The sequence below is a fragment of the Fischerella thermalis PCC 7521 genome, from assembly GCF_000317225.1.
GTDB classification, from domain to species: domain Bacteria; phylum Cyanobacteriota; class Cyanobacteriia; order Cyanobacteriales; family Nostocaceae; genus Fischerella; species Fischerella thermalis.
The window spans coordinates 1-57,671 of sequence record NZ_AJLL01000057.1 but is presented as its reverse complement, the minus strand read 5'-3'; the positions used below and the strand labels follow the sequence as shown (position 1 = coordinate 57,671).

General features: G+C 41.0%; 48 protein-coding genes and 1 tRNA gene (1 of these 49 running past the window's edge). 23 read left to right on the top strand and 26 right to left on the bottom strand.

Annotated features, from left to right (window positions below; genetic code table 11):
• On the top strand, positions 1–1,021 hold the 3' portion of the coding sequence (locus UYK_RS0112145; protein WP_009459006.1) for a bifunctional serine/threonine-protein kinase/formylglycine-generating enzyme family protein. Its footprint begins 839 nt before the window's first position; only the last 1,021 of its 1,860 coding nucleotides appear in the window; the start codon falls outside the window, past its left edge; it ends in the stop codon at positions 1,019–1,021.
• Between the two features lie 40 nt (positions 1,022–1,061).
• On the opposite strand, the gene UYK_RS0112140 is transcribed toward UYK_RS0112145, so the two are convergent.
• Positions 1,062–1,286: a helix-turn-helix domain-containing protein gene (locus tag UYK_RS0112140; RefSeq protein WP_009459008.1), complete on the bottom strand. Its 225-nt coding sequence runs from the start codon at positions 1,284–1,286 to the stop codon at positions 1,062–1,064.
• Positions 1,287–1,941: 655 nt separating this feature from the next.
• Here UYK_RS0112140 and UYK_RS0112135 point away from each other — a divergent pair.
• The 3 genes from UYK_RS0112135 to UYK_RS0112125 all read left to right on the top strand — a co-directional run bounded on the left by UYK_RS0112135 (position 1,942) and on the right by UYK_RS0112125 (position 3,821).
• On the top strand, positions 1,942–2,613 hold the full coding sequence (locus UYK_RS0112135) for a ComF family protein (protein WP_009459010.1): 672 nt from the start codon (positions 1,942–1,944) through the stop codon (positions 2,611–2,613).
• Positions 2,614–2,704: 91 nt separating this feature from the next.
• On the top strand, positions 2,705–3,166 hold the full coding sequence (locus UYK_RS0112130; protein ID WP_009459012.1) for a PPC domain-containing protein: 462 nt from the start codon (positions 2,705–2,707) through the stop codon (positions 3,164–3,166).
• 208 nt (positions 3,167–3,374) lie between these two features.
• Positions 3,375–3,821 (top strand): acyl-CoA thioesterase, encoded by a 447-nt coding sequence (locus UYK_RS0112125; protein WP_009459014.1) that lies wholly within the window; start codon positions 3,375–3,377, stop codon positions 3,819–3,821.
• A gap of 405 nt (positions 3,822–4,226) precedes the next feature.
• Here UYK_RS0112125 and UYK_RS0112120 read toward each other — a convergent pair whose 3' ends face one another.
• The 3 genes from UYK_RS0112120 to menA form a co-directional block, all read right to left on the bottom strand.
• A complete protein-coding gene (locus UYK_RS0112120) occupies positions 4,227–5,591 on the bottom strand; it encodes a 2-succinylbenzoate--CoA ligase (RefSeq protein ID WP_009459018.1) in 1,365 nt (454 codons plus the stop codon).
• Between the two features lie 124 nt (positions 5,592–5,715).
• A complete protein-coding gene (locus UYK_RS0112115) occupies positions 5,716–6,777 on the bottom strand; it encodes an o-succinylbenzoate synthase (RefSeq protein WP_009459021.1) in 1,062 nt (353 codons plus the stop codon).
• Positions 6,778–6,880: 103 nt separating this feature from the next.
• Positions 6,881–7,789, bottom strand: a complete 909-nt coding sequence (gene menA / locus UYK_RS0112110) for a 2-carboxy-1,4-naphthoquinone phytyltransferase (protein WP_016871474.1) — start codon at positions 7,787–7,789, stop codon at positions 6,881–6,883.
• Between the two features lie 299 nt (positions 7,790–8,088).
• Between menA and UYK_RS0112105 the strand changes: the two genes are divergently transcribed.
• Positions 8,089–9,504 (top strand): isochorismate synthase, encoded by a 1,416-nt coding sequence (locus UYK_RS0112105; RefSeq protein WP_009459025.1) that lies wholly within the window; start codon positions 8,089–8,091, stop codon positions 9,502–9,504.
• A gap of 616 nt (positions 9,505–10,120) precedes the next feature.
• Here the strand turns inward: UYK_RS0112105 and UYK_RS0112100 are convergent.
• The 5 genes from UYK_RS0112100 to UYK_RS0112075 all read right to left on the bottom strand — a co-directional run bounded on the left by UYK_RS0112100 (position 10,121) and on the right by UYK_RS0112075 (position 17,069).
• Positions 10,121–11,431, bottom strand: coding sequence for a glutamate-5-semialdehyde dehydrogenase (locus UYK_RS0112100; protein WP_009459030.1), 1,311 nt, complete (start codon positions 11,429–11,431; stop codon positions 10,121–10,123).
• 237 nt (positions 11,432–11,668) lie between these two features.
• On the bottom strand, positions 11,669–12,106 hold the full coding sequence (locus tag UYK_RS0112095; protein ID WP_009459031.1) for a QcrA and Rieske domain-containing protein: 438 nt from the start codon (positions 12,104–12,106) through the stop codon (positions 11,669–11,671).
• A 216-nt stretch (positions 12,107–12,322) separates the two neighbouring features.
• Positions 12,323–14,044 carry an Rqc2 family fibronectin-binding protein gene (locus tag UYK_RS0112085; RefSeq protein WP_009459032.1) on the bottom strand — a complete coding sequence of 574 codons (1,722 nt, stop codon included), beginning with the start codon at positions 14,042–14,044 and terminating at the stop codon, positions 12,323–12,325.
• A 246-nt stretch (positions 14,045–14,290) separates the two neighbouring features.
• Positions 14,291–15,100 carry a choice-of-anchor W domain-containing protein gene (locus UYK_RS0112080; RefSeq protein ID WP_009459033.1) on the bottom strand — a complete coding sequence of 270 codons (810 nt, stop codon included), beginning with the start codon at positions 15,098–15,100 and terminating at the stop codon, positions 14,291–14,293.
• 694 nt (positions 15,101–15,794) lie between these two features.
• On the bottom strand, positions 15,795–17,069 hold the full coding sequence (locus UYK_RS0112075) for a glycosyltransferase family 4 protein (protein ID WP_009459034.1): 1,275 nt from the start codon (positions 17,067–17,069) through the stop codon (positions 15,795–15,797).
• Between the two features lie 901 nt (positions 17,070–17,970).
• Between UYK_RS0112075 and UYK_RS0112070 the strand changes: the two genes are divergently transcribed.
• On the top strand, positions 17,971–18,360 hold the full coding sequence (locus UYK_RS0112070) for a hypothetical protein (protein ID WP_009459035.1): 390 nt from the start codon (positions 17,971–17,973) through the stop codon (positions 18,358–18,360).
• A gap of 160 nt (positions 18,361–18,520) precedes the next feature.
• On the opposite strand, the gene UYK_RS0112065 is transcribed toward UYK_RS0112070, so the two are convergent.
• From UYK_RS0112065 to prfC, 3 genes are all read right to left on the bottom strand, one after another.
• On the bottom strand, positions 18,521–19,006 hold the full coding sequence (locus UYK_RS0112065; RefSeq protein ID WP_009459042.1) for an RNA recognition motif domain-containing protein: 486 nt from the start codon (positions 19,004–19,006) through the stop codon (positions 18,521–18,523).
• Between the two features lie 706 nt (positions 19,007–19,712).
• Positions 19,713–22,022: a M48 family metalloprotease gene (locus tag UYK_RS0112055; RefSeq protein ID WP_009459043.1), complete on the bottom strand. Its 2,310-nt coding sequence runs from the start codon at positions 22,020–22,022 to the stop codon at positions 19,713–19,715.
• A 90-nt stretch (positions 22,023–22,112) separates the two neighbouring features.
• Positions 22,113–23,744 (bottom strand): peptide chain release factor 3, encoded by a 1,632-nt coding sequence (prfC, locus tag UYK_RS0112050; protein ID WP_009459044.1) that lies wholly within the window; start codon positions 23,742–23,744, stop codon positions 22,113–22,115.
• Between the two features lie 191 nt (positions 23,745–23,935).
• Between prfC and UYK_RS0112045 the strand changes: the two genes are divergently transcribed.
• Positions 23,936–24,277 (top strand): DUF4870 domain-containing protein, encoded by a 342-nt coding sequence (locus UYK_RS0112045; RefSeq protein WP_009459045.1) that lies wholly within the window; start codon positions 23,936–23,938, stop codon positions 24,275–24,277.
• A 476-nt stretch (positions 24,278–24,753) separates the two neighbouring features.
• Positions 24,754–25,734 (top strand): porphobilinogen synthase, encoded by a 981-nt coding sequence (gene hemB / locus UYK_RS0112040; protein WP_009459046.1) that lies wholly within the window; start codon positions 24,754–24,756, stop codon positions 25,732–25,734.
• Between the two features lie 240 nt (positions 25,735–25,974).
• On the opposite strand, the gene UYK_RS0112035 is transcribed toward hemB, so the two are convergent.
• Complete coding sequence (locus UYK_RS0112035) at positions 25,975–27,975, bottom strand: monovalent cation:proton antiporter family protein (RefSeq protein ID WP_009459050.1); 2,001 nt, start codon at positions 27,973–27,975, stop codon at positions 25,975–25,977.
• 507 nt (positions 27,976–28,482) lie between these two features.
• Here UYK_RS0112035 and UYK_RS0112030 point away from each other — a divergent pair.
• The 6 genes from UYK_RS0112030 to UYK_RS0112005 all read left to right on the top strand — a co-directional run bounded on the left by UYK_RS0112030 (position 28,483) and on the right by UYK_RS0112005 (position 33,775).
• On the top strand, positions 28,483–28,791 hold the full coding sequence (locus tag UYK_RS0112030; RefSeq protein WP_009459051.1) for a helix-turn-helix domain-containing protein: 309 nt from the start codon (positions 28,483–28,485) through the stop codon (positions 28,789–28,791).
• A gap of 429 nt (positions 28,792–29,220) precedes the next feature.
• Entirely contained in the window at positions 29,221–30,204 is a 984-nt protein-coding gene (locus tag UYK_RS0112025; RefSeq protein WP_009459052.1) for an alpha-ketoacid dehydrogenase subunit beta, read from the top strand.
• Positions 30,205–30,317: 113 nt separating this feature from the next.
• Complete coding sequence (gene secD / locus UYK_RS0112020; protein ID WP_016871470.1) at positions 30,318–31,730, top strand: protein translocase subunit SecD; 1,413 nt, start codon at positions 30,318–30,320, stop codon at positions 31,728–31,730.
• On the top strand, positions 31,727–32,695 hold the full coding sequence (secF, locus tag UYK_RS0112015; protein WP_009459061.1) for a protein translocase subunit SecF: 969 nt from the start codon (positions 31,727–31,729) through the stop codon (positions 32,693–32,695). Before secD ends, secF begins: the two co-directional genes overlap by 4 nt.
• 115 nt (positions 32,696–32,810) lie before the next feature.
• Positions 32,811–33,212 carry a hypothetical protein gene (locus tag UYK_RS0112010; RefSeq protein ID WP_009459063.1) on the top strand — a complete coding sequence of 134 codons (402 nt, stop codon included), beginning with the start codon at positions 32,811–32,813 and terminating at the stop codon, positions 33,210–33,212.
• Positions 33,213–33,313: 101 nt separating this feature from the next.
• Positions 33,314–33,775: a GNAT family N-acetyltransferase gene (locus UYK_RS0112005; protein WP_016871469.1), complete on the top strand. Its 462-nt coding sequence runs from the start codon at positions 33,314–33,316 to the stop codon at positions 33,773–33,775.
• 168 nt (positions 33,776–33,943) lie between these two features.
• Here UYK_RS0112005 and UYK_RS0112000 read toward each other — a convergent pair whose 3' ends face one another.
• From UYK_RS0112000 to UYK_RS0111975, 6 genes are all read right to left on the bottom strand, one after another.
• Positions 33,944–34,837, bottom strand: a complete 894-nt coding sequence (locus UYK_RS0112000) for a sensor histidine kinase (protein ID WP_016871468.1) — start codon at positions 34,835–34,837, stop codon at positions 33,944–33,946.
• Positions 34,838–34,927: 90 nt separating this feature from the next.
• Positions 34,928–35,515 carry an L-threonylcarbamoyladenylate synthase gene (locus UYK_RS0111995; protein ID WP_009459070.1) on the bottom strand — a complete coding sequence of 196 codons (588 nt, stop codon included), beginning with the start codon at positions 35,513–35,515 and terminating at the stop codon, positions 34,928–34,930.
• A gap of 162 nt (positions 35,516–35,677) precedes the next feature.
• On the bottom strand, positions 35,678–36,592 hold the full coding sequence (gene prmC / locus UYK_RS0111990; protein WP_009459071.1) for a peptide chain release factor N(5)-glutamine methyltransferase: 915 nt from the start codon (positions 36,590–36,592) through the stop codon (positions 35,678–35,680).
• Positions 36,593–36,884: 292 nt separating this feature from the next.
• Positions 36,885–37,712, bottom strand: coding sequence for a Tic22 family protein (locus UYK_RS0111985; protein WP_009459072.1), 828 nt, complete (start codon positions 37,710–37,712; stop codon positions 36,885–36,887).
• An 830-nt stretch (positions 37,713–38,542) separates the two neighbouring features.
• Positions 38,543–38,616, bottom strand: a tRNA-Pro gene (locus UYK_RS0111980).
• A 275-nt stretch (positions 38,617–38,891) separates the two neighbouring features.
• Positions 38,892–39,437: a GNAT family N-acetyltransferase gene (locus tag UYK_RS0111975; protein WP_009459074.1), complete on the bottom strand. Its 546-nt coding sequence runs from the start codon at positions 39,435–39,437 to the stop codon at positions 38,892–38,894.
• 296 nt (positions 39,438–39,733) lie between these two features.
• Between UYK_RS0111975 and UYK_RS0111970 the strand changes: the two genes are divergently transcribed.
• Both UYK_RS0111970 and UYK_RS0111965 read left to right on the top strand, forming a co-directional pair.
• The gene (locus UYK_RS0111970) at positions 39,734–40,453 is read left to right on the top strand and encodes a hypothetical protein (RefSeq protein WP_009459076.1); all 720 of its coding nucleotides are present in this window, start codon (positions 39,734–39,736) and stop codon (positions 40,451–40,453) included.
• A gap of 89 nt (positions 40,454–40,542) precedes the next feature.
• The gene (locus tag UYK_RS0111965; RefSeq protein WP_009459079.1) at positions 40,543–41,475 is read left to right on the top strand and encodes an alpha/beta fold hydrolase; all 933 of its coding nucleotides are present in this window, start codon (positions 40,543–40,545) and stop codon (positions 41,473–41,475) included.
• 63 nt (positions 41,476–41,538) lie between these two features.
• Here the strand turns inward: UYK_RS0111965 and tsaD are convergent, their stop codons facing one another.
• The gene (gene tsaD, locus UYK_RS0111960; protein ID WP_009459080.1) at positions 41,539–42,582 is read right to left on the bottom strand and encodes a tRNA (adenosine(37)-N6)-threonylcarbamoyltransferase complex transferase subunit TsaD; all 1,044 of its coding nucleotides are present in this window, start codon (positions 42,580–42,582) and stop codon (positions 41,539–41,541) included.
• A 487-nt stretch (positions 42,583–43,069) separates the two neighbouring features.
• On the opposite strand from tsaD, the gene UYK_RS0111955 reads away from it, so the two are divergent.
• The 3 genes from UYK_RS0111955 to UYK_RS0111950 all read left to right on the top strand — a co-directional run bounded on the left by UYK_RS0111955 (position 43,070) and on the right by UYK_RS0111950 (position 44,696).
• Positions 43,070–43,567, top strand: coding sequence for a photosystem I reaction center protein PsaF subunit III (locus tag UYK_RS0111955; RefSeq protein ID WP_009459081.1), 498 nt, complete (start codon positions 43,070–43,072; stop codon positions 43,565–43,567).
• A gap of 37 nt (positions 43,568–43,604) precedes the next feature.
• Positions 43,605–43,742, top strand: coding sequence for a photosystem I reaction center subunit IX (gene psaJ, locus UYK_RS25035; RefSeq protein ID WP_009459082.1), 138 nt, complete (start codon positions 43,605–43,607; stop codon positions 43,740–43,742).
• A gap of 435 nt (positions 43,743–44,177) precedes the next feature.
• Positions 44,178–44,696, top strand: a complete 519-nt coding sequence (locus UYK_RS0111950; RefSeq protein ID WP_009459087.1) for a photosystem I reaction center protein subunit XI — start codon at positions 44,178–44,180, stop codon at positions 44,694–44,696.
• 201 nt (positions 44,697–44,897) lie between these two features.
• On the opposite strand, the gene gmk is transcribed toward UYK_RS0111950, so the two are convergent.
• Both gmk and remA read right to left on the bottom strand, forming a co-directional pair.
• Complete coding sequence (gene gmk / locus UYK_RS0111945; RefSeq protein WP_009459089.1) at positions 44,898–45,497, bottom strand: guanylate kinase; 600 nt, start codon at positions 45,495–45,497, stop codon at positions 44,898–44,900.
• A 208-nt stretch (positions 45,498–45,705) separates the two neighbouring features.
• A complete protein-coding gene (gene remA, locus UYK_RS0111940; RefSeq protein WP_009459091.1) occupies positions 45,706–45,972 on the bottom strand; it encodes an extracellular matrix/biofilm regulator RemA in 267 nt (88 codons plus the stop codon).
• A 710-nt stretch (positions 45,973–46,682) separates the two neighbouring features.
• Between remA and UYK_RS0111935 the strand changes: the two genes are divergently transcribed.
• From UYK_RS0111935 to UYK_RS0111925, 3 genes are all read left to right on the top strand, one after another.
• The gene (locus UYK_RS0111935; RefSeq protein WP_009459093.1) at positions 46,683–48,059 is read left to right on the top strand and encodes a serine hydrolase; all 1,377 of its coding nucleotides are present in this window, start codon (positions 46,683–46,685) and stop codon (positions 48,057–48,059) included.
• Positions 48,060–48,364: 305 nt separating this feature from the next.
• Entirely contained in the window at positions 48,365–49,312 is a 948-nt protein-coding gene (locus tag UYK_RS0111930; protein WP_009459094.1) for an NAD-dependent epimerase/dehydratase family protein, read from the top strand.
• 776 nt (positions 49,313–50,088) lie between these two features.
• Positions 50,089–50,307 (top strand): DUF4327 family protein, encoded by a 219-nt coding sequence (locus UYK_RS0111925; protein ID WP_009459095.1) that lies wholly within the window; start codon positions 50,089–50,091, stop codon positions 50,305–50,307.
• A 64-nt stretch (positions 50,308–50,371) separates the two neighbouring features.
• Here the strand turns inward: UYK_RS0111925 and UYK_RS0111920 are convergent, their stop codons facing one another.
• The 4 genes from UYK_RS0111920 to UYK_RS0111900 all read right to left on the bottom strand — a co-directional run bounded on the left by UYK_RS0111920 (position 50,372) and on the right by UYK_RS0111900 (position 56,564).
• Entirely contained in the window at positions 50,372–51,586 is a 1,215-nt protein-coding gene (locus UYK_RS0111920; RefSeq protein WP_009459096.1) for an FHA domain-containing serine/threonine-protein kinase, read from the bottom strand.
• A gap of 116 nt (positions 51,587–51,702) precedes the next feature.
• Positions 51,703–53,748: a serine/threonine phosphatase gene (locus UYK_RS0111910; RefSeq protein ID WP_016871466.1), complete on the bottom strand. Its 2,046-nt coding sequence runs from the start codon at positions 53,746–53,748 to the stop codon at positions 51,703–51,705.
• 318 nt (positions 53,749–54,066) lie between these two features.
• Entirely contained in the window at positions 54,067–55,746 is a 1,680-nt protein-coding gene (locus tag UYK_RS0111905) for a sensor histidine kinase (RefSeq protein ID WP_009459100.1), read from the bottom strand.
• 161 nt (positions 55,747–55,907) lie between these two features.
• Positions 55,908–56,564, bottom strand: coding sequence for a pseudouridine synthase (locus UYK_RS0111900; protein WP_016871465.1), 657 nt, complete (start codon positions 56,562–56,564; stop codon positions 55,908–55,910).
• A gap of 132 nt (positions 56,565–56,696) precedes the next feature.
• Here UYK_RS0111900 and UYK_RS0111895 point away from each other — a divergent pair, with 132 nt between their 5' ends.
• On the top strand, positions 56,697–57,299 hold the full coding sequence (locus tag UYK_RS0111895) for a hypothetical protein (RefSeq protein ID WP_235182326.1): 603 nt from the start codon (positions 56,697–56,699) through the stop codon (positions 57,297–57,299).
• The last annotated feature ends 372 nt before the right edge of the window (positions 57,300–57,671 follow it).

Below are 57,671 nucleotides of genomic sequence, written 5' to 3'. Positions count from 1 at the left end.
TTTAGATAAATTGCTGAAACATTTAGCCTCAGAAAGGTATCAATCAGCAGCAGAAGTTCTCAAAGATTTAAATCCCCAAAAATCATTTTTTTCATTACCTGTTGTATCTACAACATCGCCAACATTCACGCCACACCAAACCCAATTATCGACAACAATACCACAATCAGTCACACCAGGATTTCCTGCTCTAGAAATTTTTGAATTTGACACAGTAACGGTAGACTCTACAGGTAGGGAAATTAAGCGTGATTATCGCACTGCCAATTACTATACAGAAGATTTAGGGCATGGTGTAACTATGGAAATGGTAGCCATTCCTGGTGGTAGCTTCTTGATGGGTGCAAGTGAAGAAGAAGGAGATGCTGATGAACGTCCGCAACATCGAGTCACCGTCGAACCCTTTTTTATAGGAAAATATCCTGTCACACAAGCCCAATGGAAAGCAGTTGCAGCTTTACCTAAAGTTAAACTGTCTTTAAATCCTTACCCCTCTAAATTCAAAGGTGCTAATCGACCAGTAGAAAATGTATCTTGGCATGAAGCAGTGGAATTTTGTGCGCGTTTGTGGAAAAAAACCGGGCGACATTATCGCTTACCCAGCGAAGCCGAATGGGAATATGCAGCTCGTGCAGGTACAACAACACCTTTCCATTTTGGTGAAACAATTACCTCTGAGTTAGCTAATTGTAGTAGCGGCGAATCTTCAGAAATCAAAAGTAAATATCGCAAAGAAACAACACCTGTAGGTAGTTTTGGTGTGGCAAATGCCTTTGGCTTATACGATATGCATGGGCTAGTTTGGGAATGGTGTGCTGATCCTTGGCATAAGAATTATGATGGCGCTCCTACAGATGGAACAGTATGGGAAGTAGGTGGAGATATGCACCGTCGGGTATTGCGGGGTGGTTCTTGGAGTTTTAGTCCAGAACTTTGCCGTAGCGCCAGTCGCAGCTGGAACGAAGCGGATGGGGGATTACGGATATGTGGTTTTCGGGTTGTGGCGACTTCTTTTGGATAGATTCCTCGAAAGCGCACCACCCGTTACGAACTAATAACTGTTAACTGATTTCATCAGCCTCCTCTACGTAATTCAAAAAATCACCTGGTTGGGCGTTTAATTTTTTACAAATAACTTCAACGCTTCCTCTATCTGGATAAATATTTCTATCCCTCCAAAGCCTAAATGCAGTTGCTCTTGGCAGTCCAGTGATTTGCCAAAATTTGTTGGCGCTGGGGATACCTTTTTCTTTGCCAAATTCTTGAATTCTGTTGATTAGTCCCATTGATTAAGACTACTCCAAGTATAATATTTTTTAATATAATCTATTGATACGTCTTATTTAATGAGATTAAGTTGTAGTAGAGAAGGGCGATCGCACGACCAAGTACCCTCGCCCCGTCTGTTCCTAAACATACATTCAGGACACTTCCATCAACATACATTTAGACATTTTCATAATGCCACAACTTATTTCTCTGTCAAACATTTACAAAAGGATTAATAAATTTAGCTTACATTCGTCAAGTTGATTTTCGGAATTTTAGTCAAAATCGAGTACAGTATACCTGCTTTATCACTTGGAGTAACGGTGAAAAAGAGCTTTTTGTTGGCAAAGATGCTCAAGCTATTGCCCAAACACTGAAAAAAGTCACAAAACGAATTTAAGTATTCATCTAGGATGAGCATTCCTCACCCTACATAATTAGGGAAATATTTGTTACAACAACTAGAAGTTGTGATCGCATATCTTGCACCTCACCTGCCCAATATTCCGCCCGGAATTAAAATTCCGGGCTAATAGCTGAAGTAAGCTTCAGCTTACTCTGAAAAAGGTTATGACCAGTTTTAATCCAAAACTTTAGTTTAGGGCGTGAAGATATAAGTGATCGCATTTACATAGCCTAATCCAATGTTTTTTTACTAATGACCAATGACAAATGAGCAATTGGAAAAACCTACTCGACCTCTTTCTCCAATCTAATTGTCCTTTGTGCCAGCGTTTCACCTCCCAAGAACTATGTCCAAACTGTATCCGTCAACTGCAAAAATGTCATAATCTTAAAACACAGTCTCTGCCAATATTTGCTTGGGGTACATATGGCGGTATCCTCAAACGAGCGATCGCTACAATGAAATACGAAAATCACCCGGAAATAGCTCGTCTGTTGGGTGAATTATTAGCACAAGCATGGCTATCACATCACGGGTGCAGGTGCGATCGTACCTTAGTAGTTGTTCCGATCCCACTTCACGCCCACAAGCTCAAGCAACGCGGCTATAATCAAGCTGCACTCATCGCTCAAAGCTTTTGCGAAGTAACTGGATTACAATTAAAAAAACATGGCTTAGAAAGAATTAAAGTAACTCAGGCACAGTTTGACTTATCTGCATCAGAGCGAGAAAAAAATTTAAATGAAGCCTTTGGATTAGGGAAAGACTTTTGTCTGCGTCCAAAAACCCCAGTGTTATTATTAGATGATATTTACACTACAGGAGCAACTGCCAGGTCTGCTATACAGACACTTCGTGAAAGTGGGATAAGTGTTTATGGTTTAGTAGCAGTTGCAATCACTGTGAAATCAGCCAACAGCGAACATTTATCACCCTGATAACTGATAACTGAATTATGCATGGGCAAGCTGTGCCAGAGACAACTATAATTGAGCCAATCACGCTTAGTTTGTGGGAAAACTTTTAGGGATGAGAAGTCAGGCTTTTGTAGTAAGTTTAAAACAGATCGCTTTCATTCCTGCCTCTATGCTGGTAATTGGTGTAAGTTCAACAGCAGCTTTTGCTCAACTTAATAAGTTGTATAACCCAATTCCTCTACCTGGCAGTTATGAAGTTTCCGATACGCTGTCAGAAAAAGATATTCCCACAGGTCAGGGTGGATTTGCCCGTGATTATATGGTGACTCTGAAAAAGGGCGATAATCTAGCAGTTGATCTCAGTTCTGAAAGCTTTGACAGTATTGTTACTTTACTGGCTCCAGACGGCACGACAGTAGCAGAAAATGATGATGGCCCTGATGGTACCAGTAATTCCTTGTTATTTACTCGCATTACCGAACCTGGAACGTACATTGTTCGCGTCCGATCTTTTGGCGAAACTGGAGTAGGGGCTTTTAAACTTAAAGTAACGCGCTTGCAACCAGTCAAATAATTTAGGATTTAGATTTGAGCCTCTAAGTAGTAATCTATCCCATTAACTTTAATTGGCTGTGAGATCCCCGACTTTTTAAAAAAGTCGGGGATCTGGCCCCTCGCAATCCCTGAGAACTAATGATTATAAATAACACTCATTCGCGCCAGCGTAATATATAACAAACACCTACTTGATTTGTTTCTATCACTATATTTGGTTGCTATAAATGACTTTTACTTATCATCGCACTGTTCGCTTTCAAGATACTGATGCTGCTGGTGTAGTTTATTTTGCCAATGTTTTAACTATTTGTCATGAAGCTTACGAAGAATCTTTAGAAGCATCTGGTATTAATCTTAAGGAGTTTTTTAGTAACCCAACAGTAGCTTTTCCGATTGTTCATGCTAATGTTGACTTTTTTCGTCCAATGTTTTGTGGTGATAAATTAATCGTTAGTTTAATGCCACAAAAACTGAGTATTGAAAAGTTTGAAATCAATTACGAAATTGTACTAGCAGATGTAATGGTAGCTAAAGCATTTACTAGGCATGTTTGCATTGATGTCACTAGCAGACAAAAAACAGAATTACCTCAGCAGATGATTGAATGGTTAGAAGTAAACGCACCAGATGCAGAGAAAGCAGAGAGAAGAAAATCGAGAGAAGCGATTTGAAAACTTAAAATTCTCATGTATAAAAACTCCGCTTTCCTCTACCCTATTTCTGCGTCCCCACTAAAGCTTTGAAGTTCCCTCCGGGACACTGCGCGTAGACGCCCGTAGGGCGGCTTCTCGTAGAGTAGACCTAAGCCCTACCTCACACATCTTTGTGCGTTTCAAAATGCTATCTAATACCAATTCAAATAATGTTTGCGACAGATAACCCCACCCGCCTAAGGCACTCAGGGGAGGGTTCGGGTGGGGTCTTATGTAATCCATGTGTTGTATTCTTTTTTCAAATTGGTATAATACCAAGTTCGGCTAATTGCTCACAATATTATGCTTTGGTGTTGGTCATTGGTTTTTTCCATTACCAATTACCTATTACCTATTACCAGCCCACGCGACAGTATAAGTATTTCAGCGAATATGATATAAAGCAATTTCCTGTAACTGCTGTCGGTTAATTTTACCTTGAGAGTTGCGGGGTAACTTTTCAACAGGAATCCAGTGTTTAGGAAGCTTAAATTTACTGAGTTTATCTTTGAGTAAATTTTGAATTTCTGCTATAGAATAATCTAAGTTTTTAGGAACATAAATAGCTGTTACAGCTTGTCCCCAATATTGATCTGGAATACCCACAACACAAACATCACTTACCATTGCAGTTGCTTTAATTGCCGATTCTATTTCTGGAGGGTAGACATTTTCTCCGCCTGTGATGATTTTGTCGCTGTTACGTCCTACGATATTTAAATAACCTTTGTTGTCTATGAAGCCGATATCATCTGTAGAAAAAGTAGGGACTGGGGGCTGGTGGTTAGCAGCTAGGGGATAATAACCAAGTGCTAAAGATTCTGCTTGAATGGTGATATTTCCTGTTTGGTTAGTATTTAAAATATCGCCTTTGTCATTGCAAATTAAAACTTTGGCATGAGGAAGAATTTGACCACTATTAACTTTACCATTGATAAAATCGTCTGGTTTGAGTGCGGCAATTTGAGAAGCAGTTTCTGTCATACCATAGGTGAGAGCCAGGCGGATTTGGTAATATCTCGCTTTTTCTAAAATTTCATCCCAAGCTGGTGCACCTCCTAAAAGGACTGTTTGAAATTGGGACAGCCATGTTGTTAAATCTGAGTTTTGCAGCAAGCTTTGTAGCTGAGTTGGTACTAAAGAGATGAAAAATTCTCCTGCTTCCAATTGATTTAATTGATAATCTGCTAATTTTTTAAAAGCTGAAATTACCAATTTACCACCAGTAGTAAAACAACGCAGAAATTGCATCAAACCACTGACATGATATAAAGGTAATACACAAAAAGAATTGACTTTTTCTAGTTGAAAATATTCTGTAAAACCGCGTACTGAAGCTGTGAGAGTTTCCCAGGTATGAACAGCAAATTTAATCTTACCTGATGAACCTCCAGTAGGAACCATGATAGGTGGGTAATTGGTAATTGGTAATTGGTAATTGGTTTTGTTATTATCGATGACCAATTCCTTATAACTAGTTCCCCAAATAATATCTGGCTGGACTAAATCAAATACTTGTTCCCATTCCTGTTTTGCCCAATTAGGATTACAAAGAAAAATAGGACATTTTGCACTAACAGCAGCGAGAAAACCTGCTAAAAATCGTACGGGTTCGCGTTCGGCTAAAATGATTTTTGGTGGTGTTTGCCAGTCGGAAAATTGTGTTAACTCTAGATAAAATTGTTCAGTTAACTGTGCCAGTTGATCACTGCGATCGCACACCAAAGTAAAATTCCCTAAAAACTCCATTTTGGTTGGTTGTTAGTTATTGTAGAGACGTGCCATGGGACGTCTGTACATTGGTTAGTGGTTAGTAGTTAGTGGTTAGTGGTAATTCCTCCACCTCTCATACTCCTCATACTCCACCCTTACCTTAAGCCGAAGAAGGTGCGTCTACACTCCCCCACCTCCCCACCCCCTCTTCCTCAACAAAATAATGATCAACACCAAAACCCATCGCCCGGTTGTATCTGGATAATTCTACTGCTATTTGCAGGGCAGCTTTTCTACCAATAGCGGTTTCAAATACAGAAGAAAACACCGCATCAATTTCATGCTGCTGGCAAAATTGACGTAGGCGAGACGGGGAACCGACGATTCCTGGTTTAATGACGAAAATTCCTCGCCAACCTTGTTGAAAGCAGTACTTTAGCTGTGGGAGTGTAGCAACAGACTCGTCTAAAGCGATCGCTGTTTGATAGCGTTGACTCAACTCCAGCATTACCGGAAATTCATCTACAGATAGGGGCTGTTCGAGAAATTCAATATTGGCTTTGCAGCGATCGCAACTCTCCAACCACAACTTTGCTTGTTCTTGGTTCAATCCACCATTAGCATCTAATCGCAGTTTTGCAGAGGCTGGTAAGCTTTGCGTGAGTAAATCTAAAATTTTGAGTTCAACAGGCGTAGGATAAACCCCGATTTTCCACTTAAAAGTAGAATACCCCTGCTGCCACAAATTTTCCCACGCTTGTAGTGCTGCTTCTCCTGCGGGTAGTAAAGCGCTGTGAGTCATGGGGAGGTGGGGTGATGGGGAACTCGGGGGCCCCACGACCGACAGGGAGTGGGGATTAGGGGCAGTGGGGTGATGGGGAGAAAGAAGAATTCTTTTGTCTCCCATTCTCCAACTATTCCACTCTTTCATTTCCCATAGTGCTGATTCAAATCCAAATTGACAAGCTGGTAATTGATCGGGGATAGAAAAAATTGTTTCTTCTGTAATTTCTTGTGGTAGGTGACAACAAAAATCCCAAGCCTGTGCTAGGGTTTCGGAACCAAACCAGCTAATCGGCGCTATTTCTCCCCAACCTACTTTGTTAGTTTCGTCTGTGAGGCGAAGAATTATACCTTCACGGATCTCCCAGACACCGTGACTAGTAGCAACCCCGCGCACAAATTTTCTTCGGTAAGGACGAAAGTCAAATTGATAATTCACTACCTCTAGATCAAATAAATTTCGTCATTTGTAATAACAAATGACCAATGACTAAGGACTAAGGACAATCACCACGAGTCAGTTTCAAAATCAAATCGCGTTGTCAAAGCAGAAATCCCACACCAAACAGCAAGCAACACCAAAAATGGACGGCGACGGCGATGAATTTACAGTTACTAACTTGTTCTGGGTTGTGATGATTTTGCTGGACGTGGCGACATAACTTGATCGCGAAGGGTAAACTCACCCAACTCAGTAATGTCCATGGGGGGAAAACAGCTGCAAGTACAAATACCAAGGTGAGGGCGTAAATGCTAGCAGTAAACCAACTAAGGAGTTGTGCGCCTCTTTGAGTTCCCAAACGGACGATGGGCGATCGCTTCCCTGCGGCTAAATCGTCTTTAACCTGGTGAAAGTGCGAACAGTACAAAATCAGAGTTGTGGCGATACCAACAATCGCTGAAGCTGCTAAATTCTGTATTGACCAACTTTGAGTTTGGCTGTAGTATACAGCCGCCATGCCAATTGGCCCAAAGGCAAAAAAGCACAAGATTTCACCCAAACCCTGGTATCCTAAACGAAAGGGAGGCCCTTGGTAAAAGTAGCCCAAAGCACAACAGACTAGAATTAACCCAATTACAGTCCAGTCATGCTGCCACCAAGCGATCGCTAGTATTCCCAGCAAGCCTAAACATAAAAATATATTTCCTAACCAAAATATTAATAGTTTGTTACCTGTTAAGTTCACCAAAGAATGATGTTTATTTTGATCAATTCCTGTTTCAGAATCAAAGACATCATTGCTGAGGTTTTCCCATGCCAAAATCAAAATTGCCGCAGCTAAAAAAACAGAAAAAACAGTCCAATTCCAAATTTTCCTTTCTGCATATGCAACAGCCGTTCCTACCCAGATGGGCATAATTGCAACACTGTACATCGGCGGTTTTATTGCCGCCATCCATAATTTATTTTTGGCATTCTTTTTGGGATATGAAATCAGATTTGTAGTCATCATTCGCACTTAATTGTATTATCAGCACTTTCTTCTGTCCAAAATTTCTGGTCTTATCCAAGCTATCTACAGGTAACACCTCAAGAAAGATTTTTCTACGTCTGCGATTAATTTCTTATTAATGGCCACAATCTGCACCACAAAGCTAGGTCTTACCACACATGGTATTGCAAAACCATAATTTGGCAGAGCCAACACGCTGGTGAAACAGCGACTGTTTGTGTTACCTGTAGAAATACGACCATGATTTATCACTGTTTAGGAAGATTACTTCAAAAAAATTTACTATTTTTAGATCCATGACAGTTTCACCATGTGCCGCTGACTTTTGTGTATATAATAGGGAACTATACCAATTTCTTGTTGCTGCTCAGCGGAAGAGTATCAAAAATAATTCCACTCAAATTGCCAGTATTTCGCTGGAAATTAACTTGGTTGACCCCTTAGTAGTACTGAATAAACTGGCACAACCACATCAACTAAATTTTTATTGGGAAAACCAGAGCAAAAAAGAAGCGATCGCTGCAATTGGTGCTGTAGCAAAATTACAACTACAGGGAAAGGAACGGTTTAGCAAATCTGAAGGATTTATCAAGTATTGTTTAAAAAACATAATTAATTTTGCCACCACAGAAAGAACTTTTTCCAAACCTCTGTTTTTTTGTGGTTTTAGTTTTTTTGATATCAATAAACAAGAAAATTATCCATTTCCAGCAGCTACGGTTTTTCTTCCTCGTTGGCAAATAGCCGTAAAAGAAGAATGCTGTATCTTAGTTGCTAATTTTAGCATCCATGCAGACGTCAATATTGAAAAAATATTGCAGATTCTCTGGAGAAAAATTGAAATTATTCACTCTTGGGAATTTTATTCCCCTCACCAAAATTTTCAAGAGCCAAAGTTTAGTAAAAAATCCGTTGCTAATCCAGAAAAGTTTAAAAGTTCGGTATTGTCAGCATTAGAAACGATTCGCTCTACCCATGTGAGTAAAATTGTGCTAGCAGATGCACTAGACGTTAGATCCAACACCCCATTTGATTTATTTAATTCCTTGCATAACTTGCGACAGCTACATCCAAATTGTTATATTTTCTCTACAAGTAACGGCAAAGGACAAAACTTTATTGGTGCGAGTCCAGAACGTTTAATCTGTATTCACAACCAACAACTGATCACCGATGCTTTAGCAGGTAGCGCAGCACGGGGTAAAACACCTGCGGAAGATGCTACTAACGCCGATCGTTTACTCAACAGTGAAAAAGAAAGACACGAACATTCCCTAGTAATTGACTTTATTACTCAACGCCTCTCACAACTAGGTTTATTACCGCAAATATTACCGCCCCGCTTACGACAATTATCTAATATTCAGCATCTATGGACACCTATTAGCGCCATCGTTCCCGATGAAGTGCATCCCTTAAAGATAGTTTCCCAACTGCATCCCACACCAGCAGTTGCAGGTACTGCACCAGATGCAGCCTGTGTGGAAATTCGGCGTTACGAAAGCTTTGAGAGGGGTTTATACGCCGCACCCTTGGGATGGGTAGACGCAGATGGTAACTGTGAGTTTATTGTTGGTATTCGTTCCGCACTTATAGATGGCGATCGCGCGAGACTTTACGCAGGTGCTGGTATCGTAGCAGGTTCCGATCCTGAAAAAGAACTTGCAGAAATTCAACTCAAGCTGCAAGCGTTACTCAAAGCATTAGTTTAATAGGACTGGGTTTAAGGGAAAGAACATAATTAGAAATCAAAATATAAGTAAATCAGTAGGTATTTACTTTTTCCCTACACCCTGACACACCTAAACTTTCATACCCCTACTTTGAAAATTCCAGGCGATCACATCGTACTTATTTTTTATCCTGTGTTTTTTTGAACTGCGAACATACAACACAATTTTAAAATCGAACATATCAAAGTATTAGTAAAATCTATCATAAGTATTTATCGCCTTCTCCACAGCCAAAAGTGCCAAACTGGCAACTAAGCCTACTTTTTTTTATTTATTATCTCAGGTAATATATTGAATAAGCTTAACCAGCGGTGCTAAAACCATTACCTACCATTTACCGTTTTACATTTTAAATTACGTAACAACGTAGAAAGCACAATAACATCAAATAACCAATCTATGCTGTTTCAGAATTGATTGTGCTTTCCTCATTTACTCATGTAACTCACATATATTTGAACAACACATTTTCTTTGTGTCTTTGGTATGGGCATTGGCCATGGTAAAATCATCAGTATTTTAATTACCAATTACCCATTACCAATTACCTATTACCAGCCCACGCGACAGTATAAACATTCAAGCGAACATGATCTTATGCCAAATCCTTGTGAGTAAAAGATTTGGCATTAGCACCAGTATAATTAGCAGCAATATGACCATCACCTGTTAACTGGTACTTGTATGTAACTAATCCTTCTAAACCAACAGGACCACGAGGTGGCACTTGTTGAGTACTAATTCCAACCTCCGCACCAAAACCATAACGGAAGCCATCTGCGAAGCGAGTAGAACAGTTGTGGTAGACTCCAGCAGAATTTACTAATGCTAGGAAAGTTTCAGCCGCCTTTGCATTTTCAGTGATGATCGCATCGGTATGTTTAGAACCGTAATCATTAATGTGAGCAATCGCTTCTTCTAAAGAATCTACAATTTTAATTGCCAAAATCAAATCGCTGTATTCAGTTTCCCAGTCTGTTTCTGTGGCTAATGGGAGACTTGGTATAATTTTGCGGCTGCGTTCATCGCCTCTTAGTTCAACATTTTGGGTTTGCAAAGCCTCAGCAATTTTTGGTAGAAAATCCTGGGCAATTTCAGCATGAATTAGCAAAGTTTCGATGGCATTACATGCAGCCGGATAGTGAGTTTTGGCATCAACAGTTATAGTAATTGCTTTCTTGAAATCAGCAGCTTTATCTATATAAAGATGACAAATGCCATCCGCATGTCCTAGTACAGGTATGCGGGTATTTTCCTGCACAAACCGTACAAAAGAGTTAGAACCTCGAGGAATAATTAAATCTACATATTTATCTAGTTTTAAAAGTTCTAAAGTTTCTTCTCTGGTTGTTAATAACTGCACTACATCTGGGTTAACAGCAGTTGCTGATAATCCCTGTTTAATTGCTTTGACTATGGCTTCACAAGAACGAATCGCTTCTTTACCACCTTTGAGAATCACGCCGTTACCCGACTTAATTGCCAAAGCTGCAATTTGAATTGCTGCTTCTGGACGCGCTTCAAAAATTACGCCTAAAACTCCCAATGGACAAGTGATGCGCTTGAGAATTAAACCTGTATCTAGTTCGCGGTTAATTTGTACTGCACCCACAGGGTCGGCAAGTTTGCCAACATCTCTGACTCCTGCGATCGCATCTTTTAACTTATACTCATCTAACTGCAAGCGTTTATAAAGTGGTTTGGCAATACCTTCAGCAGCAGCAGTTTGACAATCAGCAACATTCGCTTGTAGGATTTGATCTTTTGCTGATTCTAAAGCTTGAGCGATCGCTTCGAGCGCTTGATTTTTTGCCTCCGTTGATGAAACTGAAAGCTTAAGTGCTGCCAAACGGGTTTTTTTAGCTATTGCAACTAGGTTTGATGAGTTATCACCAGAAATATTCATGCCACACAACAACCTAAATATATACCGTTTTCCAATCGTATCAACTCAGGGCAAGGAGAAGGGACAAATTTAGATCTGCCAAATATCAAATTTATAAAAATTGAAACACCATCTACTGAGTCAAAATCAGTGAGTTAGATCACTAATATTCTGTGAGTTTTTGTATTAGTATTAATTGGTTACTTGCTTGATAATTAAATTTACTTTTTATCTCAGACCGGATGTCGCATTATTAACTTATTTTATTTTCACCAAAACTTCCTTATCTTCCACCTTGGCTGTGTAGGTAGAAAGAGGTTTTTCTGCTGGTCCATTTGTCACTTTGCCATCACTGGCAAACTTAGAACCATGACAGGGACATACAAAAGAACTTTGGTCTTGATTCCATCCCACAACACAACCTTTATGAGTACAAGTGGGGTTGACGGCTATTATCTGGCTAGTATTATTAGGATATTTAACGATTAACACCTTACCAGCAGCAGTTTCCCCGTTTAAGAGTTGACCGTTTTTCTCTAAATCTGCGACCGTGCCAACTACTTGAAAACCATCAGCACGAGGAGGAGTAGTAGTCACTTGGGATTTGGTTTCCGAAGAACAAGCCGCAATGACTACAGGTAGAGAACTAGCTAAACTCCCCACACCCACCCAACCGATAAATTCACGACGATTCATAAGCTATTTTTCAGTGGTTTTTAACTCTGGCGCAGTCACGTTGCTTTCGCGAGTAGCCCCCATTATCCGTATTACTGTACCATGATTATTCTGGTAACTTTCCTCCCTCAGCAAAAACTACAAGTTCGGAGCAATGGAAGCAGCTAGTAGAGCGGCTTTAAAGAGTATGCTACCCATCGGGGCTACCACTAACCACCAACAACCAACAATCAACCACTAACCACTAACTAACTGTGGTTGTCCCCAAATAATCCGTTCTTGCTTGTAAATAGCAATTCCCGGTTTCGCTCCTTTGGGTTTATAGACATACTTTGGTTGAGTGTAAACTACTGGCACTTGGTCGCTTTGACGAGCGCGACTGTAATAAGCACTCAGATTAGCAGTAAATTGTAAATCTGTTTCGTCTGGAACAGCACCGGGTTCTAGTCTTAGTAGTACATGGCTGCCTGGAATTTCTTGAGTGTGAAACCATAGGTCATAATCATTAGCGATACGGAACGTTAATTGATCATTCTGCCGATTATTACGGCCAATCAAGACTTCAAAACCGCTTGGGGTGCGGTAATGATGAAAATTATCAGTGGTTTCGTTTGTACTACGACTGCGATATTCTTGATCTTCTAAATACTGTTGTTGAATTAACTCTTCACGAATTTCTTCTAAGGCTTGCAAATCTGTTGCTGTTGTGTAATTCTCGATTTGAGCGATCGCTGCTTCGACTTGTTCTAAATATTCGATTTCGGCATTCACTTCTGCTAAGAGTGGTTCAACAGCAGCACGAGCGCGTTTGAGTTTTTGGTGCTGTTTATAGAGATATTGGGCGTTTTGTACAGCAGTTCTATCTGGTTCCAGGGCAATTTTTACTGGTTTCCCAGTGTCAAAGTCAGGAAGGCTAATTTCCTTCATCCCTGGTTTCCACTTTTGCAGGTATGTCATCAACAAATCAGCCTGAGTGCGATATTCATCGGCTTGATCAGATTGGTGCAAGCGTTGCTCAAAAGTTTGTGCCTTCAACCGCAATTTTTCTAAAAAATTACTGACTTTCTGAGTCAGTTGATGCCGTAGTTGAGAGAAAGTTAGTTGATTGAGTTGATCTGTGTAGTAGCGGTTCAGTAATTCTTGAATATCCTCTGCTGGTTCAATTCCACCCCAGCCGAGTACTGTGTATCCTTCTGTTGTCCAAGCTGGTTGAAATTTTTCCTCTGCTAAAGCTTGCAACCATTCTTGCCAACGTGCAAAAAGTCTCTGCCAATCTTGGGGTGTCAGGTTATCAGTGTTTGTTTCTGGATCTATATTTGCTGCCAAAAGCATTGACTGTACCAATGCTGGAGAAACACCACGATAGTTTTTTAACAACTGTCGCTTAATTGCTGTTGGTATTAAACTGATTCGTTCTTGCCAGCGTTGTTGAGATTCGCTCAAACTAGGTATAGCGTTAGTTAGACTGGGTGGTGTTTCATAAAGCTGTCCAGTCAGGATCGGACGGACGCTCGATTTTTGTTGGTTAACTTGGTGAGCAGCAGTAATGATCATGTTATTCGCATCCGTGAGAATAACGTTACTGTATTTACCCATAATTTCTACATACAGGTGATACAGAGGTTCTTCTCCCGGACGACGAGCAAATTGCAAATCAACAACGCGTTCCCAAGGTGCGATCGCCTCAATTGCTACTAACGCCAAATTACCCAACTGATGAACTAGTTGCTGACTAAAGGTAAATGTATCTGGTAATCGCGGTGGTGGATCGCCGATGTGCAGACGCGCTGCTTGGGGATGCCAAGAAATCTCTAGCCAACCGCGCTGTTTGAGGGTACGTAGCGCTATACAAATAGTATAGCGATCGCGCTGATAAACTTGTTCCAAGCGCGATGGCAACCACTGAGCGCGGATGTCGCTACAAACAGCAGTAAGAGTGGTAAAGTCGAATGTTTGCACAACAATTTTTCGCTCAAGTAACTTCGATGGTTTACACAGCTCTTGAAAACAAGAGATGCACACCGAATAAAGATATCTCTATCGGTATGCATCTTTTATGTTAACGGCAATTGAGTTTTAGGAAAACGTCAATTCAACATCACAATCCTCTTAATACTGTTTCAAAAAATGCTGGATACAAATCCTCCCCCTTGTCTTCCTTGTCCCACTAGTTGCCGAATTTATCAGACTTAAAGTGAAACGATATTAGACTTGTTGAGTTTGTTTGTTTCTTTTACTGCACCCCACACCTGCAATCCCAGCTAAGAAAATAGCACCGACTGTAGCAGGTTCTGGTACGCTCTGGGGAGAAGTGCCAACTTTGATTTGATATGCCAAATTAGAACGGCTAGGTGCTGCACCAGTCCAACTCATGGAAACTTTGCCAGTAAGTCGGAAAGGAGTAGATATATTGCTGAGTCGGAGATAGTCTATATCACTACTACCTTGACCAGTAGAAGATAGACCTCCAATATTAAATATGTTCCCTAGTAAATTTCCATTTTGATCTAGGCTTTGGATGACGAAGTTGCTGAGCATCATAGTGCTGTTGTTAGCAGCACGAGTACGGAAGAAAATATCTGTTACAGAACCACTAAAAGCTGTGCTAGTGAGGGTCTTACCTCCAACAATGTAATCAACATGAGTACCTGTATACTCTAGAACTAAATCGTACAACGTACCATTTCCCCAGACAAACTGATCTTGAGCAACAGGTTTACCAGCTAAATTCGGATCAGGATCTCTCACATCTCTATTAATACCTAATTCACGCTCAGCAGTATTTGTACTGTTATTACCAATTCGTCCTTCAGCAACAAAAAGTTCTTTAAACTGGTTGCTGTCAAGCATGGCATTAAAATCGTAATCATCAAAATCTGTATCCGTATCTTGAGATACTAAAGGGGTAAGTGTAAAAGCCTTTGCTGGGTTAGCTGCCATCAGTAAGCTAAGCGTTGCTATTCCCAAAATGAAAATAGATTTGCTGTGGTTTACAGATTTATTCAAATAGCGCATATTATCTCCTAACTTGCGATTTTTCTGTAGCTGTATATAGGAAGATTTACACCCTGAAATCATTGATTGAGATTTATGCCTAAGCAAATAAGCAAAAATTTTTTGCCTCAACACACATAAAAACAAGCAGCACAAGTTTCCGTATATTTCTCCATCTTTATACTTTGTGCAAAATATTTTTTGCAGTTATTACAACTTACAATCAAGTCTTATAAAATGTCTAATAAAAGTATTTCAGTTTACAGAAATTTTGGAAATTAATAAAATCTTTTCAGTAAGTGGTGAGAATACTGAAAATTTCCAGAACTTTAGATATCTTATCTTGCAATTATTTTTATAGCTTCTCTGTAAAAATACTTGACCGACTTGGTCAGAAGGCAGAATTTAAGAGGCAGAGTTCATAAGGTTTTATAAAGTTTTTTGGTCAACATGACAGCCTTTCGAGCAATAGTAGGATATAAGTCCCTAAATTGATTTATGGAAAAGGAAAAAAGATTTTTTGCCAGACGCATAGCCCAAGAAAAAAGGGGCTAACAGCAAAAATCCACTTGAATTATTGAACAAAAAAATCTCCCATCGCGATCAAAAACATCGGAATGAAAGACAAGATGAGATTATACTAATGAGTAAATGGCAATGGCAAAAAATTACTTCTGAGCCATTGCCAATTACCCATTGTTAATGAATAAAAATTCTATGAACTCAGTAATACTGGTTCTTGATCTTGAACTTTTAGTTGCAATAATTGAGTGTATAGTTCACTGAGTTGAGTCGCCACACCATTCCAACTAAATTTGCTTTCAACTCTCTTTCTACCAGCTTTACCTAACTGATCTCGCCATTGGGGATTGGCCAGAATTCGGTCAATTGCTACAGCAAAAGCATCTTCATCTTGTGGTGGCGCTAGCAAACCGGTTTCTTCAGGTACGACTGTAAACTGAAGTCCACCAACATCACTGGCTACTACTGGTGTATTGCTAGCCATTGCTTCTATTGCTACTAGTCCAAATGGTTCATAGTGACTGGGAACAACGCAAACATCAGCAGCAGCATAGTAAGAAGGTAGAATTTCCTGACTCAGACGTCCGGTAAAGATGGTGAAGTCGCTCATTCCCAATTCGTGAACAATACCTTCAATTCGTTCACGTTCCATTCCATCGCTTTGACCAGGACGACTTCCACCACCAATGATCAGCTTGAGATGTTTATCACCACGGAATTGAGATTTTCCAACAGCACGCACTAAGGTTTCTATACCTTTACGGGGGTCAAAACGCCCCACATACATAACTACTTTGTCTTCGGGGTTAAGCCCTAACTTAACTCTTGCTGCTTGCTGACTAATACAACCAAACTGCTCAATATCAGTACCGCAGGGAATGATATCAATGTTACCTTTTGTGGAAACAAGCGATCGCATATGTTCTTTCTCCTGTGGACTTGTTGCCACAATCCGTTCTGCTGTTTCCAATACCTCTTTTTCCACTGCTAACCGTGTACTGGCAATTAGAGGAATAGTCTTGATAGTGTTATATTTGACTGCTCCTAATGAGTGGTATGTATGAACCTGCTTGCTGCCTTGAATTTTCTTTAACTGCATTCCTACCCAGCTAGAAAGCCAGTAGTTTGTGTGAATTAATGGGTAAGTAATCCCATTCTCTCTTTGGAATTTGAGAAAATTACCCACGAATTCTGGCAAATTTCCAAATAAATTGTCTCTAGGCACAAATTCCACAGCACCCGCTTCTAATCGTATTGTTCGACAATTAGGACGATGTTGAACAATGGTGTCTTGCTCTGTGCTTACTTTGCGAGTAAACATATCAACTTGCCACCCCAGCTGGGCTAGTGCTTCACCCACCTGGCGCACATAAACGTTTTGCCCTCCAGCTTCTTCTTTGCCTATTTCAATTGCGGGGTCGCCATGTACTGAAATCAAGGCAATGCGTTGTTCAGTTCTAGAGTTCATAGTCTGTTGGTTTTTGAATTGAACGAGGTATCAGGCAAGTTTGAGATTTCGCCTGCCTTTGTACCTCAATCATGTGGAAAGTTTAAGTAATCTTTATTTTAATTTAATATGTCTAAGATTTTTATACATCTTCTGCCAAAAGTAATCTGCTAAATTACATATTTCTATTCGTTTTGTTTATATATGGTATCTATAAGCAAGGTTAGGTTTTTTACCGAAAATTACTAAGATTGCGTTGCATCTATGAAGATGATTAAGGTGATTTATAGTCTTGTTTATGAGAAATTAGAATAATAGTTATTTGAAATATTAATAATATCAGTATTTTTACTTAGTGTTTATATGACAGCATGAATTTTGTATAGGTTGTAGACTGGCACATGAACACCGCAGTACTTCCTGGATCAGTCTTGCACTCTTACACTAAAAGTTGCAGCTACACATACAAATCTCTGAAGCTCCGAGTCTCACTATCACTTTCGGAACTGACGCCAACGGAAAGCTCTGCACCCATACGGGAAGTCGCTTTGCGCCTATAGACTTTTCTCCACCTTTGTAGGCTAAAACTCTTGACTTTGCCTTAGTACGCGTCGGCAGACTTGGTGTATATAGCCGCGATTTCTAATCGCTAGGACTAGATACAAGAGCTTGAATTATGAAACTTGAATAAATGATAAGAATAAATTATAGATTATGCAGATATTAATATACCTAATATATCTACCTAGAGGCATAGATTCTTCCTATGCTCAATCATAGAAATAAGTATTTAGACAGAATTAATTCCACATATTATTTTTCTATTGCCTATTGCCCTAGTCAGTACTAATGAGTAGTTGCTGTAGCAAAATTAAAAAGCAATCGTAAGTGATACAGACTTTCCGTCTAGTAAAATAACCTTATGCAATTAGAATTCATTCCCGTTGAAGAGTTTTACTTTGCTCTTACTCTAGCAGTTCGCACACTGGAAGACATAGATAAACCCGGTTTGGTAGAACAAGTGCGATCGCGACTTTTGGCAGAATGTGGACAACCCTCAACTGTTGCTCCTGGCAAACAAAACACATTTAATTACGTGTTCAGAGTCAAAGGCGCAGATAACACTCCTGCACCTAGTCTGATAGTCTCTATTTCAGATTGGCAGGATAAACTACGCTTGAGTAGCGATTATGGCTGGATGTTAAATCAACAACGTAAGCCAATTCGTACAGAAAAACACGAACAACGTTCACAATTCAGCCAAAATTTGCGATCGCACTTACAAACATGGCTGCATATTCCTCTTGAATAAGTAGATGTCTCAAACTGCAACCTATCAGAGGCATGAAAATCATTTTTTTAGCTTTTTCCAGCCCCTAGCCCCTATTTTTCAGATAGCCTAGGGGTAGATGATTAAAAATTAATTCAAAGCAATTTTGAATTTTTAATTTTTAATGACTTCTACTGGTGGATTAAGTTGTAGTTTGTGCAGCCAGCATTTGTTTAAGTTTTTCCAACTCAGAAGCCCAGCGTGGATCTGGACGAATAGCTTCTGTATCGCCACCTGCTGGGACACTTTCTTTGGGACTACCACCACGGCGAGGCTTCTTAGATTTTTTGTTTTCTCTAGGTGTGCTAGCACTAGCGTTACCACCAGCTTGATTAGCAGCTTTGGGAGCTGATTGTTCTTCATTATCCTCTCCCTTAGTACGAGGTAAGGCCTTTTCTAATTTAATGGGAGAGTCTTTGAACAATTGACCATTGTATTTTTCAATAATTTGGTCTGCTTGTTCGTCATTATTTACCGTGAGAAAACCAAAGCCACGACATTTGCCGGTTTTGCGGTCTTTAATCAGTTTAGTGGTGACAGCATCACCCTCTTCTGCAAAAACTGCTTGCAGTTCTTGACGATCTATTTCTTCTTTAGGCAAATTGCCTATATATAGGCGAACAGACATGAACTAACCTCCAGAGTTAATTGAAAAACTACTAGGCAAAAAACAGTAATTTGGTTTCGGCTTTTGATAGATGCTATTGAATAACAATGCCACAAACCTACTTTCTTACTCCAAACTATTAACCTATTACAATACTGTTTTTTCCCAAGATTAAGCCTGTTGAATACAAAAGCGTACACTGCGCTAACAATACCTTTATTCTAAGAATTTATGAATCTTACAACTTACTGCTTACGACAGGAAATGACTTCAACGCCCTTGTTCCAAAGAATTAAACACCATTTCTTACATTATCACGGTATTTTCTACGTAGCTAGCTTAGGACGGACATTTCCGACTATTGCATGAGAGCATCGTAGCATAAAATACATATTTTTTTGAAGTTTGACTTTTTGGAAACAAAAACCAGCCATAGGCTGGTTAATTTGCTGCTGTGTTGGAAGGAGAAAAAGGGATGGATCGGGGTTTGCAGGCGAGTTTCATTACCAGGCTTGCTAATAAAACTTGCCTACTCTAGCTTATGTTAATAAATGTAACAGAATTGGAAGTTATTTGCAACATTTGTTTACATTTTTGGGTTGTTGGGTGTTGGTTGTTGGTTGTTGGTTGTTGGTTGTTAGTGGTTGATGGCTAATAAGCCCAATTACCCATTACCAATTACCCATTACCAATTACCCATTACCAATTACCCATTACCTACCAACTACTAACCTCTTAAAAGAATATATGCCCCCCAAACCTCTGCTGCCACTGCCAAGACAATAGACCAAATAGGGTGAGGACTATTAACGATTTTTCCGCTTTGAGTTTGTAGGGTTTGAACGTCAATCCAAGGTGTTGCTCCTCGTCGGAACCAGCCAGTGACGATAATCTGACGACCGATCAAATCCTCAGGATTGACATGCTGTCCCAGCCAAGAAATGTGATGTAGTTTCACTAAACCTGTGCTAGATTGCAAGACTAAATCTTGTGCCAAACAGTTGTTAGTACCCTGACGGCCTAATAACTTACCAACCAGACGTACACTGATGTTATCAATAGGAAGAACAGCTGGGTTAGTTAGCAGATCAGGCAGTTGGTCATCTGTTTGGACAGTGGCAGGCTTAATGTTAGGAAAGAAAGAATTTATGCGTAACAATATGCCGATACTAAAGCCAATTAGCATACAGCCCTTGATAAAATTCCAGTTGTCATAAATCCATTTCAAATTTAAAAGTTTAAGTGCAAACAGAGTTTGCCAAGTTAACCAGATCAGACCCCCAAAGGCAATACCCAAGGGAATCCCCAGCCAAGGGGCAATTTGTAATAAAAAAGACTGACGTTTAATTGTTAAAGGCTGTTGGCTTTCGAGATATAATTCTGGTTCTACGTGCCAAAGACGAGCAATTTTACATAGGCGTTTGACGCGATCGCCAATTAAAGGATGAGTATTATTAATTACAAACCACCAACGGTAAGGATTGAGACAATCCCACATTAAAAAAGATTCAAAGGTAGTGTGACCAGCAATACTGCCCAAACACAGACTTTGTTTATAGCCTACGGGTATAACTATATTTAAGCTTTCTAACTGCCAACTGGTATGTTCTTGTTTTTGGACATCACCAGCAATACCAATAGCGATTTTGAGTAAAGCACGGACAAGCCCATTGGGATTACCAGTCACTTCCGCCGCTACGCGATCGCAAAAGTATTGTCGCAGCTGGGACAACCATAAACCAGTTCCCGTCAGCAAGCACCACAAACCGTAAACCAGACTTGTTAGCACAGCAAAAATCCCACGCCACCAAGGTTGTGTTTTTGCATCTCCCCAGTGTCCCAATAACTGATATAGCTGGTAAATCGGAATTGTTAACAGTAGTAACAAAGACATAATTGCACAATTCCAGTGAGCAATATGTCCCAATTGACTAGCATAGATTGTGGCGATTTCATCATCTGTCAGTTGTTCCAATAAACCTTGACTGACTACAATTCTGGCTGTGCGAGGTAAATTCCCATAGCAGAAAGCAACTGGTGCTGTAATTGGTAGGAGAAATAGTTTTGGTGTCCGCCAGCCCTGTTGTTTGCAATAGCGTTGTAAAACCCTCACTGTCTCTTTACTATGCCGTTGCAAAAGGTCTTTTTCTAATTGTCGTTGACCGTAAAACTTTCTCAGTAATCGATCCAACAACCAAGGAGATAAACAAAACAGGACAAAAATCACAACCAGCAAGACAGGTGTAGGATCTCTATATAAAAGCTGGAGTGGTTCTAAAAAAGGCAGTTTCACAAAAGCATCGTTGATAAATCTCATTACCAACACCAGCAGCGTTTTGATTACCCAAAACAGCGCTATACACGTTCCAACTTCGAGTAAGCATAATAGCTTTAAACCCCGCTTTGACAAGGGTTGCCACACTTTCGCGCGTTTAGCCTGTCGCCAGTAAATTGTGGGTGGTTTGACTTTTTCTTGGTTAACAGCGGTGGGGGAATTGGGCGGTGGAGGAAATGGTAAAGATGAGGTTTTTGGTACAGGAGTACGAGGTGTGGAAGATGCTGAAGCCAGCCAACCGCGTGTCTGATTTCCCCGAGGTGTAGGTACTCGCAGGCTACGGACTGGTGTCTGGGAAGGAGGTGTTTGTTCATTTTCATCTTCATCTTCCCCACTCACCGATTTTTGAGACTCCACCTGGGATTTTGCTGCTGCATTTTCCCAGGGGACAAACCCAGTGGCATCAGTTGTAGAGGTATCCTCAGTTTGATAACGTTTTTTGATTTGTTGTAAAGAACGTTCTGCCCATTCTTTAACTTGCTGACGTTCGTTTTGAACTAAAGTCTCGCATAATGCGATCGCTGCTGCAACTTCACCAATACGCGCATAAACTACAACCAAGCCGATTTCAGCTTGGATAACTGCCGTGCGATCGCTTTGGCTACCTGCAATGGCTTCTAGTATAGCTTTGGCTGTTTGGTAATCTCCTTGCTTCAGGGCGGTTAAACCAGCCTTCAAAGATGGTTCAGGATGTGAAGGCATAGTCTGCACTCCAATAACTATATTGTTAGTGGTAACAGGTAATAGGTAATTGGTAATTGGTAAAAACTATTACCTATTACCCATTACCAGTTACCCATTCACTACTGGTTGTTGACTAGAAAACACCGGGGCGATCGCGCTTAATTTCAAATCCGGGTGATCTTCTTGTAATTGTTGGCAATTCCACTCATTACGAAATAGTAAAACTGGGCGACCCATACTGTCTTTAACTGTGGTTGTATTGAACAAGCGTCCGATCTTGCTTAATGCTTCCCAACCACCTTCTACCCAACGGGCAACGCTGTAGGGTAATAAATCCAGGATGGTTTCTACTCCATATTCATTCATTAAACGGAATTGCACCACCTCAAATTGCAACTGACCTACCGCAGCTAAAATCGGATCGCGTTTGGCTTCATCCACGGAGTACATAATTTGTACAGCCCCTTCTTCGCGCAACTCCGAAACGCCTTTTTGGAACTGCTTAAATTTGGATGGGTTGGGGTTGCGCAGAGTGGCAAACAACTCTGGAGAGAAATAAGGAATGCCCTCATACTCTAACTTTTGCCCAGTGTAAATTGTATCCCCGATTGCAAAAACACCAGGATTATTCAAACCGATCACATCACCTGGATAGGCGATATCGATAGACTCTCTCTCCTGGGCAAAGAGTTTTTGCGGACGAGATAAACGGACGGCTTTGCCTGTGCGGGCGTGATTGACCGTCATATCTTTTTCAAACTTGCCTGTACACACACGCACAAATGCGACGCGATCGCGATGTTTGGGGTCCATATTGGCTTGGAGTTTGAACACAAACCCAGAAAATTCTGGGTAGTCGGGGTAAACTTCACCCAAACTACTCTGATGTGGGCCTGGTTTGAGGGCGTATTCTAGAAAATACTTGAGGAATAATTCCACCCCAAAGTTAGTCATGGCACTACCAAAGAAAACAGGCGTCATTTTGCCTTGGTGTACCAAATCTAAATCTAGGTCTGGTCCTACGCCTTCTAACAGTTCTAAGTCGTTTTTTAGCTGATAGTAAAGATCTTGTTCTAAAAGTTCTTCAATTTCGGCATTACCCAAATCAACCACTGTATCTACCGCTTCTTTACTACCGTGGGCGCTGCGTTCAAACAGGTGAATTTGCTGTTTTTGGCGATCAAAGACACCTTTAAAGCGATCGCCCATACCAATGGGCCAGTTGACTGCATAGGTCTGCAATCCCAGTTCTTGCTCAATTTCATCTAGCAGTTCGAGGGGTTCCCGTCCGGGACGGTCAAGCTTGTTCACAAAAGTGAAAATGGGAATACCCCGCATTTTACAGACTTCAAACAGTTTGCGTGTCTGGGGTTCCAGACCCTTAGCAGCATCAATCAGCATCACTGCATTATCTGCTGCTGCCAGAGTCCGGTAAGTATCTTCACTGAAATCCTGGTGTCCAGGGGTATCCAGTAAATTTATGTGGTAATTCTGATAGGTAAATTGCAACACAGTCGAAGTAATCGAAATACCCCGTTGTTGTTCCATCGCCATCCAGTCAGAAGTCGCCTTGCGCTGGGCCCGTCGTGCTTTGACTGCACCAGCTTCGTGAATAGCACCTCCGTATAACAGTAGTTTTTCTGTCAGCGTAGTTTTACCAGCATCAGGGTGAGAAATAATCGCAAAATTGCGACGAAGTTCAACTGCATTCTGAAGTTCTAACTCAAGGTCAGTTGACATAACTGTATCTACTTGTAAATTATTAAATTTAACTTAACTTTTTCCAACTTTAGCGAGTCTTTTCATCTTAGAACAACAATGCTCATGATAGGGTCTTTATGTAAGAAAGGCAGAAGACAAAAGGCAGAAAGATAAATATCAAGATTCATGCTTCATGCTTCACACTGCACTAGAGTCAAAGGAACAGAGAAATGTACGACATGGAGAAGCGCAAGCTTTTATCAGCAATTTCTCATGCAGCTATCTTTTTGAGTTCGACATTAGTCTCAATTGGTATACCAATTTTTATCCTCTTTGCAACTAACGATCCTGTTGTGAAAGAAAATGCTAAAGAAGCCATTAATTTTCACTTAAATGTCTGGCTTTATGGGGCTATTATTGGTATGTTGATTTGGCTAACTTTTGGCTTGCTCATACCTCTGGCTGGTCTATGGTTTTTAGTTCACTGGGGATTAACAATTTGGGCACTTTTTCATGTTTTAAGTGATACTGAAAAACCTTTTCGTTATCCCTTCATTTTCCGCATTTTTTAGCAGAAAAATAGATTTTTATCCGGTTGCATCGCAGTCACCAATGAATATCCAAAATAAACAGGTGGCTTGCCAATACCTGGTCATCACTGACCGAGAATGGGTTATAGGCTGTGTTTTGATGACCAAAAACTCCTTGAAGTTACAAGCTTGCAAATCCTATAAGTGGGAGCAATCCCAAATCTAAAATCCAAAATTGTCTGACCAATTACCGTTGCGCCTCACACACATATCACCACCAATTTTTCATCAAGTTCATCGATCATGTATTCATGCAAGCTTTCGTATACTTTCTTGTCTTTTTGAGAAGATAAATGACAAGCAAGTTGTAAAATACAAAATTGCCCCACAACCTCATCGGCAGTAGGGCAGAGGACAGTTAAGCGCTGTTTGTAGTGTGTCCTTCTGAAACGGGATTTAGCCCTAAGTTTGTGACGCTTTGTTTTTTGTCCATTTGTATTTTTTCTTCATAAAAATTTATGTTTCCCATTCATCGACCCCGCCGTCTGCGTACTCATCCCCAACTCCGCCGGATGGTACGTGAAACTGTTCTCACCACCAGCGACTTGATTTACCCTCTATTTGCTGTACCCGGAGAAGCGATCGCCAACGAAGTTAAATCCATGCCTGGCGTCTATCAGCTTTCGATAGATAAAATTGTGGAAGAGGCAAAAGAAGTTTACGACTTAGGAATCCCCGCCATCATTCTGTTTGGTATTCCAGCCGAGAAAGATGTCGATGCTACAGGCGCATGGCATGATTGCGGTATTGTCCAGAAAGCTGCAACGGCAGTGAAGGAAGCAGTTCCAGATTTGATTATCATTGCTGACACTTGTTTGTGTGAGTATACCAGTCATGGTCACTGCGGCTATTTGCAAGTTGGTGACTTGACAGGACGGGTTTTAAATGACCCCACCCTGGAACTACTCAAGAAAACCGCCGTTTCCCAAGCAAAAGCAGGCGCTGATATTATTGCACCTTCAGGGATGATGGATGGATTTGTGCAAGCAATTCGCGCTGGTTTGGATGAAGCAGGTTTCCAAGACACACCAATTTTATCCTATGCTGCCAAGTATGCTTCAGCTTACTACGGACCATTCCGGGATGCCGCTGATTCAGCACCCCAGTTTGGCGATCGCCGCACCTATCAAATGGACCCCGGAAACTCCCGCGAAGCCATCAAAGAAATAGAATTGGATATTGCTGAGGGCGCTGACATGCTAATGGTGAAGCCAGCTTTGGCTTACATGGATATTATTTGGCGTGTGAAACAAGCTAGCAATTTACCTGTTGCTGCTTACAACGTCTCCGGTGAATATTCTATGGTCAAAGCCGCAGCCCTCAACGGCTGGATTGACGAACAGCGCGTAGTCATGGAAACTTTAACTGGTTTCAAGCGGGCTGGTGCAGATCTAATTCTAACCTACCACGCTAAAGATGCAGCGCGTTGGCTGGGGTAGGCAGGGGTTTGTCCTCTAGGGCGACAAAATTTCATCTGGTTGATTGGCTTTTAATCTCACGCAGAGGCGCAAAGGTGCAGGGTGAATCTTATGTATCTTGGTGTCTGGGCGTGAGATTGAAGAAATGCTGGAGTCAGACTGAGGCGTATTTTAAGAGAGTATACTGAGTTGTGCGATCGCAATTTTTGAACACACACCCCGATCTGAATCAGGCGATCGCTCACCTCAAGTGTGAGATAATTATGCTTCCCCTTTCAGGAGTTTTGTAAACGCCACATGCTCTTGGGAGTTGCCGACTACCAGTAGGCGATCGCCTGATGCAAGGGTGAATTCACCAGTGGGATAGCGGTAAAGTTGTTTGTTGCGTTCAACTGCCATCACAGTAGCTCCAGTTAAACGGCGCGCGTTGGTTTGAGCCAGGGTCAGCCCCACTAAAGGAGAATCTGAATGTAGGACATACCAGTGATTTTGTAGCCCTTCGATCGCCACCTCCAGATCAGCTGCACCCCAGTACTCTGATCGTTCTGGCAAAATGTCCCGATACCGTCCACGGCGATAACGGTTCACAACCTGCTGCACTGCATAGGTAGAATCGCCCAACTTCAAAAGCATATGTGCGCCCATTTCCAGAGAAGCTTCAAATTCTGGTTGCACCACCTCTTGAGCGCCCAACTGGTAAAGCGAATCAATTTCTTCATTCACGTGGGCACGGACGGTAATATCTAAATCTGGTGCTAGACTTAAAGCACGCTTTAAAGTCAGTCGAGTTGCCATCGGATCTGGTAGAGCGATCGCCATTGCTTTGGCTTGAGTGAGATTGGCTTTTTCCAACACCAACGTACTGGAAGCATCACCAAAAAGATAGGGAATTCTTCGCTCCCGTAAGGTTTGGAGAGCCGCTTCATTATTATCAATCACTAAAATTTTATGCCCCTGAAAATATAGCATCCTCACGAGAGTTTGCCCCACCCGACCATACCCCACCACTACCACATGATTGGCAAGTTCTTGCTCAAATCCGACTAAGCGGGGAGAACTGTTCAACTGCAAAAATGGACTCAGCACCGAAAGCTGTTCTAACCACTGAAGCAGATACGGAGTTGCCTTCAGCATAAAAGGTGCGAGCAACAATGTGATAGCTGTTGTTCCTACAGTCAGTCCATAAAGTCTAGAAGAAAAAAGTCCTTTAGTTTGAGCAACACCTGCTAACACAAAGGAGAATTCCCCAATTTGGTTGATACCGATACCGACCGTAAGTGCCGTTTTTAAGGAATAGCCAAAACCCCTGACAATCAATGCAACGATCGCTGCTTTACCGAGCATAGTGACCGCTATTAACCCAATTAAGACCCAGCCATTTGCCAGCAGGAAACCAGGATCAATCAATATTCCAATTGAAACAAAAAACAGAGTCGCAAACACATCTCGCATTGGTAGAACGCGATCGAGGGCATGATCAGCATATTCCACATTGGAAATCATTAGCCCTGCCACAAATGCACCCATAGCAATACCCAAACCAATGGCGTAGGTAAAAAGGGCAATTCCCAAGCAAAGCACCAAAATTCCAAGTAGAAATAACTCCTGAGACCCACTTTGAGCAAGTAATCGGATCAGGAAGGGAATGACCCACCTGCCGGTTAGAATTGCCCCAAGTAAAAAAAGTAGTACCTTGAGTAGTGCAGTAAATAAGGCAATACCAATAATATTGGTCGGCTGGGTTAAAGCAGGTAGGACTGCCAACATCAGTCCTAAGCCCAGGTCTTGCACAATCAGAATCGCCAGCATAACCTGCCCATGAACGGTTTGGACTTCATTCCGTTCAATCAAACTTTTGAGTACGACTGCTGTTGAGGACAGGGAAAGAACTGCACCCAGAAAAATCGCCTTTGGAACAGTCTGAACCCAGCCTGTCAAATAGGCGAGTCCTCCTGCCAGTAGAATCGTGAGTATGATTTGCAGCGATCCACCACCAAGGGCAATAACCCTTAACCGCAATAAGTCTTTAAGAGAAAATTCAACACCCAAAGCAAACAACAATAAGGCTACCCCAACTTCGGATAGCACTTGAATATCCCCCTCAAGGGTAACCAGCTTTAACCCCGCAGGTCCGACAACTATACCTCCCAACAAATATCCAAGTAACACGGGCTGACGCAAACGACTTACTAGATACCCTCCGCTTACCGCAACCCCCAACACTGTTACCATTTCGACAATCAGTGTCAACTTGCCAGCCATTTATTCTTTTTCCTTCAATATTTTCTACAGGGTATCGTTTCTGAATCACGCCTAGCGAAGGTTAGACAATTTTGGATTTTGGATTTTGGATTTTGGATTGACCCCGATTGATCCCACAGATAAATCTGCTTTCTTGTACTCTGGGAGGAATTATCGATCATTGGCGATCGCTAATTATGATCGCTGTATAAGTTCGTAGTAAGGACTTTAGTTTTGAACCCCCAGGGTAGTTCATCGCATGAGTTTTGATCAGTTGTGAAAGTTTGTAGTTACGGCTTTAGCCCTTGAAATTGAGCGATTTATCGCTCATATAATTAATGCGATCAACCACTAAGTTTATTGTCTTAGCGTCAGTATTACTTCTATCAAGTTGGTTTGTTTGCTTGTCAGAAGGTACAGAGATTACCTATAAAATAATATAGTTAATAATATCGACACTAGTTGGCTTTTTTACGTCAATTGATTTAATAAATGCATTCATATAGTTATCAAAGGGAGCATTTAGGTATGGATATGCAAGTCCTGAGAGAACGCGCGGGGCTTAGCCGTGCAGAGGTTGCCTTCAGGCTTGCAATCAGTGAAACTAGCGTTCGCAACTGGGAAGCAGGGCGTACTGAACCCACAATGACGCCTAAAAAATACCTAGAAGCGTTGCGACTATTCAAATGCACACCAGAAGAATTAGCAGCAGCAAGCGAAAAATCTATCAACCAACGGCATAAACGCAAACCAGGAAGACCAAGGAGATTTCCCAACAATCAATTAAATCAGGTAACTCCTATGCCTGATGCGCCTGCTGCTGAAATACGGATATAGCTCAAGAGATCACAGATATCACTATCTCAAAATTTATGGGGAAATAATGAAATTAACTGATAAAATTTATACGCTCCATTCAAGGGCGTTGTAGACTTCTTTTGTCAGGCTGTCCCAGAATTAAATCAGTTATCAATGATCAGTAAACAGTTATCCAGCTTGTTCACTGATAACTGATAACTGTTAAAGCTGGTACACAAAACTTTGTGTTGAGCTAAGTGTCGGCAATAGACGTACAATATCGCTGTGGCAGCAGTTGACCATTTGCATCGCAATTTCTGTCTTACTCCAAGAGCATTAGTTTGAGAAATACCTGAAGTTATCCAAGATATTGATGTGTTTACACGTATTTAGAACAGCAGCATCGCTGACCGTATTTACAGTAGAAGCACGATAAGATTCTAGAACAATAAATGTACAAGAGGTCGAATGGCAGAAACACTACTCTTCAACGCCTTACGGGAAGCCATTGATGAAGAAATGGCGCGTGACTCCACAGTATTTGTACTTGGTGAAGACGTAGGACATTACGGTGGTTCCTACAAGGTGACAAAAGACTTGTATCAAAAATACGGAGAACTCCGAGTTTTAGATACCCCGATCGCCGAAAACAGCTTCACCGGTTTAGCAGTAGGATCAGCAATGACCGGGTTACGACCGATTATCGAAGGCATGAACATGGGTTTTTTGCTCCTTGCCTTTAACCAAATCGCCAACAATGCCGGTATGCTACGCTATACCTCCGGCGGTAACTTTAAAATTCCGATGGTAATTCGTGGCCCTGGGGGTGTAGGGCGTCAACTTGGTGCAGAACATTCCCAACGATTAGAAGCTTACTTTCAGGCTGTACCTGGCTTAAAAATAGTTGCTTGTTCCACACCTTACAACGCTAAGGGACTGCTGAAATCTGCTATTCGCGATGATAACCCAGTCCTATTCTTTGAACACGTCCTGCTTTACAACTTAAAAGAAAACCTGCCAGAAGAAGAATACCTGTTACCGCTAGATAAAGCAGAAATTGTGCGTCGTGGTCAAGATGTGACAATCCTCACTTATTCACGGATGCGTCATCATGTCACACAAGCTTTGAAAACATTGGAAAAAAAAGGTTATGACCCAGAAGTCATTGATTTAATCTCTCTTAAACCCCTGGATATGGAAACCATTGGGGCATCCATACGCAAAACCCATCGAGTGATTATAGTCGAAGAGTGTATGAGAACAGGAGGCATTGCCGCAGAATTAATAGCCTCAATAAACGAGCGCTTTTTTGATGAATTAGATGCACCTGTGCTGCGGCTTTCTTCCCAAGATATCCCTACACCTTACAATGGCATGTTGGAGAGATTGACAATTGTTCAACCAGAGCAAATTGTCGAAGCTGTAGAAAAAATGATGGCTTTGCGAGTTTAGAAACAACTTGTTGGTTGTTGGGAACAATCAACAACCAACATTTAAAAACTTAACTCTTCACTCATAATTGATCAAAGAGCGCTATTATAGCGTTTGTCGAAGCGAGTGATGGTATGCAAAGACAGCGATCGCTATTAGCCCTAATTTTAGTTATGGTAATTGCCGCTATTGCGGTAATTGCCACAATTCCTATACCCCTGGGACTGGACTTGCGGGGAGGTTCACAACTGACTATTCAGGTGAAGCCAACACCAGAAATTCCACGCATCACTGAACGAGAATTAGAAGCTGTCAAAAGTGTCGTGGAAGGTCGTGTCAATGGTCTTGGTGTCTCTGAACCTGTAATTCAAACAGTTGGAGAAGACAAGATTTTAGTGCAGTTACCTGGAGTCAATGATCCAGAGGAAGCAGAAAGAGTACTAGGTGGTACAGCACAGTTAGAGTTTCGCCAACAAAAACCAAACACAGAAACTCAGTTGTTTGCTTTACGAACTTCACAACAAGAACTTAAACAACAACAGCAACAATTAAAAAACTCTAACGATACCGCAGCGATCGCCAAAAATAGAGAAGCGCTGCAAAATAATAGCCAAGCGATCGCTGAATTATTTGAGAGTACCAATCCACCACTCACTGGTCAATACCTCAAGGACGCCCGTGGCGAACCAACCTCAGGTAATAATTGGGAAGTTGCCATTCGCTTTGATCAAAAAGGTGGTGAACTTTTTGCTCAGATCACCAAAAATCTCGCTGGTACAGGTCGCAGCATTGGCATTTTTCTGGACAATGAACTGATTAGTTCTCCCGTAGTCGGGCCGGAATTTGCAGCCACAGGTATTACTGGTGGTGGTGCTGTAATTACTGGTAACTTTACACCCCAACAAGCCAACGAATTAGGTGTACAACTCAAGGGTGGTTCTTTACCCGTACCAGTAGAAATTGGTGAGATTCGTACAGTAGGCGCAACTCTTGGTAAAGATAGTATTCAAAGCAGTATCTGGGCAGGTGTTGGTGGTCTGATCTTAGTTCTCATATTCATGGTGATTTACTACAGACTACCAGGAGTAATTGCGGACATAGCATTAGTAATTTACGCACTCTTGACTTGGGCTAGTTTTGCTTTGTTAGGCGTTACACTCACCCTACCAGGAATTGCAGGTTTCATCCTCAGTATTGGTATGGCAGTTGATGCCAACGTACTTATATTTGAGCGTACACGGGAAGAATTGCGAGCAGGCAAAACTTTATATCGTTCAGTAGAATCAGGTTTTTATCGCGCCTTTTCTAGTATTTTAGACAGTAACGTCACGACCTGGATTGCATGTGCTGCCTTATTTTGGTTGGGATCTGGTTTAGTTAAAGGGTTTGCCCTCACCCTGGCTTTAGGTGTAGCGGTAAGTATGTTCACAGCCATTACCTGTAGTCGGACATTCATGTTCTTGGCAATTTCTATTCCTTCCTTAAAGAAACCTGAATTATATTGTCCCAACTTGTCAGCCTCAAACAAGACGGAGGTGGCGCGATGAAACTGAGTATTAACAAATCGCGATCGCTATGGTGGGGTATTTCCTCCATCATTATCCTTGCTGGTATCATCTCAATGGTGATCTCCTGGCAACAAATAGGCGCACCCCTCCGTCCCAGCTTGGATTTTGTTGGTGGTACACGCTTGCAGTTTGAACGGGATTGTAGCAACCCAGATAACTGTAATCAAGCCATTGATATCAACGAAGTTCGAGAAGTAGCCAACGCCCAAGGACTTGGTGACAGCAGTATCCAGATTATCGCTGATAAGGATACAGGCAAAGACAACGGTGTATTAATCCGCACAAAAACCCTGGATGTAGAGCAGCGTACCAAGTTACAAAATGCCCTTAGTGAAAAAATTGGCACATTTGACCCGCAAAAAACCCAGATAGATACTGTTGGTCCAACAATTGGAAAAGAATTGTTGAGGAGTGGCCTCATCGCGCTCGTAGTCTCTTTTATTGGTATTATTGTTTACTTAACTTTCCGCTTTCAGTTAGACTTCGCTGTCTTCGCGATTATTGCTCTATTCCACGACGTTTTAGTGACAGTAGGGATTTTCTCGATTCTTGGCTTGGTGGCAGGTATAGAGGTAGACAGTCTATTCATTGTTGCCTTGTTGACAATTACAGGTTTCTCTGTGAATGACACCGTGGTAATTTATGACCGGATTCGGGAGACACTGAAAATCAATCCTAATCATCCGATCGCTGAGATTGTTGATGATGCAGTCAACCAAACTCTCACACGTTCCATCAATACAACGTTAACAACCTTGCTAACATTATTTGCGATCTTCCTATTTGGTGGAGCAACCCTAAAGAACTTTTCCCTCGCCTTGATTATTGGTTTTACGATGGGTGCTTATTCCAGTATTTTCATCGCCAGTACTCTCTTAGCTTTATGGCGAGAACGCAAAGCCCAACCTGTTGTTTCCTCTACTTCAGAATCTATAAATAGTTAGTTGTTGGTTGTTGGTTGGTTGTTAGTGGTTAGTGGTTAGTAGTTCTTTGGTTGTTGTTTGTTGGTGGTTAGTAGTTAGTAACTATTCCCCACACTCCCCCACTCCTCCCTCGCCTATGGATGAACCGGAAACTTTATATCCCAGTGAAAACCCTGATAATAATTTGACAAAACAGGTACAAAAGCTACATCATCTCACAGTATGTGGGAGATGGCTGTTTGTTGGTTTTCTGTGGCTGACTATTGCACCTTGGTGCTTGTGGAGTCTACGTGAAGAGATCGCTTTGTGGAGACAATATTTTACTTGGGTAGCTGTCAGATATGGGCTTTATTTCCATCCATTTGCTACCCTTGGTTTAGCTTTTTGCATCGGCATGACGGTTGCTGTTTTGGTTTGGCAAAGTCGTAATATCCTATTTGGGCTACCGCAACAAGACAAGGAACGTCTTAAAAAACAGGTATTTCGCATACGCCAACAAGGGCCTAGTCATCCCCTGTGGAAGTGGATTTGTCAGTAAACCTTGAATTATTTATTACAAAACAGTTGCCATAGAACCATAAAGGCTGTATCTTTTCCACAGCGAAACTCAGCCAAGGTACTGCCTAAATTGGTGCGATGATGAATTCTTCTCAGATTCAATTAAGCGATCGCAAATCAAAAATAGACCTTTACCAACTCCAACAGCTATTAAATACTTCAGCTTTCTGGGCAAAAGGGCGGAGTATCGAAGATTTAGGAGTAGCCATTGCCAACAGTGACCCTGTGATTAGCATTTGGGATGGGCAACAACTAATCGGCTTTGCTAGGGCAACTTCCGACTGTATTTATCGTGCCACAATTTGGGACGTTGTGATTCATCCAAACTATCGTGGTAAAGGACTAGGTAGTAAATTAGTAGAAACAGTTGTGAGTCATCCTCGCCTACAAAGGGTAGAACGTGTCTACTTAATGACTACTAGCCAGCAGCAATTCTATGAAAAAATTGGCTTTCAAAAAAATTCCACCACTACAATGGTGCTTTACAATCAATCAAGTTTGAGTTCTGTGCCAACAGCAGAAATTCAGCTTCAGGAATCATGAATCAGTCAACACTCAAGGATTAGTAGTTAGTGGTTATTGGTTATTTCCCCACTCCATGCTTACGGGAAGCCTATGAGCACGTCTACACACCCCTCATACTCCACCCTTACCTTAAGCCGCGCAAAGCGCATCTACATACTCCTCATACTCTTCATCACCCCATCACCCCTACTTCCTAGGAATAGCCACTTGTAACCTAGTCATTTCTTCAGCTTGTTCTGTTGTTAAAGGAGGAACAATTTCTAATTTACCTCCCATCACTTCTAGTAGAGTTTGATTCAGCAAGAACTTCATTCCTGGGTCAAAAGCAATATTATCTTCCTCAGGTTCAGCAAGTTTATTGGTAGATGAAATTAAATCTATTGGTTCAGACTGTAAAACAGTTTGTTTCGGCACATCCAGCCAAACATAAACAAATTTATCTTGAGAAGAGGCTTGGGTAGATATATAAATACCGCCTTCCTCCATCTGAGCGATCGCAGTTTCGATTAAATTGATTAATACTTGTTTGAACCAACGAGAATCTACTACCACTTTCAATTCTGATTCTGGCAGTAAAACTTTGAAGGGGAAATTGCGATTTTCTGCCAGCATATAAGTTAAATCATAAACTTCCTGCAACAAATCTTTGAGCGATCGCGGTTGCAAGTCTAGTTTATTTGTACCATGTTCTAATCTGGCAACAGTGAGAATTTCATCAATTAATTTCAGTAGCTTGAGTGTCCGGTCATGAGCTTGTTTGATAAACTCTCGTTCTTCTTCTGGGTTTTCACACAAATTTGCCAAAATTAGCTGTTGTAAACCAATTAAACCATTGATTGGCGATCGCAATACATGGGTAGTCCGTGCTAAATACCCAGCTTTAAACTGACTCATTTCGCGCGCCATTTCATACGCCAATTGCGTTTGTTTGATCTGTTGTTGGAGTTTCACTACATCCTGTTGTTCTGTTGGTAGCACTGGGGATGAACTAGATGGCTTATTTTTACGTGCCAATAATCCACTAAAACCCAATCCTAATAATAGTCCTGCTCCTAGATATGCCCAGTTACTCCAATCCATACATTTGGCAAATATAAACATTATCAGTGATCAGTTATCAGTTATCAGTAAACAAGCTTGATCACTGTTCACTGACAACTGATAACTGATTTAATTCAGCTTAACTCCTCCTTGCCGTAAAATCTGCCAATTCATCCCAGTCCATTTGGCAACAGTGGAGGGTATTCCATTTCCTGGTATTTTACTTTCGTATTCTGTGCTAGCTAATGCCAGAACTTCAGGAAACTGAGCTGTGATTTCTGCCATTGTCTGTAAAGGTGGTTGACCTGACAAATTAGCACTAGTGGTAGCAAGAGGCCCTGTTTGCGCTAATATCTTTTGAGCGATCGCACAATCAGGAACGCGGATACCAATTGTCGTTGGATCTATAGGATTCATCGCTATTGGTACTCGTGCAGAGGCTGGTAAAACTAAAGTCAGCGCCCCTGGCCAATATTCGTCAGCAACTTCTTGCCAAATTTGATACTCTTGTGTATTTCCTTGGACAAAAGGCCAAAGTTCCTCCGCACTAGCTGCCATTAAAATTAATGGTTTATCTTGAGTGCGTTGTTTAGCTTGAAAAATTAAGGCAGCCTGCTCTGGTAAACTTGCCAAAGCGGGAACGGTGTCTGTGGGAAAACTGATTAATTTGCCTGCCAGTGCACCAGCTACGAGGGTATCGAAGGAAACTTGTGCCATTTCAAAATTATGAATTATGAATTACGTAAGAATATAAGGTTTTTTGGCAATTGCCCTATTGATTTTGATTGACGTAGAGACCCCCAAGGGCGTCTATGATTTAAAAAACATGATTTTAATTCACATTAGGCGTGAATGATGAATATGAATTATGTTTATAGTTCATAATCTTTGGGCAAGGGCAAAGCGTTCTATACCAGCTAAATCAGTATAAATTTCAATATCGCAGTAGCTGCCTTGATTTTGTAACATCTCCTGCACAGCATCCGCCTGTCCTGCCATCATCTCTACAAGCCAGACTCCACCTGATTTTAAATAAGTCGGGGAAGTTTCGACCAAATAACGAATACAGTCTAAACCGTCGTCACCACCATCAAGTGCTAAATGTGGCTCATGGTTGACAACTTCTGGTTGTAAGATTGACAGGGTACTGCTAGGGATATAAGGCGGATTCGACACCATACCACTCAATCGTCCTTTGAAAGACTCCAGGGGTTCCCACCAATAGCCTTGATAAAATTTGATGCGATCGCTCAGCTTGGCATTTTGGGCATTAATTTGAGCGATCGCAACTGCTGCGCTTGAATAATCAACAGCATGAATTGTCGCCTCTGGTAAAGCATCTGCTAGCCCAATGGCGATTGCTCCACTACCAGTTCCTAAATCTGCCCAGTGTCCTTGTTGTAGACCCAGTTCGTTCTTACTCTTGGCAATTGCTGCTACTGCAATATCAATCAACAACTCTGTTTCTGGTCTGGGGATTAAAACCGCAGGAGAAACTGTGATTTTGAAGTTTCGCCAAGGTGTAACTCCTGCAATGTACTGCACTGGCAGGCGTTCCTTTAATCGTTTTTGCCAGAGTAGATCTAATTCTGCTAAAGGCAACTGTAACTGAATTTGTGCCCAGTCTTTAAACGATTCCAAGCGTAGCGCCAAACGATCTAATCCAGCTATTTCTTGTAATAGCCAGTCTACCTCGGTAGGTGATACATCAGCAGCGATCGCCGCAGCGATCGCCGCTTGACGCCATTGCCAGAGTTGCAAACCAGAAATTTCTTTGGGCTGTTGCTCCGCCATGATTATCAGTTAGCAGTTAGCAGTTATTAGCTAATTTCAATGACTCAAATCGTTGAAGAGTGAACAGTCTCAAATTTGTAAAAGGAATCCCACACATAAAATGTGTGGGGAGATATCAGTTTGTTGACATACCTCCTCGTCCCAAAGGAGCGAGGATTCCTTGACGCTTCACAGAAACTTGCTACTAGGTAGTCTTACAGTCTCTCCACGTCCGTTTAGAGTCTCCCAATGCCCTATGGCGACTACTAGGACGGGGTTTTAGACCCAAAATCTCGATAACTGATAAAGCTAGTTATTTTTTCGGTTGAGTGGGTGGTGTGACAGCATTATTGGGCTTGAGATTTGGTGTCGCAACTGTGTTAGGCGCATTAGTCCTTGGCTGCTTGCTGATATATTCTAAGCTTTCTGAAGAAGGTACTAAAGTAACTTGCTTCAACCACTCATCGTTTTTTTGCTGCAACGTTTGGATGACACCTTCAATATCAACTACCTGGATTTCCGCTTTGGGAATATCTTTCTTGACCTGGTTCAACAAACCTTGGGCGTCTTTTTGACTCAAAAACAAAGGCACAATTTCTTGATTATTAGACTTCCGTTTGACTGAAACATAGCCCTTATCTGCTGATTGAACAATAAACACGGGTACAATTAAACCTTTGACCTCTTGACCTTTTTGGCGTAGTAGTGTAATCGCTCCTTGAAGATCTTGCTGTCCGGGTTGAAGGGCAAACAAGACGCGGTCTGGTTTATTCCTATCTTCTCGGAGCTTTTGATAAACGACTCCCATTGGCACAGGTTTTACTTGCAGGGTTTTCACCATTTCTACAAGTTTCGGGTCTTTTTGTTTCCGCAGTTGCTCTAAAAAGTTCTGCGCTTCTTGTCCGTTCATAAATACATCTGCCACCGTAGTACTTTTTTGTCCATTTTGGGCAGGAGGCAGAGTACGAGTTAGGGGTACACCTTGAGGATTAGTGATGAGAAAAACAGGTACTTCATTCAGTTTTTCTGTTATTTGTTGGTCTGGTAATGCTAGTACTGGGGCATTTCCGCTAAAAACTGTTGCCAGCAGAGTACTCCCCACTAAACCTAATGTTGTACCCCAGCGAACCAATGATTTCATGACTTCTCCTAGCATCAATATTTTTTATCAAGTCAAACAAATTGTTATAGTCGCACAGAACCAACTAGTTTCTGTTATGGTACCTGTTCTACTAGTGGATTGTGCAGTGGTTTGTTCGTCAATTTCCCATAGAGATTGACAGCAAAGTAACGTAGATAGATGCCTGCTATATGTTGCTTTCAGACGGTGAAAACTCTCCCGCTTGTGAAGGCGACAAATGCCATTTTATTGCCTTTACTATGCCATAGTTGACGCCATATGCCAGTCATTCGTTCCATCTCCTCCATGACATGATTGCCTTAATCTACACATATCCTCCTATAAATTGAATTTGTCTTTTATACCTCAAAACTAAGCTGGCAGCAAAATTACAAAGTTTTATTTTTCCGCAATAATCGGTAATTAAAGTGCAAATATAATTACCAAAACTTTTATGAAAATATCTAAGATTAAAATATAGTCAATTTTTATTTATTTATGAGAAAATGAAAAGCTGCATATAACTTGGTCTAAATATAAAACAATAATTATTTAACCAACTGAATCTATAAGTGATAAATCACAGATAGATTGTGAATTGCGACACTATCTACTTGATAGAACTATCTATCTGAATCAATAATTACTATAGACTTGCGTATATTTCTCTTGATTAGAAAAAATCTCTTCCATTTCTTACGCATATTAGTGAGCAGTTACATTCTTGTTAGATTACTGTTTCTAGCAATCGTGTAGGAGTTGTGAAGACAGTCCAGACCCCCGACTTTTTCCAGAATAAAAAACCCTAGACCAATTCAATGATCTAGGATTACATAACTAAATTTTTGAAGTCGGGATGACAGGATTTGAACCTGCGGCATCCTGCTCCCAAAGCAGGCGCGCTACCAAGCTGCGCTACATCCCGTTAATTCCAATATCTTATCACAGTTGGGAACGTTTACACAAAATATAAATACATAAAAGCGTAGACTCTTTTATTCTACATCTTATGACTATACGCAAACAAGGATAAATCTACAAGGAAGTCGTTTATATGTCAAGAAATAGGGGTATAGCGCCAAGCAAGGAGCAAAGCAGCTAGGTTAGGAATTTAACTGTATTTATACCTATACTGCTATTACGGTATCTTCTAGCAAAAATATATGTTCATTAATTGGGCTAATTAAATACATTTGCTGCTTACTGAGGATACCAGAACATACCTTTAATGCCTTCTGGATCTGACATAAAACCCAAGCTTCGGTAGAAGTCTACAACATGGGGATCAGCAAAAAGAGTTACATTACTGATTTCTTCACTCCTCAGTTTTTTGAGAACATATTTCATCAGTGCTTTACCCAGCCCTTTACCTTGAAAATCTGGATGAACTACCACATCCCAAATCGTGGCATTAAAAGCATGATCCGAGGTAGCACGGGCAAAACCAATGAGTCGCCTTTTATTACCTCGCACTTGCCACATTGAAGCAACGAGAAAACTATGCTCAATAGCTTTTTTAACTTTTCTTAAAGGGCGACGCGACCAACCAACCGCATCACATAGTTCTTCCAGTTCATATAAATCAATATCTCTTTCCGTACTAAAAACAATGCGAGTCTCCTGGGTAGAAGCTTCGCTGACGCCACTGGAATTACCAGCGCTGTCCACTGTGTGCTCTTCAAAGGAAGTAGTTTTAGTTGTTGCGATCGGTTCAGAAGCACTAAACCAAGTTTTCCAAAAACCCATGCCAGCGTGGTTCGGGTAGTATAACTGAATTGGTTTCTAATGAAAGAGTGTTTATTAACGCTTATCTGAGTCAGTTATGTCTAAGTATCTCTCACATCCGTTGTTTTTGGCATAGTCGAGAGTTCCAATGACAGTTCTCAGTAATCGTTTACTTCACATCAATCATTTTCAACTTTAGCATTTTGTAGTAAGGCTAGGAAAAATTAACCAAAAGGACGGCAACTTAAAACTAAATAGCACACAAAACGTACGAAAGCTTTAGATTTGATCACAGCAAGCAAGGCTTACCTCCAACAATGGCTTCTGGTTTAAAATCTTCAACACTGGAACTCCTAAAACGCTTTAATCGCGCATTTCCTGAGTTTTATGAGCAATTTGTCAGCAGTGAAATTCAACTGCAAAATTTACGCTTGGCCTACCGCCTCTATAAAAGCAGGCGCGCAGTTATTGAACTGAAGCCGGAAGGTAGCAAAAGTGCTTTGCATTTTGCTTACCGTAACCAATCGTTTTTGCTCAGCGATATATTTGGTGTACTTGCAGCTTATGGGCTAACAATTCACGGTTTAAGTTTATACGGTCAGATTCGACCACCAATGCTGGTATTTATCAAACTACTAGTTTCCCGTGGTAGTAAAGCCTTGAGCGAGAAAACTTCCGAAAATGTCTGTCGCGCGGTTCGAGAAGCTTTAGCAGGGCGGTTTGAAGTAGAAGAAATGCTGGCAGTAGAATTCAATCTTGATGCTGGTTTAGAGCAGGTACAAACTGAATTTTACGTCGATCCAGTTTTTCATCTTCCTGCTTTAGTCATAGAGGCTGACAACCAACCGGGATTATTTTATAAAGTAATGTATGCCATTTGGCAGGAAGACCTTTTGGTAGTCAATGCCAACTTGTTAGTATGGCGTGGACGTACACGCTTGATTCTCTATTTGCTAGGGCCAAATGAAAGTCTAATTCCAGAATACTTAGGTCACAAAATTGCTGAAGGGATGCGACAGAGGTTGTTGGGCAAATGAAATGAAGGATGAAGTGTGAAGTGTTAAGTTCAATCTTTCGTCCTTTATTCTTGTGCTGTCGTACCCACTGTTCGGAGTACGATAGAAATATGGCTACCATCGAAATCTTGGGCGTTCCACACGCATACGAACTAACAGCTCCCACGTCCTATCCCCATACTTTGGTATTCGTTCACGGTTGGCTCAATAGTCGTGGCTACTGGCAACCTGTAATTTCTCGCTTGTCCGGTGATTTTCAGTGTCTGTCTTATGATTTAAGGGGTTTTGGCCAATCCCAGCCCAATAAATATACTGATTTTATTCATCAGGGAGTTTCTTTTGAACTGAGTTCTATCCAGCGCAGTGACTTTGCCAATCCTTTTGAGTCTCTTTACACACCAGCTGCCTATGCACAGGATTTAACTGCTCTGTTGGAACAGCTAAATATTACCAGTGCCTGGCTTGTTGGTCATTCCTTGGGAGGTACGATCGCTCTCTGGGGAACTGCTCAGAAGCCTGAGCGCATTCGGGGAGTCATCTGTATTAACTCTGGTGGCGGTATTTATCTCAAAGAAGCCTTTGAGCAATTTCGCCTTGCAGGTCAACGGTTTTTACAAATTCGTCCGCGATGGCTTAGTCAAGTACCTTTAATTGATTTGCTATTTAGTAGAGCGAGTGTGGTGCGTCCCCTAGAACGCTACTGGGCGCGCCAGCGGATCGTTGATTTCATCAACGCAGACCCAGAAGCAGCTTTAGGAACACTGCTAGATTCCACAACTGAGGATGAAATCAACCGTTTACCACAGTTAGTCGCCCAACTGAAACAGCCAATCTATTTCATTGCAGGCGCTCAAGATAAGGTCATGGAACCTAAGTATGTCCGTCATTTAGCAAGTTTTCATCCGTTGTTCCAATACAGTGGTAACAATGTGATCGAAATTCCTGGCTGTGGTCATCTAGCTATGTTAGAGAAACCAGACGCGGTTGCTGACCATATCCGCTCAATTGTTTTTAAACACTCAGAAATAAAGGTTGGAGATTAGGAGGATAAGGAAAACAAGGAAGACACGGCAGAAAATAAACACCAATGCCCGATCCTTAATACCCTATCCCTCATACAACTCCATCACCTGTGTCAATCCGAGGCGAGAGTGAACGCCGAGAGTTAAAGGTGAGGTATGACCCCGGCTTAAATGGTCAGAGGCGGCGCAAGCAATCATCGCGGCGTTGTCAGTGCAATATTTAAGAGGAGGAAACAAAACCCTGAGATTATATTCTGTGGCTGCGGATTGTAAGTGCTTTCTCAATCCACTGTTAGCTGCAACACCACCACCCACAGCAATTGTATGTAGACCATAGTCGATCGCACAAGCTATTGCTCTTTTTGTGAGCGATCGCGCCACGGTATCTTGGAAACTTGCTGCAATATCTTTTATTGGTACTGGTTGCTCTTGTTTCTCAAATTGCTGCACCAGACGTAGCACAGCTGTTTTTAAGCCACTAAAACTCGCATCGTAGGGATGATAGCCACCATTCGGTAAAGAAACTTTCCCTTCTGGCAGGCTAAAGGCTTGGGAATTTCCTTGTTGTGCTAACTTATCTATGATTGGCCCCCCAGGATATCCTAACTTCAAAAGACGGGCGACTTTATCAAAGGCTTCGCCAGCAGCATCATCACGAGTTTCGCCCAGAGTTTCGTATACACCACAATCTTTGACGTAGATCAAGCTTGTATGTCCACCGGAAACTAGTAAGCTTAAAAAAGGAGGCTTGAGGCTGGGTTCGCTGAGGTAATTAGCGTAAATGTGACCTTCTAGGTGATGAACACCCAAAAATGGTTTGTTGTGTACCATTGCCAGGGTTTTGGCAGCAGTTAACCCAACTAGTAACGCTCCCACCAGCCCAGGCGCGCAGGTGGCGGCGATACCATCTATCCCTTGCCAATCTAGCCGGGCTTGTTCCAAAGCTTGGGCGATCGCTATATTAATGACTTCTAAGTGCTGTCTAGACGCCACTTCTGGCACTACGCCGCCATATTGACTGTGGACAGGAATTTGCGACGTAACAATATTACTTATTACTTGACGATTGTTAACAATTGCTACAGCAGTTTCATCACAGCTGGTTTCTATCGCTAAAACGCTTGCCATTACTGGGTTATGCTTAATAAAGACTAGTTTGAGAAACTTTAACTTTTATTTACTTCAACTTTACTCGGTTCACAGGCAAGAGTATGATTGCCATAGACTCAAAACCCACTAAAATAACAGGAAAAATCAGAAATTTTGTCAGATTAATATCTGTCAAAAGTTTTGTTTATCCTACTTTGATTGTGGATTTAAACTCCACAATTTCACAAAAGACCAGATAAGAAATATTAAATTTCTGCTGGTCATCAAAAGTGAACATGCTTCTACATAAATTAGTCGAAAATTGATCACATCCTTTTTCGACAAAGGTTGTTTTAGTTCAGCCATTGGGTGTGATTCCCAAAAACATAAAATAAAGGTAATTTTAGTATTCACCTTTATTCTATGAAACTATACTGACGTAATAGTTGTGCAAATCAAAATTGTACAAGCCGCTTCGTTTTGTACAATATTAAGATTTTGTTTCGTAATGAAAGGAAACAATTCCATGCGACGCTTGTTTGCTTTGATTTTAGCGATTTGTCTTTGGTTTAACTTTGCTCCTGCCGCTAATGCGCTGGGAGCTGACCTTGTACCTTGTAGTGAATCTTCTGCCTTTGCTCAGCGTGCACAAGTTGCTCGCAACACCACCGCTGACCCCCAGTCTGGGCAAAAGCGATTTGAGCGTTATTCTCAGGCGTATTGTGGTCCTGAGGGTTTACCTCACTTAATTGTGGATGGTCGTTTAGACCGCGCTGGTGACTTTTTAATTCCCAGCATCCTCTTTTTGTATATTGCTGGTTGGATTGGCTGGGTTGGTCGTGCTTACCTGCAAACAATCAAAAAGCAAGGAGGCGACGTAGAACAGAAGGAAATTCAAATCGATGTTCCCTTGGCATTGCCAATCATGCTATCCGGCTTTGCTTGGCCAGCAGCAGCAATCAAAGAATTGCTTTCTGGTGAATTAACAGCCAAGGATGAAGAAATTCCCATTTCACCACGCTAGTATTGCTTGATTCATTGACTACTTCGGAGATTAATTCATGGATAATCAAAGCCCTTTCTTTAAGTTTCTTAGTACAGCACCTGTAATCACTACAATATGGCTGTTCATTACAGCAGGCATTTTGATTGAATTTAACCGCTTTTTCCCCGATCTACTTTTCCACCCGTTGCCGTAAGAAATAACGGGTTTTAGTTTTTGAAGGGTTTGGTTAGTAGGAGCGAAGCATTTGTATTATTTATATTTCTCGCTAAAGCGAAAATTTTATTGTACAGATGCTTCGCCCGTACAGTAGTTAGCTTGAGTAAATAATAAATAAATAGTAACTACTCGCTGCTAAATATTATAAAAAGAGTATTTTAACCTTTAAATGTTGATAACAACATGATTCTTTGTGTTATCAAAAATTAAAAATACCCGTTAACTTCTTTGTGCCCTTTATGGTTGATAAATATAAATCTTCAACAAGCTCAAAGCTAAATAATCAGGTATTTTTAGGTAGTAGGAAAGTAAATTAATTTTTCTAAACTTTAGTTTTCAAAAATGTCATTAAAAGACAATTATTATTAATATAAAATATTGCCACCTTACTGTTGAGAGGCGAAATTAAAATATGGCGCAAGCAGTAGATGCATCAAAAAATCTTCCTAGCGATCCTAGAAATCGGGAAGTAGTTTTTCCAGCAACACGTGATCCGCAAATTGGCAACTTAGAAACACCTATTAATTCTTCTGCCTTAACCAAGTGGTTCATTAACAACTTGCCTGCCTATCGTCCAGGTATAACTCCTTTTAGAAGAGGACTGGAAGTTGGCATGGCTCATGGTTACTGGATTTTTGGTCCCTTTGCCAAATTGGGTCCCCTGCGGAATACTGTGAATGCTGACTTAGCTGGTTTGTTATCAACTATTGGCTTACTCGTGATTTTGACAATAGCCCTATCTTTGTATGCTAATAGCAATCCTCCCGAACCAGTTGCTAGCGTGACTGCACCTCATCCTTCTGATGCTTTCCACACTAAAGAAGGTTGGAGTAACTTCGGCAGTGCTTTCTTAATTGGCGGTATTGGTGGTGCTGTTACAGCTTACTTCTTAACTGCCAATTTCGGATTGATTCAAGGTTTCTTTGGTTAATATGCGTGTTTGTTAATGGTTAGTGGTTAGTGGTTGATGGCTAATAACAATTACCAATTACCTATTACCTACTAACTACTATCTACTAACTATTAACTACTAACAAAATACAAAGGACACAAAGAAAAGGCTTAGTAAGTCTTGCTTTGTGCCCTTTGTCGCTTTTTGGGCAAATAATAGGGGTTTTTTAAGGGTGCTGAACTATCCAAACAAAGTTGCTTCTATAGATTTGAGGGTTGTTTCAAAATCGTCATTAACGATTTGAATATCAAATTCATCAGCAGCATTGATCTCATCTTGGGCGCGGCGTAGACGACGAGCGATCGCTTCTTCGGAGTCTTGTCCGCGAGTACGTATCCGTTTTTCTAACTCGCTGAATGAAGGTGGCAAGATAAAAATACTCAGTGCTTCGGGAAAGGAACGGCGTATTTGTCTAGCTCCTTCTAACTCTATTTCTAGTAAAACCAATTTGCCAGAACAAATTTGGTTGATGACTGGTTCACGGGGAGTACCGTAATAGTTGCCAGCAAATTCTGCCCATTCTAAAAATTCACCAGCTGCCACCAATTGTTCAAATTTACTACGGCTAATAAAGTAATAATCTTTGCCGTCGATTTCTCCTGGACGAGGAGAACGAGTAGTTGCGGATACCGAATAATAAAGCTCTGGATGACGCGCCAGGAGCGATCGCATTAAAGTGCCTTTTCCGACACCACTGGGCCCGGTTAAGACAATTAGCTTGCCAGAAGATGGACAATCTTTGGTAGTAGCACCACTCTGGATGGATAAAACTTGCATCATCCGCTCAACCTGTGAATTAATTAATAGACATTATTTATTGGTAATTGGTAATTGGTAAGAACACCTATTACATATTACCTATTCCCTTTGCCACCGATTTTCTGTGACTAACAGAATTTTGTAGTATGAGTGACAGAAAATTTGTCTATTTCACATGTTACTGCTGATATGGCGCAAATAGGAGTAAGAATTTTCATCAACTCCTGATTTAGTTATCTACCGCCTGATGCTCACGGGAAACCACAAAACGATTCGCAACCGTTTCCGGTTGAATCGCCGAGAGGATAACATGGCTGGAATCGGTAATAATTACAGCCCTGGTACGGCGACCGTAGGTTGCATCAATAAGTTGACCTCGATCGCGTGCATCCGTAATGATTCGCTTAATAGGGGCAGATTCTGGACTGACAATGGCAACTACTCGGTTAGCGGACACAATATTGCCAAAACCGATGTTGATTAGCTGAATGTCCATAAAAAACTAACACCAAATGTGGTGTGAGAAGCCTAATTAGAACTATTTCCCATGTTATCCCCAAAAAATAGCAGTTACAACGCTTTATTTCACCCCAAGCGGTGTTTTTTAAAAAGAAATGCTTTTTTAGCAATTTTTTATATCAAATAACTAAATATCTGCCTCGAGATATAGGCACAATTATTAAAATACAGGTAGTAGCTGTATCTGTATCTAGGGATTAAAATATAGGTGTTAAGAGTGCTACACAAAATTAAAAACCCAAACTCAAAAAAGCGTGTGTTTTCCTTGGTTTAGCTAATTTTAGATAGTATCTTTATTTTCGCTACCACGTAATCAATATCAAAGATTGAAAAAGATAAATTTGTCTGTTTGATACAAGACTATCATGAATGCAGTCACTAACAACAATTAATCAAACCAGATTTTGATAAACATTTATCCATCAGATTTACTCTAATAAATTAAGCGTGAAATCTTCTGTTCCTTATGCTGTGACAATTTTAGTCTCTTAACCTCATTTTTGCGTAAGGTAGCACGTTATTAAAATTTGTAATCAATATGAATCAGACATTGTAATTTCATACAATTTACTGTTACAGACAATCGAATCTGAATTGTTTTATACTGCATATTTTTGGTAATATAATTACGCTTGTTGTTGTAACTAGAAGTTGCAAACTATATCCATACACAAGCCAAAAATAAATATGCAGAAATCGCCTCAATCCAAGGTTTCATCTCAGCAAATCTCAGCACAAAGCTTCATTGCCAGATTCAATACTGCAACCGTAAGAATGACTATTCCATTTGTGCTGGCAGCTGCCTTGATGGCTAAGTACGTGACTACACAGTCTGCAAGAACATCTGCTGCACAACCATTAAATTCACTGAATGCTGCCACACCAGGCGGTATTTTGCTTGCTGCCAAATCATCTACTCAAAAAACATTAAAATTACGTACAAATGTACCAGACTCTGTACTAGTTCCTGCAACATCATCTGCTCAAAAAAAATTAAAATTACGCACTACTCCGCCACCACGTCCTAATTGGGCGATCGCTAAAGGAATGCCTATTCCTTCTCGTCTTCCAGGAAAAGAAAATACAGAAGTTGCCTACAATCTTGAAACACCTCCAGATTTTAAATACAGCCAAGAGTTGCAAAAAATCGTTAATGAAGTTGTGAAGCTAACTGCTGCTGAAGGTCTGCCGAAAAAACCTTTATCAATTACATTGATAGATGCAAAAACAGGCCAGACAGCAGGATATCAGCAAGACACACCCAGATATCCTGCTAGTGTAGTGAAAACATTCTGGATGACGGTTTTATATTCCCAAATTGAGAGTGGGATTTGGAAAAATGAAAATGATTTTACTCCTTATATCGCCAAGATGATTCAGGAGTCTGATAATGAGGCTGCGAGCTATATTGTTGATCAAATTACTGCTACACGTTCTCAACCTAGACTCAAGAGCGAAAAATTTAAAGGTTTGAAAAATAAACGTGAACAAGTAAATAGATTTTTCCGGGAAGCTGGCTATAAACGGATTAATGTGAGCCAAAAAACATTTCCACTTTATTACCTCAATCTTCCAGAACCTAGAGGTAGTGAGTTGCAAATGTTGAGTAGGCCCGTTTGGAATCCGAATCGGATTACAAGCAGACAAGCAGCCAGACTCATGTACGAAATTTGTTACCTGAAAACAGCTGTTTCTCAAGAAGCTAGTCAAAAAATGTGCAACTGGCTAGAAAGGGATTTAAATCCGAAAGCTTGGCAAGATCCGGATTTGTATGCTTTCAATCCTGTAAGAGGTTTTTTAGGTCAGTCTTTATCTAAAAATAACGTTAGTTTTCATTCTAAGGCTGGTTGGACTTCTCGCTCCCGTGCAGAAATGGCCATGGTTTCCACAGAAGATGATAAAACAACCTATATTTTAGCCATTTTTGGTCAAAGTCCTGCATACGCCAATAGCGTAGACATCTTTCCCCAAATCTCTCGTCTTGTCTACAAACGTATGACTGCTCGTGATACTAAACCAGAATCTAAGCCTGTAGCACTTTCCAATCTACCTGATGTGAATTAAAGTCTTGACCAAACAAAGGCAGACACAGACAGTCCCGATGAAAAGATTTCACCACCAAGCATAAAAAACCTCACAACACCCGTAATCCCCACTCCCTTGGGTGAGTGGGGCCCTGAGTTCCCTTCTGTGCGGGTCCACCAGAGGGGTGGCGTAGCCGGGGTAAGGTGACTTTTAAGCCAGAGGCTAAAAGGTAGAGGAAGACAACAAAGTAATATTTAATATAAGTAATTAAGTAATGGCAGTTAATACCTTATAAGCATTAACCTGTGAATATCCAGTTAAAAAATATCCAAAAATAGGACACTATGGCTAAAAGTATAGTTACCGGAGCAGCAGGTTTTATTGGCTCTCATCTTGTAGAAGCATTGTTGAAAAGAGGAGAAGAGGTAATCGGCATTGATGAATTTAATGATTACTATAACCCCACAATCAAGCGTAAGAATATTGCACATTTGCAAAATCATCCCCGCTTTACATTAGTAGAAGGAAATATTCAGTTTCTAGACTGGAAAACACTTCTAAAAAATGTTGATGTAATTTATCATCAGGCAGCGCAGGCGGGAGTAAGGACTAGTTGGGGAGAAGGGTTTCGTGCCTACACTGAAAGAAATATTAACAGTACTCAAGTTTTATTAGAAGCAGCAAAAGATACTCCCTCTCTCAAAAGATTGGTATTCGCTTCTACTTCCAGTGTCTATGGTGATGCTGAAACTTTACCTACCCATGAAGAAATTTGTCCCAAGCCTGTTTCCCCTTACGGAATTACCAAGCTTGCAGCTGAGCGTTTATGTGGACTTTATCACAAAAATTTTGGTGTGCCATTTGTATCTTTGCGCTATTTCACTGTTTATGGCCCGAGACAGCGCCCTGACATGGCGTTTCATAAGTTTTTTAAAGCAGTTTTAACAGATCAAGCAATTCCCATTTACGGAGATGGACAGCAAACCCGAGACTTTACTTTTGTCAGTGATGCTGTTGCAGCTAATTTAGCTGCCGCTACCGTACTAGAAGCTGTAGGGGAGATATTTAATATTGGCGGTGGTAGTAGAGTGGTTTTAGCAGAAGTTTTGCAGACAATGGAAGAAATAGTTGGACATCCCATCAAGAAGAACCATGTAGAAAAAGCAATGGGAGATGCCCGTCATACTGCGGCAGATGTGTCAAAAGCACGAAAGGTTTTAGGATATCAGCCACAAGTTTCTCTATATGACGGCTTAAAACAAGAATGGCAATGGATACAATCATTTTATTAAAAAATAAGGCAGAAGGCAGATGGTGAGTCAGCGACTCTTACGCAGGGGGTTCCCTATAAGCGACTGGCGTAGATGCCTAGAGAGGTTTTTTATGCATGAGTGTGAAATTTTTTCATCGAGACTGCCCTCAGCATAGTTGCCTTATTTTCAAGCTAGAGTACGCCTTTGGGATGAAAAAATCTTCCTGAACCACTAAGACTCCAAGACACAAAGAATTTTCATCCCTTTTGGTGTACATAGTTCATTACGGCTACTTAATTTTCTGTTTTCTTTTGATTTGGTTTCTAAGAAAAACATTAAATTTTTATAAAAATTGAAATTTACATTCTCCAACTCCAAAGGATTACGATATTCTATATAACAATTTCCTGGAAATGGTAGATGTCTCAATCCTGTAAATTTTGCTGTTACTCAAAAATCTACCGTTAAGCCCTTGTTTCAATGGGTTTGTCAAATAATGCACACATGTTGATGAAAAAACGAATAAGATCGTACTATTGTTTCCCTGCTATATTATCTATGCTGGGAAGAAGTGGAGTTTATTGATATAAGTGTCTGCAAAGGTTGGTAGTCACAATTAAACTTTTTTAGTGGTGATTACCGTACAAAACCGAATTTGCTAGCAACTCAGTAGAGTTAGTTATGATATATTGAAGAAGCTAAGACTAGCTTTACCAAAGTACTAAACTCTACGGATAGACAATGGCTCCGAAATGGAAAGCGGTTTTGACTAAGCATTTACCAAACCAAATCTGAATTGAAATTCAATCGAGGTTATGATTCAGCAAGTAATTCACCCAATGGTGAAATTGCAGCGTAATGTGCAATCACTCGTAGACTCAAACATTATCAAGCCAACTGATAGTATCTGGAAAATCGCTCTGCTGTTCGGTAATGAATGGCAGTATTGGAAAAAAGAATTATTGGATTTTGGATTTAATATGCAAGACCCTGTTAGTGATTTATTAGCAGTAGAGGCTTGGGACGAAGAGTAAGCACGAGAGTTGTTTGTTGTTGGGAATAACAACTAACTATCAACAATCAACAACCTACTCTTTACTATTCACAAGCAGCCAAGGCTAGAGCTAAGTCCCTAGCTGTTTGGTAGCGATCGCGTGGCAATGGTTGTGTAACACGATTAATTACTTCTGCCAGTTTAGGGGTAATAGTGGGGACTTTTGTCAAATCAAACCGAAAGCTTCGCCCTTGCTGACGGTAAAACTTGAAAGGATTTTCACCACTGAGCAGATAGATGAGTGTTGGACCAATGGCATATAAATCAGATTGGGTGAGAGGTTGTCCCCGTTCCTGTTCAGGGGCGCAATAACCTTCTGCACCAATTCGAGTACCTGGTGCAGTACCAACAATTTCTTTCACTGCGCCAAAATCTAACACAACTATGCCATTATTTGAATTCCGCACCATCAAATTTGCAGGTTTTATATCGCGGTGAATTAGCGGAGGTTCTTGGCTATGCAAATAGTCTAAGATGTCGCAGGTTTGGATCATCCAAGTGATCGCCTGAGATGGAGTCACAGGACCTTTGTATAAAATCAATTTTTCTAAATCCTGGCCATGAACTAATTCCATCGCCAGATATCTTTTTCCTCCTTCCTCAAAAAAATCATAATATTTGGGAATGCCTGGATGGTGAAGAGATTTGAGAGTGTTGGCCTCTCTTTCAAATAGCTCACGGGCCTTAGCAATTTTTGCCATGTCAGCATTCATTTGCTTTAACACCAAAAGCTGAGGCTGTCCGCTGATTTTTCCAGTTTCATCCCAGGCTAGATAAGTTGTACCCATACCTCCCTGTCCCAGTGTCCGCAAAACGTGATAATCGCGAATGGTTTTGAGGACAGTCAGCGGTTGACCACAATGGATACAAAACAGATTGTTGGGGGAGTTTCCTTCGTGGGTACAATTACTAAGCGAGTGTGTAGGTCTGTTTTGCACCCTTGTCTGCTGGATGTGAAACTTGAGGATTGGCCCTCCCCGCGCCAATTGCAACAGCGAATCATTTGGTACAGGACTTTGAGTTACCAGCACACCATTAACAAAAGTACCATTCGTACCTTTACTAATCACCTGCCAGGAACCGCCATCATAACCAGAACTGATTTGTCTGAGTTCAAGATGGTGTCGCGATACAAGAGTATCGGTTAAAACAACATGATTATCCGCCGAACGACCAATCCGAATCACGGACTCGTTTTCAAAATGCCACTCCTGGAGGGGCGTTTTTTGTTGCGGTTCTAACAGGGTCAGAATAACCACATTACAAAGTAACTAAGGGAATGGGAATTGTTGGTTGTTGATTGTCGATTGTTGGTAGTTGGTAGTTGATTGTTGGTAGGTTCTCCAAACAACAAACACCAAAGAACAAACATCCACTAACCATTAACCATATTTTGACTATCTAAATTTGGGCGTACTTTTGCCCTAATCAATACAATGGTGATGTTGTCATGACCATTGTAATCGTTTGCCAAATCAATTAAATCCCTGACGCCAGTTTCCAGGTTAGCACCGGAACCTAGCAGGGGAAGTAAATGAGTTGAATAGCGAGTTTCTAGTAGATCATTATCTGATAAACCGTCTGATGCTAAGATAAACAGGGTATCTTCCGCAATATCCAAAAATTGCACATCGGCAGAAATTGAGTGTTCATCACGGGGACCAAGGGCTTGTGTGAGTTGGTATGCATCTGGTCGGGTATATGCCACACTAGGCTCTACTCCTCGCGAGATTTCTCGTTGACCAACTTCATGATCTACTGTTATTTGTTCTAAGCCCCCCTTGCGAGTCAGACGATAAAGCCGACTATCACCTACATGGGCTACGGCTGCTTGAGTATCTTGAATTAACAGCATCACCAAAGTCGTACCCATACGCCCAACACCAGATCGGGCATCTTGTTGATTAATTTTGTAAATTGCTTGGTTTGCTTGTCCTACTGCTTCACGGATTTGTTCTTCTGTAGGTAATTTATTATCGACCCAATGAGTTTGAAAGTATTGTTGCACGGTGTTTACAGCCAAGGCACTGGCTACTTCCCCACCAGCATGTCCACCCATACCATCACAAAGAATATACAAAGCACGGGCTTGGACATTGCGGCTAGTGGGCAATTCCAGCCTAGTTATTTTGCTATCAATACCAAAGTAGTCTTCGTTATGATGTCGTTGACGCCCAACATCGGTAAGTCCGGCGTGTTCTAAGCTGATTAGCTGCATTGGTAGGACTACCGTCGGCATATCATCATTTTTTGAGACATTGTCTTCTTGCGGCTCACCTAATTGCAAAATTGTCGGTGAATTGGTAGCTAAATCGACTGTTGCAGTCACATCTGAGTCATCGAAACTGGAGGTTGGTTGCAATTCTGTAGCGATCGCCTGCAAACCAGACTGTAAATGTAACAAATTATCAATCTTACCTGCTTCCAAATCTGTCAAAAGTTGTAACAAAGAACCAAATTGTGTACGCTGAGACTCTCTAAAAAGCTTGTGCCAAACTTGGGCCAAAGCTTGAATATTTAAGACATTTTCAATTTGTTCAGGTGTGTTATTTTCTTCATGAGTCAGCATGTTGCTAGTACTGCTTTGCTGAAACGTTGGCCCATATAACATTTGTAACGCTACTGCTTGGTCTTCATCTAACCGCAGATTCGATAAATCCAAAAGACTGTGACAACAATTTAGGGGTTCTAGCAGCGCCCAAAGTTGTGTCATCTGATAGAAGCAGTTGATCATTTGTAGACAACTGGTTGACTCATCGCGCCATAAATCTAGCAAGTACTTCCAATCAGAACGGTCTTCAATGAGTACTACCTGTATGTTTTCGTTCTGCCATGCATCGTGAATAGGCGGTATACCTTGATGAGTATAAGCTGCTAAAGCAACATATGCTTTAGCAGAAACAGGAACACCACTAGCCTCCATCGCAGGCGTTACTAGTCCCTGATACTGGTTAGCAATCATTGCTTCCAAAGGAGAAACCTGGTAAGGCAGACAATCTAAAACTCTCACATACACTTGAGTATGAGGCGCTACGTCTCCCAAGTTTGGTAATGGTTCTAGCAGCTGATAGCGCTTTTGCTGGTCTAAGTAGGGATATTCTGGCAGAAGAGATAAGGTAGAAGCAGAAACAGAGACTACCTGAGGTGGTGATGTGGAGTCACTCCCACTCTCCTCGCTACCGCCTATCTCCTTCTCTGATTCATTAAAATCTCTTTCTGTTACTTCTAAATCTCCTACCTTGGTAATAATTGCCCACCAAACTCTGCCACATTCAGCACCGCAGTTATGACACTGTTGTGCATCCACAGGCACTTGGGTATCACATTGTGGACAGAACTTGTGGGTCAGGGACGCCCCACATTTTTGACAGAATTTGTTGGAAATGGGGTTTTCAAATTTACACTGAGGGCAAATCAGCATTGTGGAAGTTCCTTAATTCCCGCTCCAAGGTGCTTGTGGCTACTACGCTCAAAGTGCCACAATCGGCAGCCCCTGCCTATAGTAGACCTACAAATGATTGTAGTTTTACATGTGAGTTTTTGTGGCAGTCTTAATTTTTACGCATCTTAGCCAAACATTTTGATATCTCGGCAAGTTGACTCCTCACAATAACTTGCCATTAAAATAATCTTAAGCAGCATATTACAACACATTTCTTTAAATTTGGTAATAAGTAATGGGTAATGGGTAATTGGTAATTTAGATACTGATATTGTCCTATGCCCCATGCCCGAGGTTTTATACCAATGGAAGTTGAATAGTAAAACAAGTAAGATTTGACCCACTTTCTACTTTAATAGTTCCCCCCATGTATTTGATAAGCTTTTGTACCAATGCTAACCCTAATCCTGTACCTCCCTGTTTCCAAGGATCGTTGCTGGGAATACGGTAGAATTTTTCAAAAATGCGTGGCAATTCAGATATAGGGATTTCTGCACCATCATTACTGACTTGAATTTGCATGAAATTAGCTTTTGACTGAGCAGTAATAATAATTTCTGCACCTGGAGGACTAAATTTACAAGCATTTGTCAACAGTTCTATTAAAATACGCTCCAAGCTAAATTGATCGCAAATGAAACTGGGAAGATTATCAGCTATCCTCAGCTGTAAATTGTGTAAAGAACTGTTGCGGTTGCGTGCTTGAAATAATTCCACTACTCTTTCTAACCATTCTTGTACTTGAATAGTTTCTAATACTAGAGGTTTGGCAGTTGTATCCAGACGCTGTAAATCTAAAAAGTTATTAATTAGATTGATTTCTCGATCACATTCATTATTTAAAATTTGGAAATAACGAGCCACTTTTGATCTTTGTGCATGGGGTTTTGCCATTTCTAAGAGCAAGTTTTGCTCTTGATTAAGTGCAATTCCTAGCATTTGTATCGCCATTTTCATGTTGGTGAGTGGTGTGCGTAGTTCATGAGAAACCGTACTGAGAAATTCATCTTTGAGGCGATTGAGATTTTCTAATTCTTCTAATTGTGCTTGTGTCGCTTTTTGGCTTTCTTTAAGAGCAACTTCCGCTAATTTTCGCTCAGTGATATCTATAGCTGAACCAATATAACCAGCAAAGTTTCCACTGGGAGTAAATCGAGGGACGCCAGTATTTAAAATCCAACGATATTCTCCATCAGCACGCTTGAAGCGATATTCTATTTGAAACTTCGTACGTATATTGAAGGCGGTTTCGTAGGTTTGTGTACAGAAATTTTTATCTTCGGGATGTATTCCTTCCAGCCAACCCAAACCTTGCTCTTGTTCCTGATTACGTCCAGTAAATTCTAACCATAACTGGTTAAAAAAATTACACAATCCTTTGGAGTCAGCCATCCACAACATCACAGGTGCAGTATTGGCCATAGTGTGAAAGCGCTGTTCACTTTCTCGCAAGGCATCTTCCGAAAGCTTATGAGCAGTTATGTCTTCAAAAACCATTGAAATCAATGGATTTTCCTTTTCAGGATGCAGTACCCTTACCACTACTTTTACCCATTTCATTTGACTGGTAGGGCAGTTTAAGCGCAGTTCAAGATTGACAATTTCGTTTTCTCGTGCATCCTCAAATAGCTTTCTCAATGCATGAGATAGCCTGTGCTGTTCTGATTGAACAAATAAATTCAGAATAGACTGTTGTACCAATTCTTCTGGAGAATAGCCAAGACTAGTAGCACCAAATTTATTGACAGATAATATTACTCCATTTTTATTGATTGTTAAGTACACACAAGGTGTATTTTCATACAATTTGCGATACCATAACAGTTCTTCTTGGGTACGACGCCAGGATTCTGCTGTGCAATTTTCGACTTCGGAGGCTCTTTCTGGTACAAGTTCCAAGCGTACAGGTGTTGCAGAAACCATATCATTTTGTTGTTGGCAAGCGTGATGCCAGCTAGATGGCTGATTAAGGCTCATAGAACTTAAGCTTGCACCCAAGCGCTGATGTTAACTAAGGAGGTCAAAAAGAAAAGAGTATTATACTGCTTATAGCGTAATTTCTGTGAAAAAAATCTAATAAAAACTTATATTAAGAAGAATACAGGGAACTCTTAACAGGAAAAAGTTTTTTTCATAAGTTAGTGGTGAAATTGTTTCATCGGAAATGCCTTTGTTTGTAATCCCTTTTGTTTTCTTGAGGAGCGATTTGAAAAAGTTAAGTTGTGTAGTGACTTTATTTCCTGTGGCGTCAAATCACGCCATTGGCCTGGTTTGAGATTATCTAAGTGTAAGTCAGCGATCGCCACTCGCACTAGTCGTAAAGTCGGAAATCCCACAGCCGCCGTCATTCTCCGTACTTGCCGATTTTTTCCCTCTGTCAAAACCATCTCCAGCCATGTTGTCGGTACATTCTTACGAAATCGAATTGGCGGATCCCGCTCAGGTAAAATTGATTCTGCTGACAACAGCCTCACTTTAGCTGGTCGAGTATGGTAATCCTGAATTATTACACCTGTTTCTAATTTTTCTAGAGCCGCAACATCAGGAATGCGTTCCACCTGTACCCAGTAAGTTCGCTCATGTCCAAACCGAGGATCACAGAGTCGATGTTTGAGTTGTCCGTGATTTGTCAACAACAATAAACCTTCACTATCCCAGTCCAAACGACCCACCGGATACACATCTGGAATCGAAATATAATCTTTTAAAGTGCTACGAGTTGGAGTATCTTGAGTAAATTGGCACAAAACTCCATAGGGTTTATAAAACAAAATATATCGATAATGATTTGTCATATTATTGAGGGGGCGGAGCGGGCCCAAGTATTTTGTGACAAAGCGGCTGAAGCAAAGAAAATAGAGGAGTGTGACCGTTTTGGGGTAAAAAAAGATAGGTCAGGTATTCTCAACAAGACCTATCAAATGATAATGTTACCTAAATTCTACCAAAACTGCGCTCATTATGTACGGACACCAGCGCAGTACAAGATGCTAGAAATTTTGCTGATGCTATTGCAATTTCATAAAACTGTGACAATTGAGAAACTAGCAACAGTATTTCCACAACCGATAAGATTTGAAAGTCGGCGACAAAGTATTCAAAGATTCTTACTATTACCTCAGTCGTCAATTCCATATCTGTGGTTTCCCCTCATCAAAAGATGGGTAAAAAATAGCTTCAAAGCAGGAAATAAACGATTGATATTTGCCATTGATAGAACACAATGGCGTTCACAAAATGTATTTGTAATCAGTTTAATAGAGCAAAAAAGAGCAATACCTGTGTACTGGCTATTGTTACCCAAAAGAGGATGTAGTAATTTGGGAGAACAGAAAAAATTAATTCGTCCACTGTTACAGTTATTTAAGGAATATCAAATGCTGGTACTGGGGGATAGAGAATTCCACAGTATAAAACTGGCAAACTGGCTACATAGCAAGGGTATTGACTTTGTATTGTGTCAAAAAAAAGGTACTTATATTCGGCAAGAAAACCAATCACACCAACGCTTACAATCTTTGGGAATATAACCTTGATAGTCTTGCAGATGCAATTACAGCATTTAAGTTGCGAAGTGGCATTAAAGCGATGTTTAAAGATTGTAAGACTGGGGGGTATAATCTCGAATCTACCTATGCTGATGGTCAACGGTTGATAGCACTGATTTACCCTATTTTCAGCAAGGTCTACGGGCTATGACTCTTATCCAGTCTGCTCTATAACTTTTTTGTCACCTCTTCAGAACCTGAAGATAAAAGCTCAAGCTTTTGGCTTAGAACTCATTCCTATTTCTGACTCAACGCTAGGAGTGATTATACTTCCCAAAAGTAACACTGTAATAAAAATAAACGAACAAGCCGTTCTAGATCTGCCTAGAACGGCTCCTGTTATGTAAATAATAT

Bases quoted from the DNA above. Each gene is read 5' to 3' on its own strand.
- UYK_RS0112075 (WP_009459034.1), bottom strand. From the start codon at position 17,069: ATGAACTCTAGAACTGAACAACGCATTGCCTTGATTTCAGTACATGGC.
- UYK_RS0112105 (WP_009459025.1), top strand. From the start codon at position 8,089: ATGACAGTTTCACCATGTGCCGCTGACTTTTGTGTATATAATAGGGAA.
- secD (WP_016871470.1), top strand. From the start codon at position 30,318: ATGCAAAGACAGCGATCGCTATTAGCCCTAATTTTAGTTATGGTAATT.
- UYK_RS0111950 (WP_009459087.1), top strand. From the start codon at position 44,178: ATGGCGCAAGCAGTAGATGCATCAAAAAATCTTCCTAGCGATCCTAGA.
- UYK_RS0112100 (WP_009459030.1), bottom strand. From the start codon at position 11,431: ATGAATATTTCTGGTGATAACTCATCAAACCTAGTTGCAATAGCTAAA.
- remA (WP_009459091.1), bottom strand. From the start codon at position 45,972: ATGGACATTCAGCTAATCAACATCGGTTTTGGCAATATTGTGTCCGCT.
- UYK_RS0111930 (WP_009459094.1), top strand. From the start codon at position 48,365: ATGGCTAAAAGTATAGTTACCGGAGCAGCAGGTTTTATTGGCTCTCAT.
- UYK_RS0112000 (WP_016871468.1), bottom strand. From the start codon at position 34,837: ATGGATTGGAGTAACTGGGCATATCTAGGAGCAGGACTATTATTAGGA.
- UYK_RS0112045 (WP_009459045.1), top strand. From the start codon at position 23,936: ATGTACGACATGGAGAAGCGCAAGCTTTTATCAGCAATTTCTCATGCA.
- UYK_RS0112070 (WP_009459035.1), top strand. From the start codon at position 17,971: ATGCAATTAGAATTCATTCCCGTTGAAGAGTTTTACTTTGCTCTTACT.
- UYK_RS0111925 (WP_009459095.1), top strand. From the start codon at position 50,089: ATGATTCAGCAAGTAATTCACCCAATGGTGAAATTGCAGCGTAATGTG.
- prmC (WP_009459071.1), bottom strand. From the start codon at position 36,592: ATGGCGGAGCAACAGCCCAAAGAAATTTCTGGTTTGCAACTCTGGCAA.
- UYK_RS0112030 (WP_009459051.1), top strand. From the start codon at position 28,483: ATGGATATGCAAGTCCTGAGAGAACGCGCGGGGCTTAGCCGTGCAGAG.
- UYK_RS0112125 (WP_009459014.1), top strand. From the start codon at position 3,375: ATGACTTTTACTTATCATCGCACTGTTCGCTTTCAAGATACTGATGCT.
- UYK_RS0111985 (WP_009459072.1), bottom strand. From the start codon at position 37,712: ATGAAATCATTGGTTCGCTGGGGTACAACATTAGGTTTAGTGGGGAGT.
- UYK_RS0111955 (WP_009459081.1), top strand. From the start codon at position 43,070: ATGCGACGCTTGTTTGCTTTGATTTTAGCGATTTGTCTTTGGTTTAAC.
- psaJ (WP_009459082.1), top strand. From the start codon at position 43,605: ATGGATAATCAAAGCCCTTTCTTTAAGTTTCTTAGTACAGCACCTGTA.
- prfC (WP_009459044.1), bottom strand. From the start codon at position 23,744: ATGTCAACTGACCTTGAGTTAGAACTTCAGAATGCAGTTGAACTTCGT.
- gmk (WP_009459089.1), bottom strand. From the start codon at position 45,497: ATGATGCAAGTTTTATCCATCCAGAGTGGTGCTACTACCAAAGATTGT.
- UYK_RS0112055 (WP_009459043.1), bottom strand. From the start codon at position 22,022: ATGCCTTCACATCCTGAACCATCTTTGAAGGCTGGTTTAACCGCCCTG.
- UYK_RS0112095 (WP_009459031.1), bottom strand. From the start codon at position 12,106: ATGAATCGTCGTGAATTTATCGGTTGGGTGGGTGTGGGGAGTTTAGCT.
- UYK_RS0112120 (WP_009459018.1), bottom strand. From the start codon at position 5,591: ATGGAGTTTTTAGGGAATTTTACTTTGGTGTGCGATCGCAGTGATCAA.
- UYK_RS0111935 (WP_009459093.1), top strand. From the start codon at position 46,683: ATGCAGAAATCGCCTCAATCCAAGGTTTCATCTCAGCAAATCTCAGCA.
- UYK_RS0112025 (WP_009459052.1), top strand. From the start codon at position 29,221: ATGGCAGAAACACTACTCTTCAACGCCTTACGGGAAGCCATTGATGAA.
- UYK_RS0112065 (WP_009459042.1), bottom strand. From the start codon at position 19,006: ATGTCTGTTCGCCTATATATAGGCAATTTGCCTAAAGAAGAAATAGAT.
- UYK_RS0111975 (WP_009459074.1), bottom strand. From the start codon at position 39,437: ATGGGTTTTTGGAAAACTTGGTTTAGTGCTTCTGAACCGATCGCAACA.
- UYK_RS0111900 (WP_016871465.1), bottom strand. From the start codon at position 56,564: ATGACAAATCATTATCGATATATTTTGTTTTATAAACCCTATGGAGTT.
- UYK_RS0111970 (WP_009459076.1), top strand. From the start codon at position 39,734: ATGGCTTCTGGTTTAAAATCTTCAACACTGGAACTCCTAAAACGCTTT.
- UYK_RS0112080 (WP_009459033.1), bottom strand. From the start codon at position 15,100: ATGCGCTATTTGAATAAATCTGTAAACCACAGCAAATCTATTTTCATT.
- UYK_RS0111965 (WP_009459079.1), top strand. From the start codon at position 40,543: ATGGCTACCATCGAAATCTTGGGCGTTCCACACGCATACGAACTAACA.
- UYK_RS0112005 (WP_016871469.1), top strand. From the start codon at position 33,314: ATGAATTCTTCTCAGATTCAATTAAGCGATCGCAAATCAAAAATAGAC.
- UYK_RS0112010 (WP_009459063.1), top strand. From the start codon at position 32,811: ATGGATGAACCGGAAACTTTATATCCCAGTGAAAACCCTGATAATAAT.
- UYK_RS0112130 (WP_009459012.1), top strand. From the start codon at position 2,705: ATGAGAAGTCAGGCTTTTGTAGTAAGTTTAAAACAGATCGCTTTCATT.
- hemB (WP_009459046.1), top strand. From the start codon at position 24,754: ATGTTTCCCATTCATCGACCCCGCCGTCTGCGTACTCATCCCCAACTC.
- UYK_RS0111895 (WP_235182326.1), top strand. From the start codon at position 56,697: ATGTTACCTAAATTCTACCAAAACTGCGCTCATTATGTACGGACACCA.
- secF (WP_009459061.1), top strand. From the start codon at position 31,727: ATGAAACTGAGTATTAACAAATCGCGATCGCTATGGTGGGGTATTTCC.
- UYK_RS0111910 (WP_016871466.1), bottom strand. From the start codon at position 53,748: ATGCTGATTTGCCCTCAGTGTAAATTTGAAAACCCCATTTCCAACAAA.
- UYK_RS0111995 (WP_009459070.1), bottom strand. From the start codon at position 35,515: ATGGCACAAGTTTCCTTCGATACCCTCGTAGCTGGTGCACTGGCAGGC.
- UYK_RS0112035 (WP_009459050.1), bottom strand. From the start codon at position 27,975: ATGGCTGGCAAGTTGACACTGATTGTCGAAATGGTAACAGTGTTGGGG.
- UYK_RS0111905 (WP_009459100.1), bottom strand. From the start codon at position 55,746: ATGAGCCTTAATCAGCCATCTAGCTGGCATCACGCTTGCCAACAACAA.
- tsaD (WP_009459080.1), bottom strand. From the start codon at position 42,582: ATGGCAAGCGTTTTAGCGATAGAAACCAGCTGTGATGAAACTGCTGTA.
- UYK_RS0112135 (WP_009459010.1), top strand. From the start codon at position 1,942: ATGAGCAATTGGAAAAACCTACTCGACCTCTTTCTCCAATCTAATTGT.
- menA (WP_016871474.1), bottom strand. From the start codon at position 7,789: ATGACTACAAATCTGATTTCATATCCCAAAAAGAATGCCAAAAATAAA.
- UYK_RS0112140 (WP_009459008.1), bottom strand. From the start codon at position 1,286: ATGGGACTAATCAACAGAATTCAAGAATTTGGCAAAGAAAAAGGTATC.